The 56937-nt window shown below is 71.0% G+C and carries 52 protein-coding genes and 1 pseudogene (1 of these 53 only partly in view); 30 read left to right on the top strand and 23 right to left on the bottom strand.

Translation table 11 applies throughout. The features are described from left to right. On the top strand, positions 1-573 hold the final stretch of the coding sequence (locus AB0H62_RS46090; protein WP_360592453.1) for an MFS transporter. The gene continues 639 nt to the left of window position 1, outside the view; 573 of the gene's 1212 nt are visible here — the last part of the coding sequence; its start codon lies off the left edge, out of view; it ends in the stop codon at positions 571-573. Positions 574-812: 239 nt separating this feature from the next. Here AB0H62_RS46090 and AB0H62_RS46085 read toward each other — a convergent pair whose 3' ends face one another. After that, complete coding sequence (locus tag AB0H62_RS46085) at positions 813-1226, bottom strand: SsgA family sporulation/cell division regulator (protein ID WP_220238926.1); 414 nt, start codon at positions 1224-1226, stop codon at positions 813-815. A gap of 257 nt (positions 1227-1483) precedes the next feature. On the opposite strand from AB0H62_RS46085, the gene AB0H62_RS46080 reads away from it, so the two are divergent. Continuing rightward, positions 1484-1639, top strand: a complete 156-nt coding sequence (locus tag AB0H62_RS46080) for an EsaB/YukD family protein (RefSeq protein WP_360592451.1) — start codon at positions 1484-1486, stop codon at positions 1637-1639. Next, positions 1640-1915 (top strand): hypothetical protein, encoded by a 276-nt coding sequence (locus tag AB0H62_RS46075; RefSeq protein ID WP_360592449.1) that lies wholly within the window; start codon positions 1640-1642, stop codon positions 1913-1915. Positions 1916-2263: 348 nt separating this feature from the next. Here AB0H62_RS46075 and AB0H62_RS46070 read toward each other — a convergent pair whose 3' ends face one another. The 6 genes from AB0H62_RS46070 to AB0H62_RS46045 all read right to left on the bottom strand — a co-directional run bounded on the left by AB0H62_RS46070 (position 2264) and on the right by AB0H62_RS46045 (position 8989). Beyond that, positions 2264-2998 carry a hypothetical protein gene (locus tag AB0H62_RS46070; protein ID WP_360592448.1) on the bottom strand — a complete coding sequence of 245 codons (735 nt, stop codon included), beginning with the start codon at positions 2996-2998 and terminating at the stop codon, positions 2264-2266. Between the two features lie 54 nt (positions 2999-3052). After that, complete coding sequence (locus AB0H62_RS46065; protein ID WP_360592447.1) at positions 3053-4459, bottom strand: L-fucose/L-arabinose isomerase family protein; 1407 nt, start codon at positions 4457-4459, stop codon at positions 3053-3055. Continuing rightward, positions 4456-5469: a substrate-binding domain-containing protein gene (locus AB0H62_RS46060; RefSeq protein ID WP_360592445.1), complete on the bottom strand. Its 1014-nt coding sequence runs from the start codon at positions 5467-5469 to the stop codon at positions 4456-4458. Before AB0H62_RS46060 ends, AB0H62_RS46065 begins: the two co-directional genes overlap by 4 nt. Before the next feature lie 28 nt (positions 5470-5497). After that, entirely contained in the window at positions 5498-6499 is a 1002-nt protein-coding gene (locus tag AB0H62_RS46055) for an ABC transporter permease (RefSeq protein ID WP_360592444.1), read from the bottom strand. Beyond that, complete coding sequence (locus AB0H62_RS46050; protein WP_360592442.1) at positions 6496-8022, bottom strand: sugar ABC transporter ATP-binding protein; 1527 nt, start codon at positions 8020-8022, stop codon at positions 6496-6498. The genes AB0H62_RS46055 and AB0H62_RS46050 overlap by 4 nt, the downstream gene beginning before the upstream one ends. 418 nt (positions 8023-8440) lie before the next feature. Further along, a complete protein-coding gene (locus AB0H62_RS46045) occupies positions 8441-8989 on the bottom strand; it encodes a cupin domain-containing protein (RefSeq protein ID WP_360592441.1) in 549 nt (182 codons plus the stop codon). Positions 8990-9377: 388 nt separating this feature from the next. Here AB0H62_RS46045 and AB0H62_RS46040 point away from each other — a divergent pair, with 388 nt between their 5' ends. Then, the gene (locus tag AB0H62_RS46040; protein WP_360592440.1) at positions 9378-14849 is read left to right on the top strand and encodes a biotin carboxylase N-terminal domain-containing protein; all 5472 of its coding nucleotides are present in this window, start codon (positions 9378-9380) and stop codon (positions 14847-14849) included. A 266-nt stretch (positions 14850-15115) separates the two neighbouring features. Here AB0H62_RS46040 and AB0H62_RS46035 read toward each other — a convergent pair whose 3' ends face one another. Together AB0H62_RS46035 and AB0H62_RS46030 are read right to left on the bottom strand one after the other, a co-directional pair. After that, entirely contained in the window at positions 15116-16210 is a 1095-nt protein-coding gene (locus tag AB0H62_RS46035; RefSeq protein WP_360592438.1) for an iron-containing alcohol dehydrogenase, read from the bottom strand. 113 nt (positions 16211-16323) lie between these two features. Beyond that, positions 16324-17433 carry a mandelate racemase/muconate lactonizing enzyme family protein gene (locus AB0H62_RS46030; protein WP_360592437.1) on the bottom strand — a complete coding sequence of 370 codons (1110 nt, stop codon included), beginning with the start codon at positions 17431-17433 and terminating at the stop codon, positions 16324-16326. Positions 17434-17531: 98 nt separating this feature from the next. On the opposite strand from AB0H62_RS46030, the gene AB0H62_RS46025 reads away from it, so the two are divergent. Further along, a complete protein-coding gene (locus AB0H62_RS46025; protein ID WP_360592436.1) occupies positions 17532-18290 on the top strand; it encodes an IclR family transcriptional regulator in 759 nt (252 codons plus the stop codon). Between the two features lie 294 nt (positions 18291-18584). On the opposite strand, the gene AB0H62_RS46020 is transcribed toward AB0H62_RS46025, so the two are convergent. Then, complete coding sequence (locus AB0H62_RS46020; RefSeq protein WP_360592434.1) at positions 18585-19757, bottom strand: PadR family transcriptional regulator; 1173 nt, start codon at positions 19755-19757, stop codon at positions 18585-18587. A 66-nt stretch (positions 19758-19823) separates the two neighbouring features. Between AB0H62_RS46020 and AB0H62_RS46015 the strand changes: the two genes are divergently transcribed. Further along, a complete protein-coding gene (locus tag AB0H62_RS46015; RefSeq protein ID WP_360592433.1) occupies positions 19824-20060 on the top strand; it encodes a hypothetical protein in 237 nt (78 codons plus the stop codon). Between the two features lie 94 nt (positions 20061-20154). Here AB0H62_RS46015 and AB0H62_RS46010 read toward each other — a convergent pair whose 3' ends face one another. The 3 genes from AB0H62_RS46010 to AB0H62_RS46000 form a co-directional block, all read right to left on the bottom strand. After that, complete coding sequence (locus tag AB0H62_RS46010; protein WP_360592431.1) at positions 20155-21444, bottom strand: MFS transporter; 1290 nt, start codon at positions 21442-21444, stop codon at positions 20155-20157. A 192-nt stretch (positions 21445-21636) separates the two neighbouring features. After that, positions 21637-22143: a flavodoxin domain-containing protein gene (locus AB0H62_RS46005; RefSeq protein ID WP_220238913.1), complete on the bottom strand. Its 507-nt coding sequence runs from the start codon at positions 22141-22143 to the stop codon at positions 21637-21639. Between the two features lie 147 nt (positions 22144-22290). Then, on the bottom strand, positions 22291-23436 hold the full coding sequence (locus AB0H62_RS46000) for a nitric oxide synthase oxygenase (protein WP_360592430.1): 1146 nt from the start codon (positions 23434-23436) through the stop codon (positions 22291-22293). Positions 23437-23781: 345 nt separating this feature from the next. Here AB0H62_RS46000 and AB0H62_RS45995 point away from each other — a divergent pair, with 345 nt between their 5' ends. Both AB0H62_RS45995 and AB0H62_RS45990 read left to right on the top strand, forming a co-directional pair. Further along, complete coding sequence (locus AB0H62_RS45995) at positions 23782-24822, top strand: GTP-binding protein (protein WP_360592428.1); 1041 nt, start codon at positions 23782-23784, stop codon at positions 24820-24822. A 107-nt stretch (positions 24823-24929) separates the two neighbouring features. Next, entirely contained in the window at positions 24930-25205 is a 276-nt protein-coding gene (locus tag AB0H62_RS45990; protein WP_220238910.1) for a hypothetical protein, read from the top strand. A 102-nt stretch (positions 25206-25307) separates the two neighbouring features. Here AB0H62_RS45990 and AB0H62_RS45985 read toward each other — a convergent pair whose 3' ends face one another. From AB0H62_RS45985 to AB0H62_RS45975, 3 genes are read right to left on the bottom strand one after another with little or no spacing between them, the layout of a single operon-like run. Next, complete coding sequence (locus AB0H62_RS45985; protein WP_360592427.1) at positions 25308-25751, bottom strand: GNAT family N-acetyltransferase; 444 nt, start codon at positions 25749-25751, stop codon at positions 25308-25310. 5 nt (positions 25752-25756) lie between these two features. Further along, positions 25757-26758 (bottom strand): non-homologous end-joining DNA ligase, encoded by a 1002-nt coding sequence (ligD, locus tag AB0H62_RS45980; RefSeq protein ID WP_220238908.1) that lies wholly within the window; start codon positions 26756-26758, stop codon positions 25757-25759. After that, entirely contained in the window at positions 26755-27837 is a 1083-nt protein-coding gene (locus AB0H62_RS45975) for an ATP-dependent DNA ligase (RefSeq protein WP_220238907.1), read from the bottom strand. The genes ligD and AB0H62_RS45975 overlap by 4 nt, the downstream gene beginning before the upstream one ends. A 143-nt stretch (positions 27838-27980) precedes the next feature. Here AB0H62_RS45975 and AB0H62_RS45970 point away from each other — a divergent pair. From AB0H62_RS45970 to AB0H62_RS45960, 3 genes and pseudogenes are all read left to right on the top strand, one after another. Continuing rightward, positions 27981-28193 (top strand): annotated as a pseudogene (locus AB0H62_RS45970) (sigma factor); the annotation flags it as partial. A 251-nt stretch (positions 28194-28444) separates the two neighbouring features. After that, positions 28445-28549: a sigma factor-like helix-turn-helix DNA-binding protein gene (locus tag AB0H62_RS45965; RefSeq protein WP_304504332.1), complete on the top strand. Its 105-nt coding sequence runs from the start codon at positions 28445-28447 to the stop codon at positions 28547-28549. Next, complete coding sequence (locus AB0H62_RS45960) at positions 28542-29438, top strand: CU044_5270 family protein (protein WP_220238906.1); 897 nt, start codon at positions 28542-28544, stop codon at positions 29436-29438. Before AB0H62_RS45965 ends, AB0H62_RS45960 begins: the two co-directional genes overlap by 8 nt. A 1-nt stretch (position 29439) precedes the next feature. Here AB0H62_RS45960 and AB0H62_RS45955 read toward each other — a convergent pair whose 3' ends face one another. The 4 genes from AB0H62_RS45955 to AB0H62_RS45940 are packed head-to-tail and all read right to left on the bottom strand — an operon-like array spanning position 29440 to position 32480. Further along, positions 29440-30234 carry an IclR family transcriptional regulator gene (locus tag AB0H62_RS45955; RefSeq protein WP_220238905.1) on the bottom strand — a complete coding sequence of 265 codons (795 nt, stop codon included), beginning with the start codon at positions 30232-30234 and terminating at the stop codon, positions 29440-29442. Between the two features lie 21 nt (positions 30235-30255). Next, positions 30256-31197, bottom strand: a complete 942-nt coding sequence (locus AB0H62_RS45950; RefSeq protein ID WP_360592425.1) for a PDR/VanB family oxidoreductase — start codon at positions 31195-31197, stop codon at positions 30256-30258. 21 nt (positions 31198-31218) lie between these two features. Then, on the bottom strand, positions 31219-31434 hold the full coding sequence (locus tag AB0H62_RS45945; RefSeq protein WP_255637755.1) for a hypothetical protein: 216 nt from the start codon (positions 31432-31434) through the stop codon (positions 31219-31221). Then, positions 31431-32480: an aromatic ring-hydroxylating dioxygenase subunit alpha gene (locus AB0H62_RS45940; RefSeq protein WP_220238903.1), complete on the bottom strand. Its 1050-nt coding sequence runs from the start codon at positions 32478-32480 to the stop codon at positions 31431-31433. Before AB0H62_RS45940 ends, AB0H62_RS45945 begins: the two co-directional genes overlap by 4 nt. Before the next feature lie 189 nt (positions 32481-32669). Between AB0H62_RS45940 and AB0H62_RS45935 the strand changes: the two genes are divergently transcribed. The 18 genes from AB0H62_RS45935 to AB0H62_RS45850 all read left to right on the top strand — a co-directional run bounded on the left by AB0H62_RS45935 (position 32670) and on the right by AB0H62_RS45850 (position 52608). Continuing rightward, positions 32670-33143, top strand: coding sequence for a MarR family winged helix-turn-helix transcriptional regulator (locus AB0H62_RS45935; protein WP_220238902.1), 474 nt, complete (start codon positions 32670-32672; stop codon positions 33141-33143). Positions 33144-33578: 435 nt separating this feature from the next. Further along, the gene (locus AB0H62_RS45930; protein WP_220238901.1) at positions 33579-34970 is read left to right on the top strand and encodes an MFS transporter; all 1392 of its coding nucleotides are present in this window, start codon (positions 33579-33581) and stop codon (positions 34968-34970) included. Positions 34971-35024: 54 nt separating this feature from the next. Further along, positions 35025-36197, top strand: a complete 1173-nt coding sequence (locus AB0H62_RS45925) for a Xaa-Pro peptidase family protein (protein ID WP_220238900.1) — start codon at positions 35025-35027, stop codon at positions 36195-36197. Next, complete coding sequence (locus tag AB0H62_RS45920; protein ID WP_360592423.1) at positions 36194-37240, top strand: aminopeptidase P family N-terminal domain-containing protein; 1047 nt, start codon at positions 36194-36196, stop codon at positions 37238-37240. Before AB0H62_RS45925 ends, AB0H62_RS45920 begins: the two co-directional genes overlap by 4 nt. Then, on the top strand, positions 37237-38316 hold the full coding sequence (locus AB0H62_RS45915; protein ID WP_220238898.1) for an ornithine cyclodeaminase family protein: 1080 nt from the start codon (positions 37237-37239) through the stop codon (positions 38314-38316). The genes AB0H62_RS45920 and AB0H62_RS45915 overlap by 4 nt, the downstream gene beginning before the upstream one ends. Before the next feature lie 45 nt (positions 38317-38361). Next, on the top strand, positions 38362-38871 hold the full coding sequence (locus tag AB0H62_RS45910; protein ID WP_220238897.1) for a 3-isopropylmalate dehydratase: 510 nt from the start codon (positions 38362-38364) through the stop codon (positions 38869-38871). Next, on the top strand, positions 38868-40148 hold the full coding sequence (locus AB0H62_RS45905) for an aconitase/3-isopropylmalate dehydratase large subunit family protein (RefSeq protein ID WP_220238896.1): 1281 nt from the start codon (positions 38868-38870) through the stop codon (positions 40146-40148). Before AB0H62_RS45910 ends, AB0H62_RS45905 begins: the two co-directional genes overlap by 4 nt. Next, on the top strand, positions 40145-41407 hold the full coding sequence (locus tag AB0H62_RS45900) for an aconitase family protein (protein WP_220238895.1): 1263 nt from the start codon (positions 40145-40147) through the stop codon (positions 41405-41407). The genes AB0H62_RS45905 and AB0H62_RS45900 overlap by 4 nt, the downstream gene beginning before the upstream one ends. After that, entirely contained in the window at positions 41404-41901 is a 498-nt protein-coding gene (locus tag AB0H62_RS45895; RefSeq protein WP_220238894.1) for a hypothetical protein, read from the top strand. The genes AB0H62_RS45900 and AB0H62_RS45895 overlap by 4 nt, the downstream gene beginning before the upstream one ends. A 271-nt stretch (positions 41902-42172) precedes the next feature. Beyond that, positions 42173-43162: an ABC transporter substrate-binding protein gene (locus tag AB0H62_RS45890; protein ID WP_220238893.1), complete on the top strand. Its 990-nt coding sequence runs from the start codon at positions 42173-42175 to the stop codon at positions 43160-43162. A 12-nt stretch (positions 43163-43174) separates the two neighbouring features. Next, entirely contained in the window at positions 43175-43954 is a 780-nt protein-coding gene (locus AB0H62_RS45885) for an ABC transporter ATP-binding protein (protein WP_220238892.1), read from the top strand. Next, positions 43951-44778 (top strand): ABC transporter permease, encoded by an 828-nt coding sequence (locus tag AB0H62_RS45880; protein ID WP_220238891.1) that lies wholly within the window; start codon positions 43951-43953, stop codon positions 44776-44778. Before AB0H62_RS45885 ends, AB0H62_RS45880 begins: the two co-directional genes overlap by 4 nt. A gap of 4 nt (positions 44779-44782) precedes the next feature. After that, positions 44783-45595, top strand: a complete 813-nt coding sequence (locus AB0H62_RS45875; RefSeq protein ID WP_220238890.1) for an ABC transporter permease — start codon at positions 44783-44785, stop codon at positions 45593-45595. A gap of 25 nt (positions 45596-45620) precedes the next feature. After that, on the top strand, positions 45621-47684 hold the full coding sequence (locus AB0H62_RS45870) for a hydantoinase/oxoprolinase family protein (RefSeq protein ID WP_220238889.1): 2064 nt from the start codon (positions 45621-45623) through the stop codon (positions 47682-47684). Beyond that, the gene (locus AB0H62_RS45865) at positions 47681-49429 is read left to right on the top strand and encodes a hydantoinase B/oxoprolinase family protein (protein WP_220238888.1); all 1749 of its coding nucleotides are present in this window, start codon (positions 47681-47683) and stop codon (positions 49427-49429) included. The genes AB0H62_RS45870 and AB0H62_RS45865 overlap by 4 nt, the downstream gene beginning before the upstream one ends. Continuing rightward, complete coding sequence (locus tag AB0H62_RS45860) at positions 49413-50774, top strand: MmgE/PrpD family protein (protein WP_360592421.1); 1362 nt, start codon at positions 49413-49415, stop codon at positions 50772-50774. The genes AB0H62_RS45865 and AB0H62_RS45860 overlap by 17 nt, the downstream gene beginning before the upstream one ends. Before the next feature lie 56 nt (positions 50775-50830). After that, positions 50831-51613: a PaaX family transcriptional regulator C-terminal domain-containing protein gene (locus tag AB0H62_RS45855; RefSeq protein WP_220238886.1), complete on the top strand. Its 783-nt coding sequence runs from the start codon at positions 50831-50833 to the stop codon at positions 51611-51613. Positions 51614-51624: 11 nt separating this feature from the next. After that, on the top strand, positions 51625-52608 hold the full coding sequence (locus AB0H62_RS45850; protein WP_360592419.1) for an amidohydrolase family protein: 984 nt from the start codon (positions 51625-51627) through the stop codon (positions 52606-52608). 17 nt (positions 52609-52625) lie between these two features. Here the strand turns inward: AB0H62_RS45850 and AB0H62_RS45845 are convergent, their stop codons facing one another. Both AB0H62_RS45845 and AB0H62_RS45840 read right to left on the bottom strand, forming a co-directional pair. Then, entirely contained in the window at positions 52626-52799 is a 174-nt protein-coding gene (locus tag AB0H62_RS45845; protein ID WP_360592418.1) for a hypothetical protein, read from the bottom strand. A 168-nt stretch (positions 52800-52967) separates the two neighbouring features. Further along, positions 52968-54122, bottom strand: coding sequence for a DUF1015 family protein (locus AB0H62_RS45840; RefSeq protein ID WP_220238883.1), 1155 nt, complete (start codon positions 54120-54122; stop codon positions 52968-52970). Between the two features lie 113 nt (positions 54123-54235). Here AB0H62_RS45840 and AB0H62_RS45835 point away from each other — a divergent pair, with 113 nt between their 5' ends. Continuing rightward, positions 54236-55759, top strand: coding sequence for an MDR family MFS transporter (locus tag AB0H62_RS45835; protein ID WP_220238882.1), 1524 nt, complete (start codon positions 54236-54238; stop codon positions 55757-55759). On the opposite strand, the gene AB0H62_RS45830 is transcribed toward AB0H62_RS45835, so the two are convergent. Next, a complete protein-coding gene (locus AB0H62_RS45830; RefSeq protein ID WP_255637753.1) occupies positions 55756-56646 on the bottom strand; it encodes a TIGR03854 family LLM class F420-dependent oxidoreductase in 891 nt (296 codons plus the stop codon). The genes AB0H62_RS45835 and AB0H62_RS45830 overlap by 4 nt on opposite strands. Between the last annotated feature and the right edge of the window lie 291 nt (positions 56647-56937).

The following is a 56937-nucleotide window of genomic DNA, read 5'->3' as shown; positions in this document are numbered from 1 at the left end:
CCCTACGCGCTCGTCACACTGTTGAACGCGATCCTGTTGCTGCGCATGCCGTTGCTGAGCGTCGCGATTCCACTGTGGATCGTCTCGCGGACCGCCGCTCCCGAGTGGACGGTGTCGGCCCTGTTCGTGCTGAACACGATCGTGGTTGTGCTGGGCCAGGTGCGCGTGGCGACGCGGGTGACCGGCCTGCGCTCGGCGACGCGGCTGGTGCGGCACTCCGGGGTGCTGCTGGCCGTGTCCTGTGTGGCGTTCGCGCTGTCGGCGGCGGGCTCGTCGGCGACGGTGGCCGTCGCGGTGCTCGTGGCCGGAGCGCTGCTGCAGGTGCTCGGGGAGATGCTGCAGTCGGCCGGTACCTGGGGAATCGGGTTCGACCTGGCGCCTGCCACGCGGCAGGGCCAGTACCAGGGGTTCTTCGGGACCGGCACGTCCGTGGCCCGGATGGCGGGCCCCGCGCTGCTGAGCACGGTGGTGGTGCAGTGGGGCACCCCCGGCTGGCTGCTGGTGGGTGCGGTGTTCGTGGCCGCCGGGTGGGCGATGGGTCCCGCCGTCCGGTGGGCCGGACAGCGGGGCTGAGAACCCGGCGGCGCGGCGGCTTTGGTGCCGCTCAAGCCCCAGTGGTGCGGGGCCTCGGTGTCGCTGAGGCCCCGGTGATGCGGAGAGTGCGAGGGGCTCGGCGAAGTTCGGTGGTGCAGACGGCTCAGTGGTATGAGCCACCCGGTGGCGCTGCGTCTCGGTAAGCGGAGTCTCGGTAAAGCGGAGCCTCCGTACAGCTGAGCCCCGGTGCAGCTGAGTCCCCGATGGCGCCGGGGAGCTCAGTCCCGCAGGGCCAGCTTCGCGAGCTCCTGGTCGAAGTCGAACCACAGGGCCTCGTCGCCGGCCGGCACCTCGTCGTAGGTGCGGTCGAGGAAGTCGGCCAGCTCGTCGGCCGGGGCTTCCAGCACGGCGGAGCCGTCGGGGGCATTGAGCTCCACGACCACTCGGGCGTCGTCGGCTGCCGGGCGCACTCGCACGTCGCCGTCTCCGGCGGGGGCGATGAGGCCGTCGGCGAGCAGGTCGCGGCCGAAGAGCCAGCGGACGACACCGGGGCCGGCGTGGTAGCCGACGGAAATGGCGTACGGGTCCGACGGGTCGTACTCGAGGTCAGCGCGCACCGGCAGCGGAACGCTCCCGAACGTGCGCAGCCCGAAGACGATCGTCGCGTGAACGACGGGGGGCTCGGTGCCCATGGCGGTACCTCCTTCATCTCGTTCTTGGGTCGAAGCAACTCACGGCTCAACGTGAATGTTCCTCTATGAGTAACGCCCCGTAAGAGTACGAGCTGCCCGACAACCGATCTTTCACCCCTTTGGTGGAGACGGACGTCTCATGCGCTCACTCATCGGCATGAAGAGCGTCCCCGAACGATGTCCGGAAGCTGCCGAGGGCCCCCACGGGCCGCGCTCCCCCGTCGTCGTGAGCCGCACGAGCCCCGGGAGGACGGACGATGACCACAGGCCTGGTGAGGGTGACGATCGACGCGCCGGACCGCCGCATGGACCTGGCGCTGCGGGACCGCTCGCCGGTCGCGGAACTGCTACTCGGCTTGGTGCGCCGCGCCGGCGATGCGCTCGCCGACGAGGGCGTGCACGACGGCGGCTGAATGCTGCGCCGCCCCGACGGCACCCCCGTGACGGAGGCGAGCGCCCTGGGCGCCCAGCGCGTGCGCGACGGTGAGGCGCTTCACCTTGTGCCAAGGGGCACAGACTGGCCGGAACTGGAGTACGACGACCTCGCGGCAACGGTCGCGGCCCGCGCCGACCGGCTGTGGGCTCCCCGGCACGCGCGGGCGCTGGGCCTGGCTGGGGCGGGCGCGGCCGTGCTGCTGACGCGGCTCGCCGTGCTGCACTCCGGCCCGCCGTCAGCGCGGCCGCGCTGACGGCCGGTGGGGTGGCGGTGCTGCTGCTCGTGGCGGCCACGGTGCTGTCGCGCGCTGGGTGATTCCGGCGCGGGTGCCGCGCTCGCGGCCGCCCGCCTGCCGCTCGCGTTCGCCGCGGGCGCGCCGGCCCTCGGCGGGCCGCCGCCGACGTGCGGAGCGGGCACGAGCCCGGGGCTGTTCGGCGGTGCCCTCGCTTTCGGTGCGCCGCAGGTGCTCGCGGGGTGCGCGGCCGTGCTGGTGACCTCGGTGGTGGCGCTGGTGGCCGTGGCGGACCGGGTGGCGGTGGTCGTGGGCGGGCTCACGGCGAGCGTGCTCGCCGGACCGCCGCGTGGCTCGCGGCGGGCGGGGTCATCGACGGCGCGGGCGCCGCGGCCGCGGCGGCGGGTGTGGTGCTGGTGTTCTCGCAGTTGTCCGGACCACTGGCCGCGCGCGGCTCGGGCGGGTCCCGGCGCCCGCGTTGCCGCAGACGGCGGCCGACCTCGTGCGCGACGACCCCAGCCGCCGCAGCGCGAGGTGTACGCGACGGTGGTTCGGGCCGAGCAGTTCCTCACGGGACTGCTCGGCGGGGCGGCCGTCGTGGCGGCGGTGTCGGAAGGTGTGCCGGCCGCGGACGGGCGGGCGTCGGCAATCGTGCTGCTCGCCGTGCTGGCGCTGGGATTCTCCGTGCGGGCCCGGCTTCATCCGGCGGTGCGGCAACGGCTTCCGCTGCGCATGGCGGGGGTTGTGCGGGTTCATGGCGCCGGCGGTCGGGCCGCTGATCGCCGAAACCCCGCCGACGGTCGCCGTGCCCACGCTGAAGGTGGCGAGGTTGTGCGGGTTCACGGAGCTGGCGATCGGGCCGCTGATCGCCGAAACCCCGCCGACGGTCGCCGTGCCCACGCTGAAGGTGGCGAGGTTGTGCGGGTTCACGGCGCTGGCGATCGGGCCGCTGATCGCCGAAACCCCGCCGACGGTCGCCGTGCCCACGCTGAGGGTGGCGGCCGCGTTGGTGGCCGCGCTCGGTCTCGTGCACAGCCGGCGCGCGCCGGGGGCGCGGCTCGGGCGATACGCGGAGCTGTTCGAGGTGCTGCTGAGCAGTCTCACCCCGCGCATAGTCACTCTCGGCTCACGCTCACCGCCGCCGTCGGCCGGAAGCGGTCAGCGCGTCCACTCCTCCACGCGCACCCCGAGAAGCTCCGCCGCCACGCGCAGCTCCCGCCGCCGATCGCCCGGGACGGCGTGGATGTGGTTGGCACCGAACCCCCGAAGGAACACTGGCGCCTCGACATCGAGCCGGGCGAACGCGTGCGGCCATTCCGGTGTGGACCGAGCGGCCAACGCCGTGTTCGTGGCGTCGTCATAGCATTCGAACTCGCCCAGCACCAGCTGCAACCGATACGCACCGTCGAGCCGGGTCAGTCGCGCGAGGGTCATCTGCCCCGGCGCCGCGAAGTGCGCGACGGACGCGCCACCGGCGGGAAAGAAGAACACCGAGGGATACAGGTGCACCCGGCCGAGGTTCTCCGCCGGATCGTCGCTGCGGGCGGCGAACCACGTCGCGTGTTGTCCGGAATTGCACAGATCCCACACGTCGCGATCAGGATGGTGGTGCCGGACGTCCGCGAACAACACCGGCGTGCCCGTGATGCGGTGCATCAGCTGCATCGTCAGCGCACCATCCATATCGGACTCCGTGGCGGTGACGTGGACGGCCTTGGGCCCGTTCCAGTCGTACGGGTCGTTGAGCAGCGCCTCCGCCACGTCCATTGTCGCGAAGTTCTCGGTAAGCTCGGGCTGCGCCTTGATGCCCGAGAAGTCCAGGTGCCGCTCGGCCGCGATATCCCGCACGGCCAGGTACCCCCGGATCTGCCGCTCCAGCAACGCGGGCGTGAGCTTCTCCCCGTCATAGTGGACAGTCGCGAACCGCTCCAGCCACTCGCGCCCGCACGCGGCCTCGACGGCATCAGCCTTCTCCGCGCGCAGCACGAGCTCGTACTGGTCGATCTCCTCGACGTCCACTCCGAACTGCCGCATCCACTGATCCGTGTTCGCGACGGCCGTGTTCATCCCCATCGGCCGCCCGCCGAGCCGCCCGAACGTCGAGCCGCGCAGCGACGCCACGGCGCCGGCCGCCCGCGCGTGCACGCCGACGTCGTCGACCAGCGCCGGGTCGTCCGGCGCGCCCCACAACCGCGTGTGGCGGCGGCCGAGCTGGTCCAGGGCGCCGCCCGCGGCGAGCATCCCGACGAGCCCCGGTTCCGCCGGATCGGTGGACGCGACGAGCAGCAACGGCGTCGTCGTCGCGTCGGCCGCCAGCATCGTGAAGTGCGGGAAACTCCAGACGGCGTAGTAGAACACTGTCACGTCCACCGAAGCCGCGGCGACGGACCGGGCGGCCGCGGTCGCCGTGGTGTTGGTGGCCACGAGCCCGCCGCTGATCACGTCGTGGCCGGCGTCGGTGAGGGCGGCGATGAACGAGTCCACTTTGGATCGGATGAACCCGATGTTGCGGCGGTGCACGTGATCGCGACCGTCGGAGATCGCGATGACCCCGATGCGCGTCATGAGCCTTGGTTCAGCTCGGCGTAGACCTGCGCGGCGTTGTCCTTGGTGATCAGCCGCGTCTGCAGGGTCTGCGTCTTCTGGACCTGCCCGCAGTCGACGAGCAGTTTCTTGGCCGCGGCAACGGCTTCCGCCCCGCCGGTCGGGTAGATGAACGTGGCCGAGAGCCGCCCGGCCTCCACCGCCTTGATGCCACCCTCCGGCACCGGGAGCCCGTCGATGCCGACGATCGGCAGCGCCGCCTTGCCCGCGTTCTGCGCGGCGAGCCGCGCGCCCTCGGCCATCGGGTCGTTCTCGGAGAAGATCGCCTGCGCGTCGGGGTGGGCCTTGAGCAGCGCGTCGGCCTGCTGCTGGCCCTTGTCGCGCAGCCAGTCGGCGTCGGCCGTGCCGACGATCGTGATGCCCGAGCCCGCGATGCCCTCGTTGAAGCCGTCGGCGCGTTCCTTCGCCGGCGTCGAACCCGCGAGCCCTTTCAGCTCCACGATCTTCCCGCCCTGCGGCAGGAGGTGCTGCTTGAAGTACTGGCCGGCCTGGCGCCCGATATCCACATTGTCCGCGCCGATGAACGACGTGTACGCGTCACCGTCCACTTTGCGGTCGAGCACCAGCACCGGAAGGCCCTGGTCGTAGGCCTTCTTCACGACGCTGGTGAGCGGCGTCGCCTCATTGGGGCTGATGATCAGCAGGTCGATCTTCTGCGTGAGGAACGTGCTGACCTGCTCCACCTGTTTCGAGTTGTCCTGGGCGGCGTCGGCGAAGTTGACCGTGAACTGCGGGATCGACGCGGCCGCCGTGCGGATGTCGTCGTCCATCCGCACCCGGTAAGGCTCACCGAGGTTCGCCTGGCTCATGCCGATGGTGAACTTCCCGCCCGGCCCTTTGCACGCCTGCGTGGCGGGCCCGGCGCCGGACGACGCCCCGGGCGCGTTCTCGTGCGTGGTGCCGCAGGCCGTGGCCACGAACGCGACCCCGGCGACCGCGAGCGCCAGCCCGCGGCGAGTGGTGGTGGACATGTGAGCTCCTCTTCCCTGGCGAACGTCGCTACGGCCCGGCCTGCGCGCGGCCCGGACGCAGCCGTTGCAGTCCGGCGGCGAACACGATCACCACGCCGACCACGATCAGCTGCACGTTGGAGTCGATGTTGTTGAGCTGGAGGATGTTGTCGAGCACGCCGACGAGCAGCGCGCCCGCCACAGTGCCGAGCACGGTCCCGCGCCCGCCCGAGAGGCTGGTGCCGCCGATGACGACGGCGGCGATGGCGTTGAGCTCGTAGCCGTTGCCATCGTTGGGGCCGCCGAAGTTGAGCTGTCCCGCGTGGACGATGCCGGCGAGCGCGGCGAGCAGGCCGCAGATGCCGAACACGAGCACCTTCACCCGCACCACGGGCACGCCGGAGAGCCGCGCGGCCTTTTCGTTGCCGCCGATCGCGTAGATGTGCCGGGAGAAGGCGCTCACCCGCAGCAGCACCATGGCGAGGGCGGCGACCACCACGAAGATGAGCGCGGGGATCGGCACGGTGCCGTTGAACGTCCGCTCCCCCAGCAGCGAGAACGGGACGGGCGCCTGGCCGGGGCCGTCGCCGTAGGTGATCGACACGCCTTCACCGCCGGACCACATGCGCGCGAGGCCGCGGGCGATCTGCATGCCGGCGAGCGTGACGATGAACGACTGGATGCGGAACCGTGCGCTCGCGACCCCCTGTACCAGGCCGAAACCCAGGCCCAGTGCGAGGATCGCGAGCACGGCGGGCACGAGTGCCCAGTCGTTCGTGGTGAGCAGCTCGGCGACGCCGACGCTCGCCAGGCCCAGCACCGAGCCCACGGACAGGTCGATGCCGCCGACGAGGATCACCAGCGTCATGCCGACGGCGAGGATGCCGATCTCGGAGATGGCGCGGACGACGTTGAGCAGGTTGTCGGCGCCGAGGAACACGAGGTCGCCGTCGTTCGAGGGTGAGAACACGATCGCGGCGGCGAACACCACGACGAGCCCGAAGACGCTCTGGAACCGGAACAGCGTGGCGAGCACCCTGCGGCCGGTCACCGGACGTCGCCCATCGACGCGGCGAGCAGCTCGCCTTCGCCGGCGAGCGCGGTGTCGAGCTCGTGCACGGTCTTGCCGCCGCGCAGCACCACCACGCGGTCGCAGACTCCCACGAGCTCGGCGGGTTCGGACGACGCGAGCAAGATTCCCACCCCGGTTTGTGCGACTTCTCCCAAGATCCGGTAGATCTCGGCCTTCGCGCCGACGTCGACACCTCGGGTTGGTTCGTCGAGTAACAGCAGTTGTGGTTTTGTGAGCAAAGCGCGTCCGAGAACCACCTTTTGCTGATTGCCTCCGGACAACGCGCCGACCGGGTCGGCCAGTGTGCGAAGTTTGACATCGAGCTGTTCGGCCGAGTTGTGCGCGGTTTCGCGCTCTCGGCCGGCGGAAACGATGCCGAAGCGGGCGAGGGCGTCGACGACGGAGAGGACGGTGTTGGCGAGGATCGAGTGGTCCAGCGAGAGCCCGGAGATCCGGCGGTCCTCAGGGACGAAGGCCACGCCGTTGCGGAGCGCGTCTCGCGGGGATCGCGGCCGGTATTCCGTGCCGTTGAGCCGAATTCGGCAGCTGGTGATGGTTCCGGGGGACGCGCCGTAGAGGGTTTCGAGGAGTTCGGTGCGGCCTGACCCGAGCAGCCCGGCGACCCCGACGATCTCGCCGGCGCCGACACTCAGGCTGACCCCCGCGGGTTCACGGCGGCCGGCCTTCGGTGTGACAACGAGTTCGTCGACCACCAAAACGTGTTCGCCTTCGGACGGCTTGGTTTCGGTCGTGAACATCTGCTGCACCGGCCGGCCCACCATCGCTTCGGCGACCTGCGACGCCGTCAGCTCGCGCGCGGCGAACTCGGCGACGACCTCGCCGTTGCGCAGCACCGTCGCCCGGTCCGCGACGCGTCCGATTTCTTCCATGCGGTGGGAGATGTACACCAGGGCCACACCGGCTGTGCGCAACTGGTCGATCACTGTGAACAACCGCTCGACTTCGCGGGGGGAAAGCGCCGAGGTCGGTTCGTCCATGATCAGGATCTGTGCGTTCAGCGACAGCGCTTTCGCGATTGTCACCAATTGTTGTTCGCCGGTGCGCAACCGTTCGACGGGCGTGGTGGCGTCGAGGTCCACACCGGACTGTTCGAGCAGGGCCCGGGTGGCGCGGACCATCCGCTTGCGGTCGAGCACGCCGTAGCGGGTGTGCGGCTCGCGGCCGAGGAACACGTTCTCCGCCACGGAAAGCGCCGGCACGAGGTCGAGCTCCTGGTGGATCATCGCGACGCCGGCCCGCTGCGCGTCGGCCGGGCGGGCGAACCGGACCGGCACCCCGCCGATCCGGATCACCCCCTCCTCGGCGGCCACCTCTCCGGAGAGAACTTTCATCAGGGTGGACTTGCCCGCCCCGTTCTCCCCGAGGAGCGCGTGCACCTCCCCCGCCCACACGGTGAAATCCACCGAACGAACTGCACGCACTCCGCCGTAGGTCTTGCTGACGCCGGCCAGCTCGACCAGCGCGACGCCGTCGTCGCCCATCCCCCTCGATCCCACCGTTCGAGAAATCGATTACCAGCGAAGGTAAGGGGGCCGGCGAGGTGTGTCAAGAGTCACTGGACAACCGGTCGAAAACGAGGGAAACCGGACCGATCGGGACGCACATGTGCGGAAAGCTTCAGCCGAGCAGGCCAACCCGCTACTCCGATCAGTCCACGGCCGGCCAGGCCGGCCGATCACGCCACGACGACGCCCGGAGCTCGGCCAACGCGCCTTACTAGGCTCCAGTTCGGCCAAGAAAACGCGGCACCACCCGCACGGCCCGCAGCCCTGTCCGCGCGCCCGGCCGACCGGCCGGGCCGCCTGATCGCGCTGCGCCGCGGCCTGCCGATCAACACACGCGGGCCAACGCCCCGCAGCTCACACGCCGCAATCCGAAGCGCACCAGCGAGGCACCCCGTCAACCCTCCGTACCGTCAGGTGCCCAATCCCTCGCACCACCCGGAAAATCCACCACCGCAGCGCGCTCCGGCTCCCCCGCGAGGAGCCGCGTCCACACCGGACTCGCCGTGAAATGGTTGTCGAACTCCTCCTGCGTGGCCAAGACCTCCGCCGGATCCGCCGCACCCCGCCGGATGCGGTCGCCCAGGCGGAAGTAGTCGAAACGGTTCTCCCCCGGTGCCTTGACGATCAGCACGTCAGCGCCGGACTCCGCCAACGTGCCCCAAGCGTGCACCACGCCCGGAGGCACCAGCAGGTAGTCGCCGGCGGTCAAGACCACCACCTCGTCGCCGACGAGGACGCGAAGGCGACCGTCGAGCAGGTAGAACATCTCCGGCGCGAGCCGGTGGAAGTGCGGCGGCGGACCGTCCACGCCCGGCCCCAGCGTCGTCCGGACCACGTTCATCACGCCGCCGGTGTCGGCGGCGTCCGCGAGCAGCCACGTCCGGTTCGGCGCGGCGCCCAGCACCTCGGCGTCACTGCTCCGGACCAGTACCGGCTGATTCATCCCGACCTCCTCAGATGACCCATCCACCAGAAAGATAGTACGGCGACGAACTATTCGAAGTCAAACCACATCGGAGGGTTGAACAGCCGGTGACGATCACGCACCGCCCCGGCGACAACCTCGGCCACGCTCCGCACTCTCGCCGTTTCCCCAGTCCGAGCGCCGTACGTTTACCGGGTGGTTTGTGGCAGACCTCGCGCGAAACGTGTCCCCGGCAGTGTGGCCTGGGCAACTTTTTGGCGGGTTCCCACAATGCAGCGGCTCCGGCATGCGCCATGCACGACATTGGTGTACCCGCCGGTAAGGGAGCAGGGTGTAAGCGAAGACAGGCGACGATCCGGATACGGACGTCGCCTGCTGCGCGTGGGTACTTGGGAGGCTCAGTCCGGTGTTCAGTCGTGTCGCCATCGTGAACCGCGGGGAAGCCGCAATGCGGTTGATCCACGCTGTCCGAGATCTTTCCGCGGAGACCGGTACACGGATCGAGACGGTCGCCCTCTACACGGACGCGGATCGGTCCGCGACGTTCGTGCGGGAGGCCGACGTGGCCTACTCGCTGGGGCCGGCCTCGGCTCGCCCGTACCTCGATCTCGCCAAGCTGGAGAAGGCGCTGGTCGAGACGAAGGCCGACGCCGCGTGGGTCGGCTGGGGCTTCGTCGCCGAGGACCCGGCGTTCGCGGAGCTGTGCGAGAAGGTGGGGGTCACCTTCATCGGGCCGAGCGCCGACGCCATGCGCCAGCTCGGTGACAAGATCGGCGCGAAGCTGATCGCCGAGGAGGTCGGCGTCCCGGTGGCACCGTGGAGCCGCGGCGAGGTCGCGACGCTCGAAGACGCGCTGGCGGCCGGTGACAAGATCGGCTACCCGCTCATGCTCAAGGCCACCGCGGGCGGCGGCGGGCGCGGCATCCGCAAGGTGTCCTCGGCCGACGAGCTCACCGACGCCTACGAGCGCACCAGCCAGGAGGCACTGCGCGCGTTCGGCAGCGGCATCGTGTTCCTGGAGCGCCTGGTCACGGGCGCCCGCCACGTCGAGGTCCAGGTGATCTCCGACGGCGAGACGGCGTGGGCGCTGGGTGTGCGCGACTGCTCGGTGCAGCGGCGCAACCAGAAGATCATCGAAGAGTCGTCGTCGCCGGTCCTCTCGCCGGAGCAGACGGCCGAGCTGAAGTCCTCGGCCGAGCGGCTCGCGGTCAAGGTCGGCTACCGCGGCGCGTGCACCGTCGAGTTCCTCTACCACCCGGGCGAGAAGCTGTTCGCCTTCCTCGAGGTGAACACCCGACTGCAGGTGGAACACCCGATCACGGAGATCACCACCGGCACGGACTTGGTGCGGCTGCAGCTGCACGTCGCGTCGGGCGGAAAGCTCGAGGGCGAGCAGCCGGCCGAGCTCGGCCACGCCGTGGAGGCGCGGCTCAACGCCGAGGACCCCGACCGCGACTTCGCCCCGTCGCCCGGACACATCGCGCGGCTGCTGCTGCCGGCCGGCCCGGGCATCCGCGTCGACACCGGCGTGAGCGAAGGCGACACGATCCCCGCCGACTTCGACTCGATGATCGCCAAGATCATCGCCTACGGCCGCGACCGCGACCAGGCGCTCGCCCGCCTGCGCCGCGCGATGTCCGAGACGACCGTGATCATCGAGGGTGGCGCCACCAACAAGAGCTTCGTGCTCGACCTGCTCGACCAGCCCGAGGTGATCGACGCCAGCGCCGACACCGGCTGGATCGACCGCGTCCGCGCCGAAGGCCGCCTGGTCACCAGCAAGCACTCCGCGATCGCGCTCGCCGCCGCGGCCATCGAGGCCTACGAGGACGAGGAAGAGATCGCCCGCGTCCGGCTGCTCTCGACCGCGCACGGCGGCCGTCCGCAGGTGCAGTTCGAGAGCGGCCGCCCGCTCGACCTGAAGCTGCGCGGCGTCGCCTACCGCGTGAGCGTCGCGCGCATCGGGCCGAAGCGCTTCCGCGTCGGCATCAGCGGCGGCGGCGACGTGCACCCGGCCGACGTCGAGATCGAGCGCTTCGACTCCCACAGCGGCCAGATCACCGTGAACGGCACGCGGTTCCGCCTCGTCGCCGCCACCCACGGCCCGATCCACCTGGTCGAGGTCGACGGCATCACCCACCGCGTGAGCCGCGACGAGGGCGGTGTCGTCCGCTCCCCCGCGCCCGCGCTGGTGGTCGCGACGCCGCTGTCGGTCGGCGACGAGGTGGACACAGGAGCCCCGATCGTCGTGCTGGAGAGCATGAAGATGGAGACGGTGCTGCGCGCGCCGTTCCGTGCTCGCGTGCGGGAGCTGCCCGTGTCGGTCGGCAGCCAGGTCGAGACCGGCGCCGCGCTGATGCGCCTCGAGCCGCTGGCCGACGAGGACGAGGCAGAGGAAACCGCCGACGCCGGCGAAGTCGTGGAGATCGAGCTGCCCGCCGAGCCCACGGCCGCCTCCGCCGCCGACCGCGCGGCCCGTGGGCTGCAGGACCTGCGCGGCCTGCTGCTCGGGTTCGACGTGGACCCGCACGACCAGCGCCGCACGCTCGCCGGCTACCTCGCCGCGCGCGCAGAGCAGGGGGCGACCCGGCCGCTCACGGGCGAGGTGGAGCTGCTGGGCGTGTTCGCCGACCTGTCGGAGCTCACGCGCAACAAGCCGGCCGGCGAAGACGTCAGCCCGGCGAGCCCGGTGCACAGCGCCCGCGAGTACTTCCACACGTACCTGCAGAGCCTCGACGTGGAGCGAGCCGGGCTGCCCGAGACGTTCCAGGCCCGCCTGCGCCGCGTGCTCGGCCACTACGGCGTGGCCGACCTGGAGCGCACACCGGAGCTGGAGGAGGCGGTCTTCCGCATTTTCCTGGCCCAGCAACGGGCTTCGTCGGACGTCGCGATCGTCACGGCGCTGCTGCGGCAGTGGCTCACGGAGGCGCCGCCCACCGGCGACCTGCGCGAGGAAGCCGGCCTGGCGCTGGAGCACCTCGTGGCCGCCACGCAGGTGCGCCACCCGGCCGTGAGCGACTTCGCGCGCGGTGTGGTGTTCCGCTGGTTCGCCCAGCCGCTGCTGCGCCGCGCCCGCGCCGAGGTCTACGCCGAGGTCCGCCAGAGCCTCAAGCACCTCGACCGCAACCCGGACGCGGCGGACCGCGCGGAGCTCATCGCCGGCATGGTGTCGAGCTCCGAGCCGCTGGTGCGGCTGCTCGGCCAGCGCATCGGCCGGCCGGGCACGGATCCCGCGCCGCTGCTGGAAGTTCTCACCCGGCGTTACTACGGCAACAAGAGCCTGTCCGAAATCGAACGGCGCGAGGTCGCCGAGTGTGTGTTCGTCACCGCGGAGCACGCAGAGCCCGCCCGGGTGGTCACCACGGCCGTCGACTTCGCCCACCTGCCCGCCGCCGTCCGCGCCGCGGGTGAGCTCGCGAAAGACGCCGGCACGTACGCGGTGGCTGACATCTACGTGACGTGGGCCGACCAGCCCGACTCCGACGCGATCGCCGCGCGCCTCGGCGAGGTCATCGCCGCGCAGCCGCTGCCGGAGACGATCACGCGCATCACCACCACCGTCGCCGGAGGCGGCGGGGCCGTGATGCACCACCACTTCACGTTCCGCCGCTGCGCTGAAGGCTTCGCGGAAGACCGGCTGATCCGCGGCCTGCACCCGCGTGTGGCCGAGCGGATGCAGCTGCAACGGCTGCAGGAGTTCGACCTCACGCGCCTGCCTTCGGCCGACGAAGAGGTGTACCTGTTCAAGTGCGTCGCGCAGGCCAACCCGGCAGACGAGCGCCTCGTCGCGATGGCGCAGGTGCGCGACCTGACGCCGCTGCGTGAGGCCGACGGCCGGCTCGTGTCGCTGCCCGCGGCCGAGGACACACTGGCCGCGTGCCTCGACGCGATCCGCAACGTGCAGGCGCAGCGCCCGGCCCGGAAACGCTTCGACACCAACCGGATCGTCGTTTACGTGTGGCCGCCGAGCGACCTCACCATGGACGAGTTGAACCTGCTCGCCCAGCGGGTGCTGCCGTCGACGGCGGGCGCGGGCCTGGAGGAGATCCAGTTCCTGGCGCGGCGGCGCAACCCGGAGACGGGCGAGCTGACCGAGCTGGCGGTGACGATCCGCAACGAGGTCGGCTCCGGCGTCCGGCTGACGGTCGGCGAGCCTTCGCACGAACCGGTGCAGCCGCTGGACGACTACCGCCAGAAGGTGCTGCGCGCGGCTCGCCGCGACACCGTCTACCCGTACGAGCTCACCGACATGCTGGCCGGCGAGGGCACGTTCACCGAGCACGACCTCGACGACGCCGGCGCGCTGGTGCCGGTCGACCGGCCGAAGGGCCGCAACAGGGCCGGGATCGTCGCGGGTGTCGTCTCCACGCCGACCGAGCGGGTGCCCGAGGGACTCACGCGGGTGGTGCTGCTGGGCGACCCGACGAAGTCCCTCGGCGCGCTCGCGGAGCCGGAGTGCGCGCGGGTGATCGCCGCGCTGGACCTCGCCGAGCGGATGCGGGTGCCGCTGGAGTGGTTCGCGCTGTCGGCCGGGGCCAAGATCTCCATGGACTCCGGCGTGGAGAACATGGACTGGGTGGCGGCCGCGCTGAAGCGGATCGTCGAGTTCACGCAGGCGGGCGGCGAGATCAACATCGTCGTCGCCGGCATCACGGTGGGCGCCCAGCCGTACTGGAACGCCGAAGCGACGATGCTCATGCACACCAAGGGAATCCTGGTCATGACGCCGGATTCCGCGATGGTGCTCACGGGCAAGCAGTCGCTCGACTTCTCCGGCGGCGTGTCGGCCGAGGACAACTTCGGCATCGGCGGCTACGACCGCGTGATGGGCCCCAACGGCCAGGCGCAGTACTGGGCGCCGAACCTGGCGGGGGCGCGCGACGTGCTGATGTCCCACTACGACCACACCTACGTGGTCCCGGGCGAACCCGGCCCGCGCACGGCGGCGACGTCGGACCCGGTGAACCGCGACGTGTCGGACTTCCCGCACGCGATCGTCGGCAGCGACTTCACCACGGTGGGCCAGATCTTCTCGGCCGAGCACAACCCGGACCGGAAGAAGCCGTTCGACATCCGTACGGTGATGCGCGCGCTGTCCGACCAGGACCACCCGGTGCTGGAGCGCTGGGCCGGTATGGGAGACGCGGACACGGCGGCCGTGCAGGACGTCCACATCGGCGGGCACCCCGTGTGCCTGCTCGGCATCGAGTCGCGCTCGGTGCCGCGCCGCGGCTTCCCGCCCACCGACGGCCCGGACACCTACACCGCGGGCACCCTGTTCCCGCGCTCGTCCAAGAAGGCCGCCCGCGCCATCAACTCCGCCAGCGGCAACCGTCCGCTGGTGGTGCTGGCGAACCTGTCGGGCTTCGACGGCTCCCCCGAGTCCATGCGCAAGCTCCAGCTGGAGTACGGCGCCGAGATCGGCCGCGCGATCGTCAACTTCGACGGCCCGATCGTCTTCACCGTGATCTCCCGCTACCACGGCGGGGCGTTCGTGGTGTTCTCCAAGGCGCTCAACCCGAACATGACGGTGCTCGCCCTGGAGGGCTCCTTCGCCTCCGTGCTGGGCGGCGCACCGGCCGCCGCGGTGGTGTTCTCGGGCGAGGTCACCACGCGCACGGCGAACGACCCGCGGGTCTCCTCGCTGCAGGCGCGGCTGGGCGAGCTGAACGGCGCCGAACGCGCGGCCTGCGCGGCCGAGCTGGCGGAGGTGCAGTCGTCCGTACGCGCCGAGAAGCTGGGCGAGGTGGCCGCCGAGTTCGACCGCGTGCACAGCATCCAGCGCGCGGTGGAGGTCGGCTCGGTCGACGCGATCGTCAGCGTGACGGACCTGCGGCCACGGATCGTGGAGGCGATCGAGCACGGGTTGAAGCGCTGAGGTTGGTGTTTTAGGGAAACGCCGGGTCCTGGATGGGGTCCGGCGTTTTCTTTGTCCTCAGTAGACGGAGGCGGAAACGCCGGCCACGTGCGCGCTTACGCCGATGGCGACGGCCCGGTCCAGGACGCGAAGGCGTCCCGGTCGAGGGCCTGGCCGCGCACGCCGAGGCACCGCGTCCCGATGGGCCCGAGGCGCACGTCGCCCAGGTGGAGTCTCGCGCAGCTGTCGGGCGAATCGGACTCGCAGTTCGGCGGCCGGTTTTGTCCTCAATAGACGGAGGCGAGCAGCTCCTCGACCTCGTCTTGCCGCGGTGAGCGAGGCGCGTTTTTCGTCACCGCGTCCGCCAGGGCGGCCGAGGCGACCGCGGGCAGGTCGGCGCGGGTGAGGCCGAAGGCGCGCAGCGGGCGTTTGAGGTCGACAGCCGTGGAGATCGCGCGGACGGCGTCGACGGCGGTCGGGGCACGGAGGGAGTCGGCGACGGTGGCGTAGGCGGTGACCGCGAAGGGGGCCGTGTAGGTCATGACCTCCTCCAGCACGGCGGCCAGCGCGACACCGTGCGGGGTGCCGGTGCGGGCGGTGATGGCGTGGCCGAGGCCGTGGACCAGGCCGAGGCCGGAGCGCGTCAAGGCGTGGCCCGCGAGGTGCGCGCCGAGCATGAGCTGGGAGCGGGCCTCCAGGTTGGCGCCGTCGCGGTAGGCGATCGGGAGCCACGCGCCGACGAGGGCGACGGCGCGGGCGGCGTCGGCGGTCGACACCGCGTCGGCGCCGCGGGAGGCGAGGGATTCGACGCCGTGGACGAGGGCGTCGAGGCCAGTGGCGGCGGTGATCGGGGCGGGGAGGCCGAGTGTGAGCTCAGGGTCGAGCACGGCGATCCGCGGCCGGACGGATTCGTGTCCGATGTAGACTTTCCAGCACAAGCGGGTGTCTTCCACCACGCCGAAACCGTTGGTCTCCGCGCCGGTGCCCGACGTCGTCGGCACGGCGACGATCGGCAGTCCGTCCGAAGCGGACCACAGCGTGTCGGCGTCGGCGGCGAGCGAGCCGGGGTTGCCGGCCAGCAGCGAGATGCCTTTGGCCGCGTCCAAAGCGGACCCGCCGCCGAGGGCGATCACGACGGCCGCCCCGTATTCGCGCAAGCGGGCGGCGCCGCGGTCGAGCTCGGTCGTCGCGGGGTTGGGACCGATGTCTTCGTGCACAAGGCATTCGACGCCGGCCGCGGCGAAGATCTTCTCGACGCGCCCGACGATGCCCGTCGCGCGCAGGCCGCGGTCGGTCACCACGAAAACCCGCGACCCGCCCAGCTCGGCGGCGAACTCCGGCAGCCGTTCGACGAAGCCGGGCCCGAACTCGGTCCGCACCACGCGTGCCCCTTTCCCGGGAGAGGTGGACAAGTCGACAACTCAGGCGAGGTCGAGCCAGGTGGTCTTGGTCTCGGGAGCCAGGTTTTGCGCCGCGGCCAGCCAGTCTTCGTGGGTCAGATCCGCCATCGGTCCACCGCCTCCTCGTCGAGTTCGACGCCGAGCCCGGGCCGTGGTGGCACGGCGAGCTCGCCGCCCGGGGTGATCGTCAGGGGTTCGGCGAGCATGAAGTCGCGTCGTTCCGGAGTCCAGCCGGGTGGGTCGTACGGGAACTCCAGGTACGGGCTGGCGCCGACGCCCGCCGCGAGCGCCAGGTTTGCGAGCAGGCCGATGCCGTTGGTCCAGCTGTGCGGCGTGAACGCGCGATGTTTGAATTCCGCCACCTCGGCGAGTGTGCGGGCGCGGTGCATTCCCACCGCGAGAACGGCGTCCATCTGGTAGATATCGAGCACGTCCTGTTCGAGATAGGACAACAAGTCGGGTACCGAGTGGTGCATTTCTCCCGCGGCGATGCGCAAGCCGGGGTTTTCCGAACGCAGGGTGCGAAAACCTTCGACATCGGCATAGGGCAAGGGTTCCTCGACCCAGAACACGTCGAGTTCGGCCAGACGGCGCACAAGCCGGCGGGTCGCGGCGAGGTCGGCGGCGGGCGCGGTGTCACCGGCCATCCGCCACGACTGGTTGAGATCCACCATGATGCGAAAATTCGAACCGAGCGCATCACGCACGGCGGCGACGGTCTCGACGCCTTCGTCGGCGTGGTCGCGATCGATGCGGATCTTGAGCGCGCGGAAGCCTTCTTCACGGGCCTGCTGCGCTGCCTCGACGCGTTCCGCCGGCGGCTTGAGCTCTGCCGAGGACGCGTAGACCGGCAGCGACTGCGCGGAGTTCCCGAAGAGCGTGGCGACGGGCAGGCCGGCGACCTGGCCGATCACGTCCCAGAGCGCGGCTTCGAGCGGCCAGTAGCGGCCGCCGTGGAAGTTGGCCGTCTCGATGGCTTTGACGTGGCGGACGATGTCGAGCGGGTCGGTGCCGACGAACAGGTGCTCCACGGCCTCGAAGCCCGCCATCGTGTCTCCGGAGCCGATGCCGGTGACGCCTTCGTCGGTGTGGACGCGCACGATCGTGGCGTCGAAGTGCCGCCGTGGCTCGGGATCCCACGCCGCGCGCAGCGGGGGGTCGAGCGGCAGGCGCAGGTGGTCGAGGGTGATCGCGGTGATCTTCATCGGTTTCGACGCTACGAGCGCGCCGGGCGGGCCGACAAGGGTGCGCGGGACATCGCAACGTGTGTTGCGCTCAGGCCAACTCGGCTTAGGGTTCGGCCATGACAGTGTCCGGGCACGGCCTGCGCCGCGACCTCGACCTGCTCGAGGCGCTGGCCTCGGCCGAGGCCCAGCGCTCGGGCGGCCTCGGCGTGGTGCGGCTGGCTTCGTTGACCGGGCGCGAGAAGAGTCAGGTTTCGCGCGCGCTCAAGGCGCTGGCGCTGGAGGGCGTGGTCGAGCGCGACCCCGACACCCTCCGCTACCGCATGGGCCGGCGCCTGTTTTCACTGGTCGCGCGCAGTGCGGAGGACCGTCTGGTGCGCGCCGCGGAGCCCGTGATGCACTCGCTGTCGGCGGACCTGGAGGAGACGAGCCACCTGTGCGTGCTTCGCGACCGCGAGGTGCTGACGCTGCTTTCGGTGTCGGGGCACTCGTTCCGCGTCCACGAATGGGAGGGCCGCGGTGTGCCGGCCGACCGCACCTCGGCCGGGCGCATCCTGCTGTTCGACGCGACGCCTGACGAGCTCTACGTGCGGTTCCCCGGCCATCCCGCGCTGCCCACTCTGTGGGCCACGATCCGTCACGCGCGTGACGAGGGGTTTGCCCGGGTGGTGGAGGAGTTCGAGCCCGGGCTGTCCGGTGTGTCGGCTCCGGTGCGGGACTTCCGGGGGCGGGTGGTGGCGGCGTTGAACATCTCGGCGCCGGATGCGCGGATCGGTTCGCGGCTGGCGGCGGCGGGGCGCCGGACGATCGCGGCGGCGGATGTGGTGTCGGCGCATCTGGGGTGGGAGCCGGAGCCACCGCCTGGCCGGATGACCTGACGGGCGCCGGAGTTCGACGCCGGGCATCGATCCCGGGTGATTCGGGTTGGGTGCTGCGGCGCGGATGCTTCGGTACGTCGATGCCGGGCATTTGCTTCGGCGCAACAGAGAACTGCCGCCGCGTCTGAGTGCTCGTGCTCCAAAACACGGCACGTCGGCGGTGGGTGTCGATGTCGCAGGCCGAACGACGGGGAACCGAGCCCGTGCCGAGCTTGCCTGGCGCCGACGTGACGGCGGGGCGCCGACGTGACTGCGGGCGCCGAGTCCACTGTGGACTCGGCGCCCTTGTGGTGGTCAGTCTTCGGGGTCGTCCTGGTCTTCGGCGAGCAGGGCGTAGAGGCGGCGGCGCGCGTCGGCCAGGATTTTGCGCATGTCGGCGGCCTGGGAGTCGGTGCCGGTGTACGCGACCTGGCCTGCGGCGGCCCAGAGGTCGCCGAGCTGCTTGTGCAGGGCGGCGAAGCGGTCGGCGGCCGGGTCGTCTTCGGGAGCGTGGGAGGCCCACAGCGCCGCGAACTCCTCCTCCCGGCCGGCGACGTGCTCGCGCCCCGCCTCGGTCAGATGCGCGACGCGGCGGCCGCCCTCCTCGGCCGAGCGGACGAGGCCCTCGTCCTCCAGCTGCTGCAGGATCGGGTAGATCGAACCGGGGCTCGGGCGCCACTCTTCGTTCGAGCGGCGCCGGATTTCCTGCATGAGCTGGTAACCGTGCATCGGGCCTTCGGCGAGCAAGGCGAGTACTGCCGGGCGCACGGGCCGCGCCGGGCCGCGGGAGCCGCGGCCGCCCCACTGGCGGCCGTCGCCGAACCACGCGCGCGGACCGCCGGGGCCACCAGGGAAGCCGCCGAAACCCGGGCCGCCGGGAAATCCGGGCCCCGGCGGGACCGGCGGCATCGGCGGAGGCGGCGGGAACCCGCCCGGCCCGCGCGCCGCATCGGGCGCGAAGCCGAAGGGATCGCCGAGGTCGCCGAAGTGGCCGGGACCGTGGTGGCCGCCGAAGTGGCTGTGGCCGTGGTGGCCACCGAAGTGATCGGGGGCGCCAGGACCGTGGTGGCCGAAGCCGTGGTGCTCGCCGAAGCCGAACCGCTCGACCTCGCCGGAGCCTTCCGGCCCGCCGAAATACTCGGGAGCGCTGGGGCCATGGTGCTCGAAGCCGGATCGCGCAGACTCGCCCGGGGTGTGCGGGCCACCGAGGCCCGGGTGATGCCTGCCGTGCGCGCCGGAGTGGTCGATTCCTGGATGGCCTGGGCCATGATGGGTGAAGCCGCCGCCCCGGGGCGGTCCGCCGTGGTGGCCGCCGAAGTGGTCGGGGGTGCCAGGGCCATGGTGTTCGAAGCCGTGGTGCTCGCCGTCGTGGCTGGGGGCGTGGTGGGTGAAGCCGAAGCGGGCGGGGTGGTGGCTGTCGAAGTTGCCGGGGGCTTGTGGGCCGCCGAAGCCGTTGAACATGTGGTGGGTGCCTGCTGTCCTGGTCATGAGAAATCCCTTCGTGTGCTATCGCCGACATAGCCACGATATATCGGCAGCCTATCGTCGGCAACCTTGCAGGTCAGAGCAGTGAAGGGCGACCGGCGGCCCGCGGGCCGGAAGCACGCGGAGGTCGATGTCGGCCGGGGCGAGGCGGTGGGTGGAGTCGGCGAGGGCGTGATCACCGTGGGGCTCGGCCGCGTGGTGATGCGGGCCGACCGCGCCGTACGGACGTCGGTGCGTGGTGCGCCGGTGCGGATCAGCACGACGATCCGCGCCGGCAGGTGCGCCCGGGAGCCGGGCCGCACGTGAGGCGCGAACGGCGCCGAGACGAGACAGGGACGGGCTGACAGGGCGAGGCGGGGCGACGCCGAGACAGGACGAGACGGGGCAGAGCCGACCTGAACTACTGCGCGCTGGTCGCCGGTGCGGTGGTCGCAGCCTCGGTGCCGAAGCGGATGGACTTGGCTTCCTTGCCCACGGCGGTCAATACGGCGACGCAGACCAGTGCCGGGATGACTGTCCACAAGAGAGCGGCCGAGTAGCCCTGCGACTGCGCGATGGCTTGCTGGATCGGCAGGTTCAGCGCGGCCAGCAGGTTGCCCAGCTGATAGGTGACACCGGGGTAGAAGCCGCGGATCGCGTCGGGCGACATTTCGGTGAGGTGGGCCGGGACGACGCCCCAGGCGCCCTGCACCATGATCTGCATGAGGAACGACCCGAGCGCCAGCATGCCCGCGCCGTGGTCGAAGGCGAAGATCGGGATGATCGGCAGGCCCAGCACGGCGGCGCTGACGATCGTCACGCGCCGCCCGAAGCGTTCCGACAGGGCGCCGAAGGTGAGGCCGCCGATGATCGCGCCGATGTTGTAGATCACGGCGATCCACGTGCTCGTCGAGGTGCTCAGGCCGGCGCCGCCGTGTTCGGTGGACTTGAGGAACGTCGGGTAGACGTCCTGGGTGCCGTGGCTGAGCCAGTTGAACGCCGTCATCAGCACGATCAAATAGGCAAAGCGGCGGATGACCTTCGCGTTGAGCAGCACGTCCTTCACCGACGTGCGCGTGACCCGCATCTTCTCCTGCGCGGCAACCCACACCTCGGATTCCTTGACCCGCGCGCGGATCAGCAGGCTGATGAGCGCCGGGAACACGCTCAGCACGAAGATCCAGCGCCAGTCCAGGTCGAGGGCGGTGTGGAACAGCAGGTACGCCAGTGCGGCCACCAGGTAACCGCTCGAGTAGCCGGCCTGCAGCACCCCCGAGAAGAATCCGCGCCGCTGCACCGGAATCTTCTCCATGGCCAGCGCCGCGCCCAGGCCCCACTCGCCGCCCATGCCGATGCCGTAGATGAACCGCAGGATCAGCAACACGGTGAAGTTCGGCGCCACCGCGCAGAGCACACCGGCGACGGAGTACAGCAGCACGTCCACCATCAACGGGATCCGCCGCCCGACGCGGTCCGCCCACAGCCCGAACACCAGCGCCCCCACCGGCCGCATCACCAGCGTCGCCGTGGTGATGAACGCGAGCTGGGTCGCGGTCGCGCCGAAGGACTTGTCCTTGGCGATGTCCGCCAGGATGAACACGACCAGGAAGTAGTCGAACGCGTCCATGGTCCACCCGAGCCAGGCGGCGATGAACGCGTTGCGCTGGTCCGACGTGAGTTTGGGTTTCTTGCCCGCCGTGGCATCCGGCACCGGAGTCCCCCTGCTCGTTGGTGAGTTTCGAGGTGTCGCCGGTGTTGGTCTACACCTGAGTGAGTGACCGGGCAACCGATGTGGTTTGGCGGTTTTGGTGGCATTCAAGGGGTTTGCGCGGATTCCGGCACAGCCGGAGCAGGGCGCGCGAAGGTCACGAAGATGATCGTTACAGGTGAAACTGGCAAAAGCTCAGAGAGAAACGTGCGAGCTCACGTGGTGCCCGACGTCGCGGGCCCACGTGCGAATCCGCGCCCAGTCGCGGAAATCGCCGCCGCGGGACCCGCGCGCCATCAGCCGCGGCAGAACCCCCCGGACGAGCGCCGGGTCGAGCCGCCCGCCGAAGGTCGTGGTGCGTTCCGCGTCGATGCTCGCCGCCAGGAGCGCCACGGACGCGGGAAGGCTCACATGCACCAGGGAGGCGCCCGGGCCGCAGGGGCCACTGTGGAAGAGCCAGACCTGACGCTCACGCAGGGCCGCCACGTTGCGCTCCAGCAGCCGGACCGCGGACGGACGCCAGCGCGAGTAGTACAGCGCACTGCCGACCACCACGGCCGTGTACGGGGTGACGTCGGCGACGTCGGCCGCGTCCCGGGTGTCCACGGTGTGACCGAAGGCGCGCAGTTCTTCCGAGACCACCTCGGCGATCTCGCGGGTGCCGCCGGTCTTGCCTGCGTGGGCGACGAGCACTGCGGTCATGTCCCCATTGTCCGCCCTCGGCGGACCGTCGGCTCCCCCAGTTCGCCACGATCCGCCGAACGGCTGTTCCCATTACTGCGTTGTCCCGATTTCGATCCGGCCACAGTCACGGCGGGAACGGTTGCCGGACACGGCAACTGTTCCCGATTACTTCTGGTCGGATTCGTGACCGGCCGGGAGGAACGCCGGACGCGTCGCGGGGTCGGGTTCGTCGTAGTAGCGGTGGAAAACCGGGGTCTGCGCGCCGGAAAGCGGTGGCACGATCCAGCTCCAGTCGGCCGGGCACGAGCGGCCCGCTCGCTCCTCTCGTTCGAGGTGCGTGAGGAACCGCTGCGACTCCGAGTGGTGGTCGGCGATGGTGACGCCCGCGTGGTCGAACGAGTGCTGCACGGCCAACGTCAGCTCCACCAAGGCGCGGTCGCGCCACAGCGTGCGGTCGTCGTCCGTGGACAGGCCCATGAGGCCGGCGATGACGGGCAACAGGTTGTAGCGCGTGACGTCGGCGAGGTTGCGCGCGCCGATCTCCGTGGCCATGTACCAGCCGTTGAACGGCGCCGCGCAGTAGCGCACGCCGCCGATCTCCAGCGGCATGTTGCTGATGGCGGGCACGGCGTGCCAGCGCAGGCCGAGGCCGGCGAACCAGCGGTGGTCCGGGTGCGTCAGCGGCACCTCCAGCACGGCGTCGGTGGGCAGGCCGAACAGCTGCCGCGAACCCGGTTCGGCCTCGACGAGCAGCGGCAGCACGTCGAACGAACCGCGCCGCTCGGGTGCGTGCCAGCCCAGCTCTCGCACGGTGTCGGTGAACTCGACGTACTGCGGATCGCCCAGCACGGAGCCGTCTTCGAGGCGGTAGCCGGCGTAGCGGATGAGCTGGTCGTTGTGGATGCGCGGGCCTGGCGCGGTGGGGCTGTCCGGTGCGAACACCGTCAGCGTGGGCCGGATCCGGCCGCCGCGGGTCGCTTCGTGCAGGTGCGTGACGCATTCGGCGGCGACCCCCGCGGCGTCACGCACATCGCGGCGGTCGCGCACGCGCAGGCCGCGCCAGTAGAGCCGGCCGATGCAGCGCGCGGAGTTGCGCCACGCCACGCGCGCGCCGTGGGCCAGTTCGGCGTAGGTGTGCCGGTAGGAACCGGTTTCGGCGATCTCCTCCTTGACCTGCGCCAGCCGCTCGTCGACCCGCAGACCGGGCACGGCGGCTTCCGCGTGGCAGAGCCGGATGAATTCCTCGGCCTCGCCGTATTCGACGGTTGTCACCCTCTCGGGCGGTAACGATGCGTCGAAATTCACTCGCATGGACGCAACGATCACCGGGCTACTCCGCTCTTCGAAAGCACAACCCGCGACACGCAGGGAAGACCCACTGTTCCTCCGTCATTCGGTGCTGATCCGAGTCGACGGCGAAAAACCCCGTAGCCCCAGGGGTTTCGCCAAGCCGGGAAGCGTACCCGAAGCGACGTTGAAGACAACCGCCGAATGTGTCGGCGGCACCGCGATAATTCGATAGACGCAGGTGAGCGGGGCGGAAATAAATGCGTCACCTCAACCTTGCGCAATGTGTCCGGAAATTGATCACGACCTGGAAGCGGTTCCGTGATCACTTGGCGGTAAGGTCGTCGCGATGGTGGGAGGGGTGTGATCGTGGCCAGGCAGCGGATCCCGGTGGTCCTCGTCGCGGGGTTCCTCGGCTCGGGCAAGACCACGATGCTCAACCACCTGCTCGCCAACCGCGAGGGCGCGCGCGTCGGCGTGGTGGTCAACGACTTCGGCAGCGTGAACATCGACGCGCTCGCGGTGTCCGGCCAGGTCGACACCATGGTCTCGCTCGGCAACGGCTGTCTCTGCTGCGCCGTCGACGCGAGCGGGCTCGATGCGATGCTCGGGCGGCTGTCGAGCGCCGAAGCCGGTATCGACGTGATCGTGGTCGAGGCCAGCGGCATCGCCGAGCCGCGCGACCTGCTGCGGCTGATGATCGCCAGCGAGAACCCCGACATCCGCTACGGCGGCCTCGCCGAGGTCGTGGACGCCGCGGAGTTCGAGAGCACCCGCGAGCGCCACCCCGAGCTGGCCGACCACCTGCGCATCGCCGACCTGGTCGTGGTCAACAAGGCCGACCGCGTCACGTCCGACGAGCTCGCCAAGCTGACCGCGACCGTCGAGGAGTTCGCGCCGGGGGTGCCGGTGCTGGTGACCGACCACGGCCGGGTGGACCCGCAGCTGTTCTTCGACCCGAAGCCCCGCGAGCGCTACGGCCAGCTGTCTTTCGACGACCTGCGCGAAGACGACCACGACCACTCGCAGCACCTCCACGCGGCCTACGAGAGCGTCACCTTCACAGCCGACCGCCCGCTGTCGCCGCGACGGCTGCTCGCGTTCCTGGAACAGCGCCCGCCCGGCCTCTACCGCGTGAAAGGCCACGTGGACCTGGGGCCGCGCGCGCGGTTCGGGCTGCACACCGTGGGCGCCTTCATCCAGCTCGACCGCTCCGCCTGGCCTGCCGGACGTCCGCGCCGCACCGAACTGGTGCTCATCGGCGCCGGCCTCGACGCCGACGATGTCACGCGGCGCCTCACCGAGTGCGTGGCCGAGGACGACAAGATCGACGAACGCGGCCTGCTGCGGATCTTGCGTTACCTCGACGAACCGGCGGCTGACCAGGGCGAACCGTCCCTCGAGGACTGACCGCGCCACGCCGAACACCGCGAAACGCACGGATTCCGCCGCACCGCGACGGAAGATGGCTGTGACGAAGGAATGAAGCTGAACCGGCCTCCCAGGAGGACTGTTCCATGGCGACCATCCCCACAGTCCACACCGCGACCCGCTGGTACCTCGTCGGCGCCCTGCCGGACGACGCACCCGTCGCCCATCTCATGACCCGCGCCGGCGACCTGCGCTACCGCCGCTCCGTCTGCGGCGAACGCGAATCGCGCACCTGGACGCCGATCGACCTCGCGGCCCCGCGCACCGGCGATGTCACGCCGTGCCCGGACTGTGCGGCGACCCTCTCGGGCGCACCGCCGGGTGCGGGCGATCAGTTGGCCTTCGACCTGCCGTTCGAGTGAGCGGCGAGGTCTTTGGCGTACTGTGCCGATCGTTACCAATCAGACCACAGCCACGGCCGAATGGCTTCTTGGCAACGGTTACGTTGCCGCGTGGGGGTCGGCCTACTTTTGGCCGGATTGGTAACAGACGCTCTCCGGGTCGTTCTCGTGCGGCGGGAACGCGGCGACGCGCCGGTAGCCCTCGCGCGCGTACAGCCGCATCGCCGCGGGTTGCCGCAGGCCCGTCTCGAGCCGCATTCCGGTGGCGCCGCCCCGGCGGGCCACGTCCTCGGCGGCGGCCACGAGGGCAGCGGCGAGCCCGCTCCCGCGAGCCGGCGGAGCGACGTACATGCGGTTGCGCAGGCACCAGCCCTGGACCTCGGGCTGAACTGCGCAGCAGCCGAGGGCGACGCCGTCGCCGGTGCCCATCAGGTAGTGGGTGCGGGGAGGCAGGGGGGACGGGCGGGCGTCCGGCGGCAGACCGTAAACGGCGACGAGTTCGGCCGTCATGGCGGCGACGAGGGTATGCAAGGCCGGATCGGTGGTCTCGCACGGCTCGATGTCCACGCGCCTCAGGTCTTCTTCGCGCGGCTCGGCGCCACGCGGGGCGGCTCGCCCGGCATCTTCGGGTACACCGGCGGCCAGGGAGCGTCCATGAGGCCCGACGCGAGGTCCGAGCGGGACAGCTCCAGCAGCGGCTCGATCGACTGCGGCCGGTCGTTCGCACCGGCCCACGGGTCGCCGTGCTGGGCCACGAGGGCGGGCACAGAAGTCAGGGTCAGCGTGTCCGGGACGACGGTGGCGAGGCCGTCCCACGAGATCGGCGTGGAGACCTGGCCGCCGACCCGCGGGCGGACGCACCACGCGCCGAAAACCGTCTTGTGCGGGGCGTTCTGGTTGAAGTCGACGAAGACGCGCGCGCCGCGTTCCTCCTTCCACCACTGGGCCGTGATGAGGTCCGGGTGGCGACGTTCGAGGGCTCGCGCGAGGGCGACGGCGGCTGCGCGCACCTGGTAGCCGTCCCAGCGGGGTTCGAGGATGGCGTAGAGGTGCAGGCCGCGCGAGCCGGAGGTCTTCACGTGGACCTCGATGCCCAGCCCTGTCAGGAACTCGCGCACGAGCACCGCCGCGTCGCGCAGCTGCGGGAAGCCGATGCCGGGCGACGGGTCGAGGTCGATGCGCAGCTCGTCGGCGATGTCGAGGGACGCGGCGCGGTTCGGCCACACGTGGAAACCGAGGCAGCCCTGGTTCACGGCCCACAGCACGTGGGCGAGGTCGGCGGCCACGAGGGCGTCGCTGGTGGTGCCGTTGGGCGTGGAGACGACGGTGGTGGTGAGCCACTCGGGCGCGGTCTTGGGCACGCGCTTCTGAAACCAGCTTTTGCCGCCGGCCCCGTCCGGGTAGCGCTCCAGCAGCAGAGGCCGGCCGCCGAGGCGGTCGAGCAGCGGGCCGGCCACGGCCTGGTAGTAGCGCACGAGGTCGAGCTTCGTCTCGCCGCGCTCGGGGAAGTACACCTTGTCCGGGCTGGAGATCGTCAGCTCGACGCCGTCGAGCTCCAGGGCCACCCCGCTCATCTCGCCTCCCCGAACAACGTCGCCAGCTCGGCCGGCGGCGCTTCCTCCAGCTGCGCGTATGTGCACGACGCCGGCTCGCGGTCGGGGCGGAAGCGCACGAGCCGCCCGCCGTGGCGGAACCGGCCGCCCTGCAGGTGCTCGTAGCGCACCTCCGCGACCCACTCGGGCCGCACGGCCTCCCACGACAGGTCCTTCTGCGGCGCCCAGCGACTGTTCGCGCCGGGCCGCCGGCCGGGCTCGGGCTCGTACTCGGCCCAGGTGCGCCACGGGTGGCCTTCCAGCGCGTTCTCCCGCAGGGGCGCCAGCTCGTCGACCAGCTCACGGCGCCTTTTGGCCGTGAAGCTGCTGGCCACGCCGACGTGGTGCAACGCGCCGGCGTCGTCGAACAAGCCGAGCAGCAGCGAGCCGACGCCCTGGCCGTCCTTGTGCCAGCGGAACCCGGCGACGACGCAGTCGGCCGTGCGCTCGTGCTTGACCTTCCACATCACGCGCTTGTCCTGCTCGTACGGCTGATCGGCGGGCTTGGCCATCACGCCGTCGAAGCCCGCGCCCTCGAAGCGGGTGAACCAGTCCTCGGCCGTGTCCGGATCCGTGGTCAGCGGGGTCAGGTGGACGCGCTGCAGGCCGCCGCTCGGGTTGTCGCCGAGCAGGTCTTCCAGGATCCGCCGGCGCGTGCTGAACGGCTCGGCCGTGAGGTCGCGGTCGCCCAAGGCCAGCAGGTCGAACGCCACGAAGCTCGCCGGCGTCTCCTCGGCCAGCTTCCGCACGCGGCTCGCGGCCGGGTGCAGCCGCAGCTGCAGCGACTCGAAGTCCAGGCCCCGCGGCGTGACCAGCACGATCTCGCCGTCGACCACGCACTTCTCCGGCAGCGCGTCGCCCAGTAGCTCGACCAGCTCGGGGAAGTAGCGCGTGAGCGGGCGGTCGTTGCGCGAGCCCAGCTCCACCTCGGCTCCGTCGCGGAACACGACGCAGCGGAACCCGTCCCACTTGGGCTCGAACCAGAGCCCCTCGGTCCTGGGGACCTCGTGCACGGCCTTGGCGAGCATCGGCCGCACCGGCGGCATCACGGGAAGCTCCACGCGCCGATCGTAGGCCGCGTCGCGGCTGACCAGCACCGGTTTGACTTTCCTCGCCCGTTCGGGAAGAAGTTTCCCCGCTGCGGCGAAGACGTGGTGAAAGCTGTCCCCGACTGGGAGGAAACCCGCGTGAGCGAGGCAGAGACATGACCGCATCGGTGGGTGACGCCGAACTGGCCGCGCGGTTCCGGCTGGAACCCGAGGCGTTCACCGAGGTGCACGACCGCTACTACCCCGCCGTCCACCGCTACGTCGCGGCGCGGCTCGATTCGCGCGACGCCGAGGACGTCACGGCGGAGACGTTCCTGATCGCGTTCGATCGGCGGCAGAAGTTCGACGCCGCGCGCGGCGAGCTGCGGCCGTGGTTGTTCGGGATCGCCACGAACCTGGTGGCGGGGCACCACCGCAAGGAAGCGCGCCACTACCGGGCCCTGACGCGGCTGGGGGTCGCGCCAGAGCCCGGTGAGGGCCACGAAAGCCGTGTGGTCACGGCGATCGCCGCGCGTGGCACGCTCGCGGCCGCGCTGGCGAAGCTCCCACGCGGCGAACGCGACGTGCTGCTGCTCGTGGCGCTCGCGCAACTCGACGGAGCCATTGAAAAGCGGCCTCGGTGGCCCTGGCCCTCGGCATCTCCTCCGGCACGGTCGGCTCCCGGCTGCACCGCGCCCGTCAGAAGCTCGCTCCGATCCTGGCCCAGGAGGCTCGCGATGAATGACCTGCAGAAGCTCGAAATGCTGCTCGCCGCCGACGACCCGACGCCCGCCGCCGTGGCGCAGAGCCGCCGCCGGCTGCAGGAGCGGATCGCCGGCAAGCCCGCCCGCGGCCTCACCGCGAGGCCGGTCCGGGGGCTGCGCGCGGCGTGGCTGGCCGGAGGGACCGGCGCCATCGCGGCCGCGGCCGTCGCTGTCGCGGTGTTCAGCGCGGCCCCGGCCCCGCCCGCCGCGCCGCCCGTTGTCCAGTCCGGGCCGCAGGTGCTGCTCGCCGCCGCGACCGTCGCCGAGCGCTCGCCCGACGCGACGGGCACCTACTGGCACGTGACGATCACCGAGACCGGCCCGGGCGCGGCCGTCACGGACTACTGGGTCAAGCCCGACGGGCACTGGTGGTTCCGCGGCGCGAAGACCGGCGGGAAGGCGATGCCGATGCCCGGCTCGCAGCCGTTCTCGCTCGTGGGCGTGCACCTGACCTACGCCCAGCTGCGCGCTCTGCCCACCGACCCGGCGGCGCTCAAGGCGTGGATCGCCGAGGCCGAGACGCACAGCGCCGCACGGACGAGCGGCGGCCCGTTCACGGCCGCCGAGCGGGACCGGGCGACGTTCGAGTCGCTGGTCTCGCTGGTGTCCACGCTGCCGGCGCCGCCGGCGGTGCGGGCCGCGGCGTTCCGGGCGATCTCCGAGTACCCGGGTGTCGGCACGCTCGGCGCCGTGCCGGGCGGGCAGGGCCTGACGATTCCGCCGGACGGCCTGCGCCTCGTCGTCGACCCCGCCACGGGTCGCGTCAACGCCACTTCCGTCTACGTCACCGCCGACGGCGCGCAGTACCTCATCGCGCCGCCCGGCACCGCCCGCGTCGACGCGGGCTGGACGGACATTCCGCCGCAGTAGGTCACGGGCGGGTGCGGCCGGCCGGGAACACCCGCGCCGGCCCGCCCGCCAGTGCCCGGCAGATGCCGCGCGCGGCCGCCATCACCACGGGCGCCAACGCTCCCGGCTGCGTGCTGCCGGCACGCACCACAAGGGACACTGCCGCCGCGACCGTGCCGTCGGCGGTGAAGACCGGGGCGCCGACGGAGAGGGCGTCGACGGTCACCTGGCCGTCGCTGACGGAGTAGCCGAGCTTGCGGACCTCGGCGAGCGTGCGGCGCAGCCGAATCGGGTCGCAGACCGTCTTCGGCGTGTAGCTGTGCAGGGGCGCTCCGAGCACTTCTTCCTGCACGGCCGCGGGCGCGTGGGCGAGCAGGACGAGGCCGACGCCCGTGGCGTGCAAGGCGAACCGGCCGCCGACGCGGGTCCAGACCGGCACGGCGTCGCGCCCGGCGATGCGTTCGACGAACACGACCTCCAGGCCCTCGCGCACGGCGAGCTGGACGTTCTCGTGCGTGACCTCGTACAGGTCCTCCAGGAACGGCATCGCCGCGTCGCGCAAGCCGAGCCCGCGCGGAGCGAGCGACGCGACCTCCCACAGCCGCAGCCCGATGCGGTAGCGCCCAGCCGCGTCGCGTTCCAGCGCACCCCACTCGACGAGCTCGGCCGCGCGCCGGTGCGCGGTCGCGAGGGAGACGCCGGAACGCCGGGCCAGCTCGCTGAGGCTGAGGTCCGCGGCGTCCGGGGTGAAAGCCTCGAGCAGCGCCAGCACCTTGCTGGTCACGGAGGTGCCCGTCGCCGGGGCTTGCCGGGTCATCGCCTCACGCTACCCGCGGATTCACAGATCCAGAACGAGTCGCGCGCCGGCGCAGCGCGACACGCAGATCATCATCACGTCACCCGCCTCGCGCTCCGGGCCGGTGAGCACGGAGTCGCGGTGGTCCGGCACCCCCGCGAGCACGCCGGTCTCGCACGTGCCGCACGTACCTTCCTGGCAGGAGGACAACACGGGCACGCCGGACTCTTCGAGCACCGACAGGATCGAGCGGTCCGCCGGTACCGCCAACGTCCGGCCCGACTGGGCGAGCTCGATCTCGAAGGCGTCGCGCGGACCGGTGTCGGGGAGCGCCGTGAACCGCTCGATGTGCAGCAAATCGGGCGCACACCGCTGCTCGACGGCCGCCAGCAACGGTTCCGGGCCGCAGCAGTAGACGGCCGCGCCCGGTGCCGCGGCCAGCGCCGCGTCGAGGTCTAGCAGTCCGCGCTCGTCCTGCGGCACGAGCTCCACGCGTTCGCCGTAGCGTTCGCCCAGTTCCGCGGCGAAGGCCATCGACGCCCGCGTGCGGCCGCCGTAGAGCAGGCGCCACTCGGCGCCCGCCGCCTCGGCCGCGGCCAGCATCGGCACGAGCGGCGTGATGCCGATGCCACCCGCCACGAACAAGTAGCGCGGCGAAGGCACCATCCCGAAGCGGTTGCGCGGGCCGCGCACGCGCAGCCGCTCGCCACCGGTCAGTCCGTGGACGTGCGCCGAGCCCCCGCGTCCGGACGGCTCGTGCAGCACGGCCACCTGCAGCACCGACCGGTCGGCCGGATCACCGCACAGCGAGTACTGCCGCACGAGATCCGGGCCCAGCACGAGGTCCACGTGCGCACCCGGCTCCCACGCCGGCATCGCCGCGCCGGCCGGGTCGCGCAGGGTCAGCCGGACGACGCCGTCGGCCAGCCGTTCCGGGGCCGCCAGCACCACGTCGAGCTCCAGCTCCGTGGCCAGGACGCTCATCGTCTCCTCCTCCAAAACCGCTCAGACAGCGACGGCCACGCGCTCAGGCGGGACCACCGGCACCGACGGACCGCCGTGCCCGACGGGGTGGGCCAGCAGCCAGTCCCACAACTCGACCGGGTCCTCCGACTCGTGCTCGGCCCCGCAGTGACAAACGCCGACGAGCACGTCCGTGCCGAGCTTCCAGTGGATGCGCACCACGTTTTCGCCCCGCAGCATCGCCACGCGCTCGCTCACGACGACACGACCTGCGCGCTCTCGCCGGCCGCCATCTTCTTGAGGATGCGGCGCGCCGCCAGCCCGCCCGTGTCGATGTTGACCGAAAGCTCCTGGTACCCCTCGGGCTCGGCCTCGATGACGCGTTCGAGGATGTCGAGCGCCCGCACGTCCTGCAGCACGACCGTGCGGTTGTTCTCCGCGAGGAAATCGGACACACTGGCGTCGTCGAGCGCGAAGTCCCTTGCCACGGCCCAGAAGTCGTGGGTGCTGTGCTCGGTCTCCGGAGTGATCGCGTAGACGACCTCGACGTGGAAGCCGTCGGGGTCGGTGCCGTCGGAGTTCGGCAGCACACCGACGGGCGCGATACGGCTGTGCAGCAGGTACAGGCACGGCGGGTGGTACTCGATGTCCTGCCAGCGCGTGATCCGGCCTTCGATGCCCGTGGACTTGGCGTAGAACGACGGGCACTCGGCGTCGGCCATGTGGCGGCTGACGTAGATGATGCCGCGGTCCTCGTCGACCTCCGTGGTGATCGGCGTGTTCGCGACCTCCGGCGTGCCGATGTAGCCGCCGTGCAGGTAAGTCTCGTGCGACAGGTCGAGCAGGTTGTCCACCAGCAGCTCGTAACGCGCGGCGAGTGGTTCCATGCCGCTCACGCTGGTGTAGGCCGGGTCCGCGAGCCACGGGGCTCGCGGGATGGTGGACTCGTCGGCCAGCTCGCGCTCGCCGATCCAGACCCATACGAACGAGTCCTGCTCCACCACCGGGTAGGACGGAACCCGTGCGGTGCGCGGAATCCGTGCCTGGCCGGGGACGAACACGCACGAGCCGGCGCTGTCGTAGGTGAAGCCGTGGTAGCCGCAGACGATCTTGTCGCCGTCGAGCCGGCTCTCCGAGAGCGGGTAGCGGCGGTGCACGCAGCGGTCGGCCAGAGCGACGACGTCGCCGGATTCGGTGCGGTAGAAGACGATCGGCTCGCCGAGCACGGTCCGGGAGAACAGCTCCCGGCCCACTTCGCGACCGTATGCGGCGACATACCACTGGTTTCGGGCAAACGCTGCCATCGACGCCTCAGAGCTCCTTCGGTCGGGGTCGGCTTCCGAAGCTCTCACCCGCGGTGCGCCGGGGACCATCCGGGTTTTCACCCACTGAAAGACTCTCATCGTCACGAAATCACCCCTTCCCACAGCGCGGGGGCGGACGTACAGTCGGCGGCATCGTTATTTCGGGTACCGGAACGTACGGGGACCAAAATGACCACCAACGACACTGAGACCTTCGACGAGCTGGGCCCGGAAGCGGGCCTCGGCGAGGTCTTGCTGGCACTGGGCGGGCGCTTGACCCGGCTCCAGACGGAGCTGCTCGCCGAGCTCGAGCTGCCGCTCACCATCCGGCAGTACCGGATCCTCTCGAGGGTCGGGAGCGGCCACACGTCGCTCACGGCGCTGTGCAAGCTCGCGCACCGCAATCCGTCGACGATGTCCGAAAGCGTCGACAAGATGGTGAACCAGGGCTTACTCTCGCGCCGCCCCTCGGCCACGAGCCGGCGCACGATGCAACTCGAGCTCACCACCAAGGGCGTCAACGCGCGGGACACCGCCCGGCGCACCCTCGACAAGTTCGCGGCCGAGCTGACCGCGGGCCTCACCTCCGAGATGCGCGACCAGCTGCTGCCCGCGCTCTCGCAGCTCTACTTCGACGTCCAGGGCAACCTGGACGACCGGTGACGGAAGAAGACCCAAGGAGGGTCAGCACCACCGCACGACACCGGGTCGGAACCGTTTGACGCTGGGCCATTCGGCCCTGCACCACGAGGTTTCGAACCGGACGGCTTCGAGCCACCGGCCGACGTCCCTCGGCCTCCGAACAGCCCGGCTTCCGAGCCGGGCGGCTTCGGAGTGCCGCGGTGCCGGAGGCGTCGAAGCCATCGGGTGGCAACCGATCAGCCCGATGCGACCGGACCGCAGACCGACGGCTCACCAGCCCGCCGGCCTGCCCAACCGGATCGCTGAACCGCCGATGGGTTGCCGGCCAACGGGTTCCGAGCCGCGCGACCACCGCGTCGAGCGGCGCGGAGCCACCGGGTAGCACCAGCCGCCGCCTACGAGCTGCTGGGTTTCACAAGCCCTGGGTTGTTCCAAGCCACAAGGAGGTGGCCCCACATGCCCCCGTCCCCCGCGACCTCGTCCCACTCCCTGCTCTCCCGCCTCGACGAGTCGGCGTTCACCGCACGGCACCTGAGGATCTACGTAACCGTCCTCATCGGACATTTCCTGTGCGGGTTCGTGATCAACCTGACCGGCGTGATCCTGCCGGGTGTCATCAAGACCTTCCACCTCACCAGCGAGTCGGCCGGGGTGTTCTCCTCGGCGCTGTTCGCGGGCATGCTCGTGGGCGCGGCCGTCGCCGGCACGGTGTCCGACCGGTTCGGCCGGAAGGTGCCGCTGTCGATCACGGTGATCGTCTACGCCGTGTTCTCACTCGCCGCGGTGTTCGCACCCAGTTTCGGCGCGTTGGTCACGTTCCGCGCGCTGCAGGGGATCGGGCTCGGCGCCGAGATCGCCGTGGTCCTGCCCTACATCGCCGAGTTCGTGCCCTCGCGCCACCGCGGCCCGCTCGTCACCGCGGCCACGGCGGCGTGGCTGATCGGGCTGCCGACGGCGGCCGCGGTCGGCACCGCGGTGGTGCCGGCGTTCGGCTGGCGTGCGATGTTCGTGATCGCCACCGTGCCGGTGCTCGTCGGTGTGTTCATGCTGGCGACGCTGCCGGAGTCGGTCCGCTACCTGCTGCGCCGCGAGCGCCTCGCCGAAGCGGCGGCCATCGTCAGCGGCCTGTGCCGAGGCGGTAACCCCACCGAAGCTCCCGCCGCCCGGCACTCGGCACCCGAGACCAGCGGCACCGTGCGCACGCTCGTCGCCCGGCACTACCTGCGCTACACGATCGCCATCTGGTTCATGGAGGTCTGCGCCGGCGCGTTCCTCTACGGGCTCTCGAGCTGGCTGCCGTCCGTGCTGGAAGGCCAGGGCGTGGACCTGCTCAAGAGCTTCGGCTACACGGCGATCATCACGGCCGCCGGCGTGGTCGGCGCGATCCTCGCCGGGCAGCTGATCAACCGGATCGGCCGCCGCGTCGTCCTCGGCGGGGCATTCATCCTCAGTGGACTGTTCTGCCTGGCCTGGGGCACCACGTCGGCGACCGGCGCGGTGATCGTGCTCGGTTCGCTGGCCACGTTCTTCGGCAGCGGCCTCGCCGGCAGCACGCTCTTCGCCTACGCCAGCGAGCTCTACCCCACGGCGAGCCGCGCGACCGGGCTCGGCTGGGCGGCGGCGTGGCAGAAGGTCGGCGGCCTCATCATGCCCGTGCTCGTCGGGTTCATCCTGGCGGCGCACGCTTCGCAGTTCCTGTTCTTCCTGGTCTTCGGGATCATCTCCATCCTCGCCGGGATCGCCGCGCTCGTGGCGACCTTCGAGACCCGCGGCCGCACCGTCGAGCAGATCACGAGTGAGATCACCGGCGAAGGGGCGCCCGCCGCCCTGACCCCGGCGCGCTCCTGACTGACCGAGCAACACCGAAAAACCGAACCCACCACAAACACAGTGGAGGAATCCATGACGATCGACCACGCCCCGGCACCCGCCGGTGCGGGCCTGTCCCCCGAGGACCTCGCGGAGCTGCAGCTGCGGCACCGCAAGATCCGCGACGCGATGGCCGAGCAGGGCCTCGACGTCGTACTCGCCTACGGCCCGGCCTGGCGGCGCGAGAACATCCGCTACTTCACCGACGTGACCCCGGCCGGCAGCGCCGCGCTCGTGGTGTTCCCCGCCGAGGGTGACGCGGTGGCGTTCTCGACCCGGCCTTCGGACCTCGCGGCGTTCACCGCGCAGGGCTGGGTCGGCGAGGCCCGGCGGCTGGACCCGGCGAACCCGGCGGAGCTGGGCGTGGTCCTCAAGGAGCTGGCGCCGCGGCGCATCGGCATCGCCCACCACGAGCTCGTGCCGCTCGTGCTCATGGAGACGATCCGCGCCGCGGCGCCGGGCGCCGAAGTCGGGTCGGCCACGAAGCTGCTCGACACCGCGCGGCTGGTGAAGAGCGAGTGGGAGCTGGCCCGGATGCGCCGCAGCGCCGTGGTGTGCGCGGCCGGCTGGGAAGCGTTCGTGGACGTGCTCGAGCCGGGGCTGCCGGAGTACCGGATCGTCGCGGAGGTCGAGGCGCGGCTGAAGAACCTCGGTGCCGAGGACAACTTCATGCTCATCGCTTCGGGCCGCGACGAGGTGCGCGGCATGACCCCGCCCGGCGACCGGCTGCTCGAAGCGGGCGACATGGTGCGGACCGAGCTCACGCCCAAGATGGACGGTTACTGGCTGCAGATCTGCCGCTCCGCCGTGGTGGGCAAGGCCGACGACGGGCAGCGCAAGTCGTTCGACCTGTTCAACGAGGCCGTCGAGGCCGGCATCTCCGTGGTGCGCCCGGGCATCACCGCCCACGAGGTGGCGGTGGCCGAGAACGACGTGTTCCGCAAGTACGGCTACGGCGAGTACTGCTCCAGCAACTACACCCGCGTGCGCGGCCACGGCCACGGCCTGCACCTCGACGAGACGCCGATCATCGAGGGCAACCACACCGTGCTGCCCGAGAACTCCGTGTTCATCATCCACCCCAACACCTACACGCCGCTGGCCGGCTACCACGTGCTCGGCGACCCCGTGCGCGTGACCGCCGACGGCTGTGAAGTGCTGATCACGACCGAACGGAAGCTGTTCGAGACAGGAGACGTGGCGTGAAACGAGGTCTGCACGTACTCGACCCCGCGGAAACCCCCGACCAGGAGTGGGGCGACCGCGTCGCCGCGCTCCAGAAGGCCATGGCGGCCCAGGGCGTCGACGTCGCGTTCGTCTACGCCGACGTGTCCCGCTCCGACGACCTCGCCTACCTGACCAACCTGTGCCTCTACTGGAACGAAGGCGTGCTGGCGATCCCCGCCGAGGGACCCGTCACGTTCCTCACCAAGCTGTCGCTGCGGGTGCAGAACTGGATGAAGGCCTCGTCGAAGGTCACGGAGTTCAGCGGCGGCAAGAACTTCGCCGACCTCGTCGCGAAGTACCTGCTGGGCAAGAAGAACGGCACCATCGGCCTGGTCGACGCCGCGCTGTGGCCCGCCGACGTGGCCGACGAGATCGTGGCCGCGGTGCCCGGCTGGCAGGTCAAGCGCCTCGGCAGCCTGGTCCGTGAGCAGCGGCTCATCCCGTCGGCGGCCGAGACCGAGCTGCTGCGCGCGGCCGGCCGCATCCTCGACGACGCCGCGGCCAAGGCGACGGTGGAGGGCAGCACCGCCGGCAGCCGTGTCGAGACCGTGGAACGCGCCTTGCGCGGCGGCGGTTTCCTCGACCTGTACCCGAGCTCGCTGTCCACTTCGGACGGCGTGACGTCCTTCGGCGTCACCGGGCAGTACCGCATGAACTGGGTGTACTCGAGCCGCGTCCTCGGTGACGGCGCGAGCTGGCCGGCCGCGATCAAGGACGCGCTGACCGCGGCCATCGCGGCAGCCAAGGCCGGCGCGAGGATCGGCTCGCTCGCCGAGGCCGCCGCGCCCGCGCTGGCGAAGCTGCCGGGCGGCGCCAAGGCCGAGGTCCGCTGGGTCAACCAGGCCGATCTGTCCACGAGCGGCGAGTTCCGCGCCCAGGACCCGGCTGCCGTACTGGCCGACGGCGAAGCGGGCGCGGTGTCCGTGGAGGTTGCCTTCGCCGACGGCGGCAACGCGGCCGTGGCCGAGACCGTCCGCGTCACCGAAGGCGAACCCGAACACCTGACAGGAGCACAGCGGTGAGGATCCTTTCCAACGGCGACATCGAGCAGGTGCTCACCGCCGGCGAGACGCTCGACGCGCTGGAGACGGCGTACAAGGAGCTCAACGCCGGCCAGGGCGCCAACCGGCCGCGCAACCACACGTACTTCCCGGTCGAGGACAGCCGCCACCCCGGCTTCCGCTTCCGGTTCAAGTCGCAGGAGGGCGGCAACGTCTCCAGCGGCGTGTGGGCGCTGCGGATCACGTCCGACATCGCGGGCGTCGAGACGCTGCCCAGCGGCGTGCAGCGCCGCCGGCTCATCCCGGCCGCACCCGGCGGCCGCTACGTCGGGCTCGTCACGCTCTACAGCCTGACCACGCTCGAACCGCTCGCCATCATGCACGACAGCTTCATCCAGAAGATGCGCGTCGGCGCCACCTCGGCGCTCGGCATCCGGGAACTGTCCAACCCGGACGCGACGGTCGCCGGCATGTTCGGCTCCGGCTGGCAGGCCGAGGCACACCTGGAGTGCCTGCTGATGGTGCGGCCGAACATCGAAGAGGTCCGCGTCTACAGCCCCACGGCGGAGCACCGCGAACAGTTCGCGAAGGTGTGGAGCGAGAAGACCGGGCGCAAGATCGTGGCCGTGGACGAGCGGCGCGACGCCGTGGCGGGCTGCCAGATCGTCACCTGCGCCACCGCGGCCATGGAAGCCTGCTTCGACGGCGCCTGGCTCGAACCCGGCACGCACGTCACGGCGATCACCTCGCCCGACGGCACCGCCACCCGGCGCGAGCTGGATGACACGACGTTCGACCGCGCCGACCGCATCACCGTGCTCTCGCGCGAGCAGGTGCACCACGACAAGCAGTACGACATCCTCGGCCCGGTCAACCGCGGCCTGAAGTCGTGGGACGACATCCGCGAGCTCGGCGACCTTCTGCTGGGCGAGGCGCCGGGGCGCACGAGCCCCGACGACATCACCGTGTTCGCCAACAACACCGGCATGGGCGTCCAGTTCGCGGCCGTCTGCGCACGGGCGCTGGCGCTGGCCGAGGAGCGCGAGCTCGGGCACACCGTGCCGACCGACTGGTTCCTGGAAGAGACGAGCCCGTGACCGGTTCCCGCCGCACACCACCGGATCCACGAGCGGAGAATCCCCATGGGCAGTGAACATCGCGTCGGAGGCAAGATCATCACCTTCGGCGAAAACGTGAACACCGACGTCATCATCCCCGGCCGCTACCTCGTGAGCATCGACCCGGCTGAGCTCGCCGAGCACGCCTTCGAGCCGCTGGGGCCGGAAACTCAGGCGCGGCTGCGCGCGAGCGACGTCGTCGTCGCCGGCCGCAACTTCGGCTGCGGCAGCGCGCGGGAGCAGGCCGCCACGTGCCTGATCGGCGCCGGGATCAAGGCGGTCGTCGCGGCCTCCTTCTCCCGCGTCTTCTTCCGCAACGCCATCAACACCGGGCTCGTCGCGGTCGAGTCGCCCGCCGCGGCGGAAGCGGCCGCCGACGGCGGCGAGATGTGGGTCGACTACGACGCGGGCACGGTCGAGGTGGGCGGGCAGACCTTCCCCTTCAGCCCGTACCCGCAGGTGCTGCGGGAGATCATGGCCGACGGTGGCCTGATCCCGCACCTGATGGCGAGCTTCGCGGGAGGAAAGCAGTGACCGCCAAGACCTTCGCGCAGAAGGCGATCGAACGCGCGTCCGGGGTCGCGGACCTCGTGCCGGGCCAGATCGTCGACGCGTTCCCCGACCTGTACATGAGCCACACCGCGAGCTGGCGTTGCATCCGCACGCTGGAGAAGATGGGCGTCGAAGAGCTTTACGACGTCAACCGCGTGGCCATGGTGATGGACCACCTGTCCCCCGCCATGAACGCGAAAACCGCCGCGGACCACGCGTTGTGCCGCGAGTTCGCGCAGAAGATGGGCGTGAAGAACTTCTTCGACGTCAACAGCGGCATCGCGCACATCGTGCTCATGGAGCACGGGCTCGTGCGGCCCGGCCAGTTCATCATCGGCACCGACTCGCACTCCACGATCTACGGCGCGTTGGGCGCGTTCGGCACCGGCGTCGGGTTCAGCGAGATCACCGCCGCGTGGGTGACCGGCAAGCTGTGGGTCAAGGTGCCCGAGTCGGTGCGGATCGTGATCGACGGCGACCTCGCCCCGGGCGTCTACGCCAAGGACATCATGCTCAAGCTCATCGGCGACCTCGGTGCCGACGGGCTCACCTACGAGTCGGTGGAGTTCTCCGGCTCCTACGTCGAGGGCATGTCGGTTTCGGAACGCATGACGTTCTGCAACCTGGCCATGGAGATGGGTGCGAAGAACGCCTTCGTGGCCCCGGACGACACCACGCTCGCCTACCTGGACGAGGCCGGCGTGCCGCGCGACGAGCTGGACATCCTGCTGCCGGACGAGGGCGCCACCTACCGCGCCACCGTGCGGCTCGACGGGCCGACGCTCGCCCCGCAGATCGCGGTGCCACACACGGTCGACAACGTGGTGGGCGTCGGTGACGTCGCGGGCACGAAGCTCGACCAGGTCTTCATCGGCTCGTGCGCCAACGCCAAGTACGACGACCTCGTGATCGCGGCCGACGTGCTGGCCGGCCACCGCGTAGCCCCAGGCCTGCGGCTGATCGTCACGCCGGCGTCGGCGAAGATCATGGCGCAGGCTTCGGACAGCGGTGTGCTCACGAAGCTGATCCAGGCCGGCGCGATGATCACCAACCCCGGCTGCGGGGCGTGCGCGGGCAACGGCGGCGCGATGGCCGACGGCGAGACCACGCTGTCGACCGCGAACCGCAACTTCCAGGGCCGCATGGGCAGCTACGACTCGAAGATCTTCCTGTCGAGCCCGGCCACGGCCGCGGCGTCGGCCATCCGCGGCGTGATCACCGACCCCCGCGAGATCGTCGCGACGGCGGTGGTCGCGTGAACCTCGTCGAGAAGATCCTCGCCCGCGCCAGCGGCCGCGAGTCCGTGGAGCCCGGCGAGATCGTCGTGGCCAAAGTGGATCGCCTGATCATGCACGACCTGTCCGGGTACCTCACCTCGCAGGTGTACGAGAAGCGTGTGAACGTGCCCATCCCCGACCCCGAGCGGGCCGTGATGGTGTTCGACCACCACTTCGCGCCGCCGACTGAGCAGCAGGCGGACGTGCTGCAGCACAACCGCCGGTGGGCCCGCAAGCACGGCCTGAAGCTGTACGACTGCGGCAACGGCAACCTGCACCACGCCGTGGTGCGCAACGGGCACATCAAGCCGGGCATGATCGTGGTCGGGTCCGACAGCCACACGCCGGTGCACGGCACGATGGGCGCGCTCGCGGTGGCGCTCGGCAACGACTCCCACGCCGGAACCGTGCTGCCGTACGGCAAAGCGTGGTTCAAGGTGCCGGAGACGACCAGGGTCCACCTCGAAGGGACGCCGAAGCCCGGCGTCACGCCGCGCGACATCGCGCTGTGGCTGGTCGGCCGCATCGGCGAGGGCGAGCTGAACTACCGGGCCGTGGAATTCGGCGGCCCGTACGTGCGCGGACTGTCCTTCTGGGACCGCTGGCTCTTCCCGTTGCTGTGTGTGGATCTCGGTGCCAAGTGCAGCTTCGTCGAGCCGGACGAGGTCACCGAGGCGTTCGTGCGCACGCTGCCCGGCGGCGACGCCGGCCTGCTGGTGCACGGTGACGGCGAGGAAGCGGCGCAGGTGCTGCGCTTCGACGTCGGCGAGGTCGACCCCACGGTCGCCTGCCCGCCGACCGTCGGCAACGTCAAGCCCGTGGCCGAGGTCGCCGGCACGCCGGTGCAGTACGCGGAGCTGGGCGGCCACGGCGGCGGCCGGCTCGAGGACTTCCGTACGGCGGCCGAGGTCCTGGCCGGGCACAAGGTGCACCCGGACACGCGGTTCCACCTCGTGCCCTCCAGCCGTGAGGTGTTCGCGGAGGCCGCGCGCGAGGGGCTGGTGCTCGCGCTGCACGAGGCCGGTGCCACGTGGTTCCCGCCCAGCACGGGCTCGAACCAGGCCTACAACATGGGCGCGATGGCGTCCGACGAGACGATGATCTCCACCCACGCCCGCAACTTCCCCGGCCGCAACGGCAGCCCCGACGCGTCGATGTACCTCGCGTCCTCGGCCACCGTCGCCGCGTCGGCCGTCGCGGGTGTCATCGCCTCGACCGTCCAAACGGGAGGGAAATCGTGAAGTTCGAGGGCCGCTGCTGGCGGTTCGGGGACAACATCCCGACCGACCGGCTCGTGAAGACCCAGTACGTGTTCGAGCCGATGGAAATCCTCGTGCAGCACGTGCTCGAAGACCTCAACCCGGAGTTCCCGAAGCAGGTGCAGCCCGGTGACATCGTGTTCGCCGGCAAGCACTTCGGGCAGTCCTCGGGCCGCGCCATCGCGACGAAGGCGTTGCAAGCCACGGGAATCGGGTGCGTGGTCGCGGAAACGTTCGCCCGGACGTTCTACCGCAACTGCTTCGAGGTCGGCCTGCCGGCGCTCGAAGTCGGGCTCAACCCCGACTTCGCCGCCGACGGCGACCGCGTGCGCGTGGACCTCACCACCGGTGAGTTCACCAACCTGACCACGCAGACGACGATCCGCGGCGCCGCGGCCGACCCGTTCCTCGTCGACATGCTCGAGGCGGGCGGTCTGATCAGCCTCGCGAAGAACCGGCCGGAGGTGTTCCGCTAGGACGGACGTGAACGGTGAAACCCCCTGGCGGGCAAGGACTTCGCGTCCGCCGGGGGTTTCGTCGCGCCCGCGGTCCGGTGGGAAATCCCGGGCCAAACGATGTTTCTCAACTTCTTGACGCGCGTCGAGATCGAGAGTCACACTGACCGGAGCACAAAGAGGTGCACCTCCCGATGCTTCTCATGGTCGACACCTCGCCCGATTCCAGACCGAGGCGGCAAAGTTCCCCCGCGTCCCGGTCTCCCCCCTGGACACAATCGAGGTCTCCCCCGTGCCATGGAAAACTCTCCGCCGGACGCGGTTCGCGTTACCGGCCATCGCTCTCGCCTTCGTCGCCACCGCGTGCGGCTCGGGTGGTGCCGCCTCCTCCGGCGGCGGTGAGACGATCACCCTCGGCCTGCCGGTGCAGGCCACCACCCTCGCGTCGGTCTACCTGGCCAACGACGAGAACCTCTGGAAGCAGCACGGCCTCACCGTCAAGGCCGTCACGTTCAAGGGCGACGCCGAGCTGGCGAAAGCCGTGCTCTCCGGTGACGTCGACGTCGCCGTCGGCTCGCTCACCGGGCCGCTCACGGCCGAGGAAGCCGGCCAGGACGTGAAGGTCATCTACGGCGGTTTCGACATGACGGCGTTCGCCTGGTACGCCGTGCCCGAGATCCACACCGTGGCGCAGGGCAAGGGAAAGAACTGGGGCGTGACCACGATCGGTTCGTCCACCGACCTGCTCACGCGCTTCGCCGCGGCCAAGGCGGGGCTCGACCCCAACAAGGACATCAAGGTCGTGCAGGGCGGCGCCTCGGCGGCGCGGTTCGCGGCCATGAAGGCGGGCCAGCTGCAGGCCAACATCTTCACCGAGCCGCAGACGGTCTACGCGCAAAAGGCCGGCTACAACAAGATCCTGGACCTCAAGGACCTCGTCGACAGCTACCCGATGCACGTCACGTGGAGCAAGCCCGGCTTCGTCGACGACAACCCCGACCGGGCCAAGAAGTTCGTCGACACGCTGTCGCAGGCGATGCAGATGACCAAGGACCAGCCCGACGCCGCGGCCAAGTCGATCGCCAAGGCGCTCAAGATCAGCGTCGACGACGCGAAGGCCAGCATGGCCGAGTGGATCGACCAGCTCTACCCCGACGGCCGCATGCCCTCGGCCAAGGCGATGGACGACTTCTGGCAGATGGGCCTGCAGGGCAAGGTGTTCGCGAAACGGCTGCCCGACTCGCAGTGGCTCGACACCCGCTTCCTGCCCAAGACCAGCTGAACGGAGGACCCGATGGCAGACATCACCTTCGACGGCCTGCAGATCTCCTACCCCGGCAAGGGCGAATCGTTCGTGGCGGTGAACGGGTTCGAAGCGCACGTGCGCGACGGCGAGTTCGTGACGATCGTGGGCGCCAGCGGCTGCGGCAAGAGCAGCGTGCTGCTGGCCGCCGACGGCCTGCTGCGCCCGTCCGCCGGCGAGATCCGCATCGGTGACAAGGTCGTCAGCAAGCCCGGCCCCGACCGGGGGGTGGTGTTCCAGGACGCGTCGCTGATGCCGTGGCGCACGATCCTCGCGAACGTCGCGTTCGGACTCGAGATGCAGGGTGTCGACAAGGCGACGCGGCTGGACCGGGCCCGGCACTTCATCGAGCTGGTCGGCCTGGCCGGGCGTGAAGACGCGCACCCGCACCAGCTGTCGGGCGGCATGCGCCAGCGCGTGGGCATCGCCCGCGCGCTGGCCACCGACCCCGAGGTGCTGCTGATGGACGAGCCGTTCGGCGCGCTCGACGCGCAGACACGCGAGCTGATGGCCACCGAACTGCTGCGGATCTGGGACCTGGACCGGAAAACGGTACTGTTCGTGACCCACGGCATCGACGAGGCCGTGTTCCTCGCCGACCGCGTGCTCGTGATGGGCGGCAGCCCGAGCCGCGTGGTCGAGGTGATCGAGATCGACCTGCCGCGTCCGCGCGACGCCGCGGTGCGCGCGAGCGAGGCGTTCGGCAAGTACCGCACGCACCTGGCCGAGCTGCTCTTCGGTGCGCAGGCCAAGGCGGCGGTGCCGTCATGACGCAGGGCTTGCGCACGCGGCCGCCGCGCCCGGTGGCCGCGGCGCCGCCGAGCCGCGCGGTGGGCCTGCGCTGGCTGCCGCCGGTGCGGGCGCGGTTCGTGCTCGGCAGCGTCGTCGTGGTTCTCGCGCTGTGGCAGCTGGCCGCCTCGACCGGCCTGGTCGACGTGGAGTTCACCAGCACGCCGGTGGCGATCGTCCAGGCCGGCGGCGACCTGCTGAGCTCGGGCGAGCTGTGGGAGAACGCGCAGACGACGCTTGTCGAGTTCTTCACGGGCTTCCTGCTCGCCGTCGTGGTCGGCGTGCCGGTGGGCATGCTGATGGGCTGGAAGCTGCGGATCCGCCAGACGCTGGAGCCGGCGCTGGTCGCCCTCTACGTGACGCCGTCGCTCGCGCTGCTGCCGCTGGTGGTGCTCGCGCTGGGCATCGGCGAGGCGTCGAAGATCGCGATGGTCTTCATCGAAGCCGTGATCACGATCGCGGTGAACGCCATGGCCGGCATCCGCGAGACGGACCCGAAGCTCGTGCAGGCCGCGAGGGCGTTCTGCGCGGGCGGCGGCGCGATGTTCGGCAAGATCCTGTTCCCGAGCGCGCTGCCGACGATCATGGCCGGGCTGCGCCTCGGCGCCGGGCGCGGCGTGATCGCCGTGATCGTGGCCGAGCTGTACGGCGGCACGGACGGCGTGGGACAGCTGATCTCCACGTACGGCCAGAATTTCGACGTCGCCCCGCTGCTGTTCCTGACCCTCGTGGTCGGGATCTTCGGCTACATCGTGACCGCGCTGCTGCGCGTGCTCGGCACCGCCGCCACGTCGTGGGAGAGGTGAACCGATGACCACCACTGTCAGTACCACTGTGCGTCCCCCCAAGCGGCGGCGGGTGCCGGAGAAGGCCATGCCGATCGTGCTCGGCGGCGGTTTCCTCGTGCTGGTCGCCATCCTGTGGCAGATCGCCGTGTGGGCCGGCCTCGTGAACCCGTTCCTGACGTCCTCCCCCGTGCTCATCGCGGGCTCGCTCGGCAACCAGATCGGCTCGGGGCTGCTGCTGCGCAGCATCGGCACGAGCGCGCTGGAGCTGGTGATCGGCTTCGGGATGGCCGGCGTTGTCGGCGTCGCCGTGGGACTGCTGATGGGCCGCTACCGCTACGTCGACTACGTGGTCGAACCGTACGTGTGGCTGCTCTACTCGGCGCCGATCATCGCGTTGTTCCCCCTGCTGGTGCTCATGTTCGGCCTCGGCAGCCCGACGGTCGTCGCCATCACGTTCCTGATGTCGGTGATCCCCGTGATCGTCAACTCCGCCCAGGGCGTGCGCAACGTCGACCCGAAGTTGATCCGCACCGCGGTGTCGTTCGGCGCGGGTGAGACCGCGTTGCTGCGCAAGGTGATCCTGCCCGCGTCGGTGCCGACGGTGATGGCCGGGCTGCGCCTGGGCGTGGGCCGCGGGCTCGTCGGCGTGGTCGTGGGCGAGTTCTTCGCGGGCGACGGCGGGATCGGCTACAACATCAGCTTCTTCGCCGGTCACCTCGGCACCACGGACGTGCTCGCCTCGGTGTTCGTGGTGATCGTGGTCGGCGTCCTGCTCAACGTGGGCGCCCGCAAGCTCGAATCCCTCGCCGACTCCTGGCGCACCGAACTCCCCTGACCGCTTTCCAGGAAAGAGGTACCTCGTGAAGCAGATCGCCGCCGACATCGGCGGGACGTTCACCGACCTGACCGCCGTGGACGAGCACGGCGTCTTCAGCACCGCCAAGACCCTGACCACCCCGCACGACCACGCGGAAGGCGTGCTCGACGGGCTCGACAAGCTGGGCGCGCACCTGCCCGACACCGAACTGTTCCTGCACGGCTCCACCATCGCGATCAACACCGTGCTGCAGCGCGCCGGCGCCGCCACCGCGCTGATCACCACCGAGGGCTTCCGCGACGTCTACGAGATCGGGCGCGGCAACCGTTCCGAGCCGTACAACCTGTTCTTCGGCAAGCCCGACCCGCTGGTTCCCCGCCGGTTGCGACGCGAGGTGCGCGAGCGCGTGCTCGTGGACGGCAGCGTGCGCACGCCGCTCGACGTCGCCGCCGCGCGGGAGCTGATCACCGAGCTGAAGTCCTCGGGCGTGCAGTCCGTCGCGGTCTGCCTGCTGCACGCGTATGCCAACCCGGAGCACGAGCTCGAGCTGGGCCGGCTGTTCACCGAGCTGTGGCCCGAGGCGTACGTGACGCTGTCGCACCAGATCATGCGCGAGTACCGCGAGTACGAGCGCACGTCGACCGCGGTGCTCAACTCCTACGTCGGCCCGGTCGTGTCGCGCTACCTCGACTCGCTGACCACGCGGCTGGAGGCCCGGGGCTTCCGCGGCCGGCTGCTGATCATGCAGTCCAACGGCGGCATCATGTCCGTCGAGACGGCGCGGCAGAGCCCGGTGCGGATGATGGAGTCGGGTCCGGTCGCCGGGGTGATCGGGGCGTCGGCGCTCGCCGCGGGCCTCGACCTGCCGCGGCTGATCTCGTTCGACATGGGCGGCACCACGGCCAAGACCAGCCTGGTCAAGGACGGCCAGGTCGACATCAGCCCGGGCTACTTCATCGGCGGTTACGCGACCGGGCACCCGATGGCGCTGCCCGTGGTCAACATCGTCGAGGTCGGCTCCGGCGGCGGCAGCATCGCGTGGGTCGACCCCGCGGGCGCGCTCAAGGTCGGCCCCGTCAGCGCCGGTGCGGCACCCGGCCCCGCGTGTTACGGCCGCGGCGGCGACCGCCCGACGGTGACCGACGCGAACCTCGTGCTCGGCCGCCTCGGCGCGAGCCGGTTCCTCGGCGGCGAGATGCCGCTGGACCGCGCGGCCGCCGAAGCCGCGATCACGAAGCACGTCGCCGAACCGCTGGGCCTCGACCTGCTGGCCGCCGCGCGCGGGATCGTGACCATCGCCGACGCGCAGATGTCGCTGGCCGTGCGCGCGGTTTCGGTGGAGAAGGGCGAAGACCCGCGCACGTTCGCGCTCGTGGCGACCGGCGGCGCGGGCCCGCTGCACGCGGTGTCCATCGCGCGTGAACTCACCATCGGCACGGTCGTGGTTCCCGTGCTGCCCGGGCAGTTCTCGGCCAAGGGCATGCTCTACTCCGAGGTGCGGCACGACCTCACGCGCACGCACTTGGCGAAGTTCGAATCGTCCACAGTGGAGCAGTACGCGATCACGCTCAAGGCGCTGGGCGCCGAGGCGTGGGCGCGGCTGCGGGCCGACGTCGGCGAGCCGGCGACCGCGCCCGTTCTGCAGCACTTCCTCGAACTGCGCTACCAGGGCCAGGAGTTCACGATTCCCGTGCCGGTGCCCGAAGAGGGACTGTCCACTTCGAACCACGCGGCCGTGCGTGCGCTGTACGACGAGATGCACAACCGGCTCTACGGCCACCACGCGTCGGACGAGACGGTGGAGGCCGTCGGTGTCCGCACGGTGATCTCGCTACCGCTCGAAACGACCGCGGGCAACGCGGCCGAGGTCGAAACCGCCTCGGGCGAGCCGGAGCCGGTCGAGCACCGGCCCGTGGTGCTGCACGGCGGCGGCCCGGAACCCGTGTCCTGTCCCGTCTACGACCGCGAGGCGCTGCGGCCCGGCCACCGGATCACCGGTCCCGCCGTGGTGCAGGAAGCCACGTCCTCGGTCGTGTTCTACGCCGGCGACGTGCTCACCGTCGCGCCCGACCTTTCGCTCGTCGTCTCCGTGGGGAGCCCCGCATGAGGAACACCATCGACCCCGTCACGCTCGAAGTGGTCCGCTGCGCGCTCGTGGCGTACTCCGACGAGATGGCCACCGCGCTGCGCCGCGCCGCCTACAACCCGATGATCTTCGAGGTCCAGGACTACTGCGTGGGCCTGGTGGACACCGAGGGCGAGCTGATCGCCCAGAACCTCGGCGGCCTGCCGATCTTCCTGGCCGACCTCGGCGTCTCCGTGGCCGACGGCATCGAGCGCCACGGCCTCGAGGGCTTCGAACCCGGCGACGCGCTGGTGATGAACTACCCGTACGTCGCGGGCCAGCACCTCAACAACGTCGTGGTCTACACGCCGATCTTCGTCGACGGCAAGGTGGTGGCGTTCCCCGCGGTGCGCGCCCACTGGGTCGACATCGGCGGCTCGCGCATCGGATTCGGCTCCACCGCCACCACCGACATCTACTCCGAGGGCCTGCAGCTGCGCTCGATCAAGGTGATGAAGGCCGGCGAGTGGGACGCCGACGTGATGCAGATCCTCAAGGACAACATCCGCATCCCCGAATCGTCGCTGGGTGACCTGCGCGCGGCCATCGCGGCCTGCCGTCTCGGCGAGCGTCGCATCGCCGAGCTCGCCGAGCGCTACGGCCTCGACACGGTGATGGCCTGCATCACCGAGATGCGCGACCAGTCGGAACGCCTGTCGCGCCACGCGGTCGCGCAGATGGCCGACGGCGAGTACACGGCGTCCGCGTGGATGGACAACGACGGCCAGGACCTCGACAAGCGCATCACGCTCGACCTCAAGGTGATCGTGAAGGGCGAAGAGCTCACGATCGACTTCTCCGACATCAACGAGCAGGTCAAGGGCCCGCTCAACTCCGGCAAGTCGGGCGGCGTCGCGGCCGCGCGCGTGGCGTTCAAGATGTTGACCCTGCCGACCCACCCGGTCGACGAAGGGTCCTTCCGCAACCTGCACGTGGTGCTGCCGGAAGGGAAACTGCTCAACGCCAAGTCCCCGGCCGCGCTGGGCCAGTGGAGCATTTCGCTGCCGACGGTGGTCGACACGATCATCCGCGCGCTGGCCGACGCGTTGCCCGACCAGGTGCCGGCCGCGCACAAGGGCGACATGTCCGGCTTCACCTTCCACGGCATCGACGAGAAGACCGGCTCGCGGTTCGTGTGCCTCAACATCAACGGCGGCGGCTGGGGCGGGCGTCCCGTCGGCGACGGCCCGAGCGCGTGCGTGTCGGTGTGCCAGGGCGACGTGCGCAACATCCCCATCGAGATCCAGGAAGCGCGTTACCCCTTGGTGTTCACGCGTCACGAGCTGCGCGCCGACAGCGGTGGCGCGGGCCGCCACCGCGGCGGGCTGGGCCTGGAGATCGACGTGGAGCCGCAGCAGGCGATGTTCACCAACATCGCCAACGAGCGCACGACCTGCCCGCCGTGGGGCCTGCGCGGCGGCCAGGCGGGTGCGGTCAACGACACGATCGTCACGCAGCCGGGCGGGCAGCCGGAGCACGTGAAGAAGCACACCGGGCTGGCGTTGCAGGCGGGGTCGAAGGTCACCTTCCGCACCGCGGGCGGCGGGGGCTGGGGTTCGCCGTCGGAGCGGCCGGCCGCGGACGTCGCCGAGGATGTGCGTGACGGCTTCGTGACGGCCGAGGCCGCGCGTGAGCTGTACGGCGTCGTGCTCACGGCCGACGGGCGGGTGGACGAGCCGTCGACCGGCCGGCTCCGGGCCACGCAGGCAGATGTCGCTCGTCGATGAGCTCGCCGCGCGGGCGCACTCGGTCGGTTCCCGGCCGGTGCCGCCCGCGGTCCGGGCCGCCGTGCGAGCCCACCTGACCGACGCCGTCGGTGCCCTCATCGCCGGCCACACCACGCTCGCCGGCTCGGTGGCCGGGCTCGCGCACACCCTGTCCGCGGAGTACGGCGCCGCGCGGCGGACCGCGTTCCTCGGCGGGGTGTACGCCCACGGCTGGGAAGCGGGCGACATCCACCGCGGTTCGGTGCTGTGCCCGGGGTGTGTGGTGTTGCCGGCGACGCTGGCCGTGTTGCCTGTCGATGCTTCTTTCGACGACTACGAGCGGGCGTTCCTGGCCGGCTACGAGGTGGCGCTGGCCGCGGCGTCCGCGATCGGGGGCGAAGGGCTGATCCGGCGCGGGTGGTGGCCGACGGCTCTGCTGGCCCCGCTCGGCGGTGCGGCCGCGGCTTCGGTGCTCCTCGACCGGCCGCTCGCCGTCACCGCGTCGGCGATCGCGCTGGCCGCGCAGCACGCGGGCGGGTCGATCGCGGGCGCGACGGACCGGGCGGACGGCAAGTACCTTCTGGCCGGGTTCGCGGCGGAGCGCGCGGTCACCGCGTTCCTCGCGGCCGACTCCGGCTGGACGGGCCCGCTCGACATCCTCGACGACCCGCGTTCGCCGCTGCGGCGTTCGGACGCCGCGTTGCCGGAGCCGTTTCTGCTGCCGGAGACGAGCCTGAAGCCGCACGCGGGGGCGAAACACCTGCAGGGCGCGATCGACGCCGTGCTGTCGTTGCGTCCTGGGGGCGGCTGGTCCCGCTCGTCGGTGCGGCGGCTGAGGTGCCTGTTGCCGGCGCAGCTGGCCGGGATCGTCGATCGGCCGCCGCCGTTCGGGTCGGCGTTGAGCGCGTTGGGCAGTGCCCAGTTCGTGCTGGCCATCTCAGCGCTGCGGGGGCACTGCACGCCGTGGGACTTCGAGGACGGCGCGCTGCGCGACGAGGCCGTGCTGGAGCTGGCGCGGGTCGTCGAGGTCGGGTCGGCCGACGACCTCACGGCCGCGTATCCCACCAAGTGGGGCGCGCGGGTTGAGATCACCACCGCGTCGGGTGAGGTCCACGCGGATCGGCTCGACGCGCGGGGTGACCCGGGGAACCCGTTGCCGGACAACGAGATCGTGGGCAAATTCGTCACGCTGGCCGAGCGCGAGCTGGGCCCGGCGCGGGCCCGGATGGTCGCGGAGTCGTTGCTGGGCCCGGATCCCTCGACCGTGTCGGTGCTGCGCGAGCACGTGCTGCCGTTACTCGGGGGTACGTTCGACAGGTCACCGGAGAACGCCGCGGCGGGCGTGAGAACAGGGGGTTCGTCCTGACCACCGACCGACCCGCACCCGACCTGAGCCGCGCGCCGACGCCACAGACGGTGCTGATGACGATGCTCGGCCGCTACTGCCTCGAGGCGAACCCCGAGATCGCGACCGCCGGGTACATCGAGGTACTCGCGCGGATCGGCGTGTCCGCGCACGCCACGCGGCTCACCCTGTCGCGGATGACCGAGCGCGGGCTGCTGGACCGCTCGCGCCAGGGCCGCGCGGCGTACTTCCGCGCGTCGGAGGTCGGGCTGCGGGTGGTGCGCGTGCAGCAGCAGCGGACGTTCCACGACACAGGCGAGGGGCCGCAACCGCCCGGCGCGTGGACGGTCCTGTGCTTCTCGCTGCCGGAGACGCACCGCAAGGAACGCCACCTGCTGCGGCGGAGCCTCGCGTGGGAGAGCTTCGGGCTGCTGCGCGACGGCGTGTGGCTCGCGCCGGGCGAGCGCGACGTGTCGGCGATCCTCGCGCAGCTGCCCGGCGCGGGCGTCGAGAAGCACGTCGAGGTGTTCACTGCGTACCCGAAGTTCGACGACGTGCAGGGGATGATCTCCCGCACGTGGCACCTCGACGAGCTGGCCGCGCGCTACGACCGGTTCCTGCGGTCCTGGGACGTGCCCGACCCCGTACCCGAGGCTCTCGACGACCTCGGCCGTGACCTGATCCTGGCGTCGGCGTGGCGCCAGCTGCTGCGCGAGACCCCGCACCTGCCCGCCGAGCACCTGCCGGGCGACTGGCCGGCCACGCGCTGCCACGAACTGTTCCGCACCCTGCACGAGAACTACCGCCCCGATGCCGACCGCATCTTCGCCGGCATCCTCGCCGAACACCGGATGAGCTGAGGAGAATTTCGATGCGCGTGGTGGACACCCACTTCCACTGGTTCCCCCGGTCCCACTTCGAAACCATGGCGCGACGCGGCTCGTTTCCCCGCACCGAACGCGTCGGCGACGGCTACCGCTACCTGTACAACAACGGCCGCGGCTTCATCCCGCTGCCGGCCATCTGGTCCGACCTCGACGCGGGCTTCGAGGCGGCGTTTGCCGCCACCGGCCCCGATACCGTCGTGGTCTGCACCACCGGCGTGCTGGCGGGGATGCTCGACCAGATGCCGGCGGACGAGGCGCTGGACGAGGCGTACGCGTACAACGAGGAAATCGCTCGTGCGCAACGCCTGCACCCGGGCCGGTTCTTCGGCACGGCCGCGGTTCCGTTGCAGGACACGGCGACGGCCTTGAAGGTGCTGGACCACGCGGTGGGTTCACTCGATCTCCGCGGGGTGAACCTGCCTTCGATGATCGGCTCGGAAACCGTTGACGCTTCGCGCCTGGAGCCGTTTTACGAGCGGGTCGCGGAGCTCGACGTCCCCCTCATCGTGCACCCGACGGACCTCGCCTTCAACGAAGTCCTCACCGGCTACGCGGACGGCATCCAGCGGTCCATCGGCCGCCTCCTCGACTCCAGCGTGACGGTGCTGCGCCTCATCTTCAGCGGCATCATGGAACGCCACCCGTCTCTGCGCATCGTCCAAACCCACGCCGGTGGCCTGCTGCCCTACCAGGCTGGGCGTATCGACAAGAACGCTCGCATCGAAGGGTTGCCGCGCCTGCCTTCGGAGTATTTGAAGCGGGTCTTCGTCGATACGGTCGCACCCCAGTCGCTGACCATCCGCACGGCACTGGAGTACTACGGCCCGGACAACATCCTCTACGGCACCGACCACCCGTGCTGGAGCCCCCACGCGGCGGTGTCGGTGCTGGACGAGTCGGCCTTGTCGGATGAGGTGCGGACGAAGATCTACTCGACCAACGCGGAGTCGGTGTTCCGCCTGACGTGAGTCTCCACTGTGAACGCTCACTCCCCCGGTTCGACGACTCCGTGATGTTCCCCACCAGTGTCGAAGAAACGGGTCGCGTAGTCCTCCGGCGGGAGTGGGCTGTCGCGCAGCAAGGAGACGACCTCGGTTCCCGGCGAAAGCGCGCCGGTCTCACCGACGGCGTAGGCCTGGGCGAAGTCCAGGAAAGTCACCCCGTTCTCCGAGGCAAAAACGCCGAGCCTCGCGCTCCGCGGATTCGAGGGCGGAGGCGGGGCTGGACGCACGCCAGAGGGTGATGCGTTCTTCGAACGGCGTGCCCTGCCACAGGGGCCACTGGAAAACGCAGCGGACGGCATACCACTCCATCGTCGCCAAGACCCTCAGATCTCCGCGAGAACCAGCCCACCCCGAGGTTTCGGGGTGAAGTAAGTCGCCTTGCGGGGCATGCGCAGGCCGGCCGCGTGGACCTTCAGCACGGTCGAGAACTCGACGGGCGCCAGTTGCACCACCGCGTCGGCATCCGGAGGTGCAGGGCGGCCGGCCGGCAAGGGCTGCACGTGCGGGCCGTCCAGATCCAAACCGAGAGCCTCCCCCAACAGCAGCTGCTCCACCACAGCGTGGTCGATCGTCAGCTCGTCGGCCGGCGGCAACACCACCCGCAAGGAAGACGGCCGGGCCAGTACCACCACCGAACCCGAAACAGCGGGCGCAGTGGCGTCGACGATCTCCGAAACCTCCAACCCGACCCCACGCCAAGCCGAAGCCAACGCATCGGACGTCAGCCCCGTCCCCGTCAGCACCCGGTGGATGGCCCCGATCCGCAACCGCGGTCCGCCGGTAACCAAAGCCAGCAGCGCACCCGTCTGCGCAGCCGCGGCCACGCGGTGATTCCCGTCCGCGACCAGAAGATCCGCAGCCGACGCGGCCCCCACCAAACGTTCCTGCAAAGTCCCCGACGGAACCACCCACAGCTCGTGCCGTCGCCCCGACTGATCCACAGTGGACACGTCCGGCGGCCCCAGCGCCGCGCACGCCGCCTCCACCGCCGCGGTCAGCGCCTCGCCGCCGGACGACGGCACCAGCAGCGCGGCACTCGTCGCGGTGCCCAGCCCGGCCAGCACCGCGGCGCGCTCGGCCACCACGTGCGGGTACACCTCCTCCGTGTGCCGCACGTGGGACCCGCCCGCCGTCAGCTCACGGACGTCGACCAGGCACAGCACGCCCACCGCGACGCCGTCCGGCCCCGAGATGCGGTAGGGCGCGACGAACCCCGCCACCGACCGGTAGTGCCGCGCCCGGATGCGGGCCAGCGCGGCCCGCGCCGAAGGCAGCGCGGCGGCCAGGTCGAGGCCCCGCGCCAACGCCGCGGGCGTGCGCGCCGGGTGCTGCACCGCCAGCAGCGTGTCGCCCGCCGCGCCGGGGGACGCGAGGGCCGTGACCACCGCGTCGGGCTCCGCGAACTCGTCGACGTCCGGGCCCGGCACCTCGCCGCGCACCACCCACCCGCGGCGGATCGGCCGCACCCACGTGTCCATCCCCTCATCATGGCTGGCCCGCCAAGACTGTCCGACAGTCACTCGTTCGTGAAATGCTTACCGTTGCGAAACAGTTGTCCCGGCCCCTGGGAACCCCGAAGGAGACCCCGCCGATGAGCACCCCCGCCGAGACGCCGGCGACCACGAAAAAGGCCGTCGGCCTGCGCTCCGAACGCGGGCCGGTGCTTGCGGCGGTGATGCTGAGCACCGGGCTGGTCGCGCTCGACAGCACGATCATCGCCACGGCCGTGCCCTCGGTGGTCGGCGACCTGGGCGGGTTCTCGCAGTTCCCGTGGCTGTTCTCGGTCTACCTGCTCACCCAGGCGGTCACCGTGCCGCTCTACGGCAAGTTCGCCGACGTCCTTGGCCGCCGGCCGGTGATGTTCTTCGGCATCGCCGTGTTCCTGCTCGGCTCGGTGCTGTGCGGCGCGGCCTGGAGCATGCCGGTGCTCATCGCCGCGCGAGCCCTGCAGGGCGTTGGCGCCGGGGCCGTGCAGCCGATCAGCATGACAATGGTCGGCGACCTGTACACCGTCGAGGAACGCGCGCGCGTGCAGGGCTACGTCGCCGGTGTGTGGGCCGTCGCGTCCGTGCTCGGCCCGGCGCTGGGTGGCGTGTTCTCCGAGTTCCTGAGCTGGCGCTGGATCTTCTTCGTGAACCTGCCGCTGGGTGCGATCGCCGCCTGGATGCTGTACCGGAAGTTCGCCGAACGCGTCGAACGCACGCGCCACCGCATCGACTACGCGGGCGCCGGCCTGCTCATCAGCGGCTGCACGCTGCTGATCCTCGGGCTGCTGGAAGGCGGCGTGGCCTGGGGCTGGGGCTCAGTGGTGGGCGTCCTCATCTTCGTCGCTTCCGCGGCGGCGCTGGTCGGGTTCGTGCTGGTCGAACGCAGCGCGGCCGAGCCCGTGCTGCCGCTGTGGGTGTTCACGCGGCGCACCCTCGTGGGCGGCACCCTGGTGGCCCTCGTGGTCGGTGCGACGCTGATGGGACTCAGCTCGTTCCTGCCGACCTACGCTCAGGGCGTGCTCGGCCACGACGCCCTCACGGCCGGGTTCGCCCTGGCCGCGCTCACCGTCGGCTGGCCGCTCGCCGCGTCGCTGTCGGGACGGCTCTACATGCGGATCGGGTTCCGCGACACCGCGTTCATCGGCGCCGGGCTCATCGTCGTCGGCGTGGTGCTCACCACACTGCTCGGCGCGGACACCTCGCTCTGGAGCGTGGCCGGCGCCGCGTTCGTGGTCGGCGCCGGCCTCGGCCTGGCCTCGAGCCCCACGATCGTGGCCAGCCAGTCGAGCGTCGGCTGGGAACGCCGCGGCGTGGTCACGGCCACGAACATGTTCGGCCGTTCGCTGGGCAGCGCCATCGGCGCGGCGGTGTTCGGCGCGATCGCCAACTCCACCCTCGCCGACCGCTTCGCCCACCCGCCCGCCGCCGTCGCCGGGCGCCTGCCCGACAGCGCCGACGCGACCAGCCTCGTACTCGGGCGGAACGACCACTCGGCGGCCGCGGAGTACGTGCGCGATTCGCTGGCAGGCGCCACGCACAACGTATTCGTGGCGATCGCCGCCGTCGCCGCGCTCAGCCTCGTCGCGCTGGCCCTGATGCCGCGCAAGACGGAGCAGCTGCAGTTCTAGTTCTGGAGCGGCAACAGCTCGCGGTGCAGGCCGTCGAGGAACCGCCGGTAGTCGCCCGAATGCCCGGGCCGGATCACGAACTTCGACAGCCCCGCGTCGATGTGCTGCTCCAGCAGGCGCCGCGCCTCGGCCCAGCTCGTGGCCACGAGCTCGGTCACGGGCGTGCCGGGCCGGCGCTTCGCGGCGACCTCCAGCATCCGGTCGGGCATCCCCTCACTCGCCACCAGCAGGCTCAGGCCGAAGTGGTCGGGCTCGATCTCGCGCCCGGCCTCGGCGGCGGCGTCCTGGATCGCGATGCGCGCTGCCCGCGCCTGCTCAGGTGAGTGGAAGCTGCCGAGCCAGCCATCGGACAAGCGCCCGGCGCGGCGCAACGCCGCGGGCGCGCTGCCGCCGAGCCACACGTCGAGGCGTTTGGCCGGGCGCGGCCCGATCGTCACGCCGTCGACCTGGTAGAACTCGCCGGCGAAGTGCACGTCGTCCTGCTCCAGCAGCAGTCGCAGCAGAGTGAGGGCCTCGTCGAAGACCGCCGCGCGCGGGCCGGGCACGGGGAACAACGCGTGTTCGGCCGCGTTTGCCGGCCGCAACCCGAACACCGGCAGCACGCGCTTCGGTGCCAGCCCGGCCAGCGTCACCAGCTGCTTCGCGACGAGCACCGGGTGACGGCCGGGCAAGATCGCGACGCCCGTGCCCACCTTGAGGCTCGTGGTGCGCGCGAGCGCGTGCGCCATCCCGATCAGCGGGTCGACCTCCGGCGCGTAGACCAGCTCCGATAGCCACAGCGAGTCGATTCCGGCCGCCTCCAGCGTCTCCGCCAACCCCGCGAACTCCGCGGGCCCGGTCCCCGGCGCCGGCGCCACCCCCACCCGGATCTTCAGTTCCTCGCCCACCCGTGCTCCTTCCGCAGTCGTCCCCAGGGCCAACACGCGAAGGCCCGCCCGGTATGCCCGCAGGAAGAAGGCCCCCTCCCGGATGGGGGCCGGAAGGAGGCCTTCTGCCCGGTCGGGCCGGTGTCCACGCCGGCCGCGTTCCGAGCCCGCTCATCGTGGAAGAGGGACGTACAAGAGCCGTATATATTGCTGTGTCTTTGGCCCCGGCTTCGCCGGGGCGTGCGAGATCGCCTTTGAGCCGGCTTCCGGATGGGGCGGTCGGATCGGCCGGGGGCCGATCGCACCGCCCCA

This window comes from Amycolatopsis sp. NPDC050768 (genome assembly GCF_040654155.1).
In the GTDB taxonomy this organism is placed as follows: Bacteria; Actinomycetota; Actinomycetes; order Mycobacteriales; family Pseudonocardiaceae; genus Amycolatopsis.
This window is presented reverse-complemented; position numbering and strand designations above follow the sequence as displayed.

Bases quoted from the DNA above. Each gene is read 5' to 3' on its own strand.
- AB0H62_RS46085 (WP_220238926.1), bottom strand. From the start codon at position 1,226: ATGGGCACCGAGCCCCCCGTCGTTCACGCGACGATCGTCTTCGGGCTG.
- AB0H62_RS46080 (WP_360592451.1), top strand. From the start codon at position 1,484: ATGACCACAGGCCTGGTGAGGGTGACGATCGACGCGCCGGACCGCCGC.
- AB0H62_RS46075 (WP_360592449.1), top strand. From the start codon at position 1,640: ATGCTGCGCCGCCCCGACGGCACCCCCGTGACGGAGGCGAGCGCCCTG.
- AB0H62_RS46065 (WP_360592447.1), bottom strand. From the start codon at position 4,459: ATGACGCGCATCGGGGTCATCGCGATCTCCGACGGTCGCGATCACGTG.
- AB0H62_RS46060 (WP_360592445.1), bottom strand. From the start codon at position 5,469: ATGTCCACCACCACTCGCCGCGGGCTGGCGCTCGCGGTCGCCGGGGTC.
- AB0H62_RS46050 (WP_360592442.1), bottom strand. From the start codon at position 8,022: ATGGGCGACGACGGCGTCGCGCTGGTCGAGCTGGCCGGCGTCAGCAAG.
- AB0H62_RS46045 (WP_360592441.1), bottom strand. From the start codon at position 8,989: ATGAATCAGCCGGTACTGGTCCGGAGCAGTGACGCCGAGGTGCTGGGC.
- AB0H62_RS46030 (WP_360592437.1), bottom strand. From the start codon at position 17,433: ATGAAGATCACCGCGATCACCCTCGACCACCTGCGCCTGCCGCTCGAC.
- AB0H62_RS46025 (WP_360592436.1), top strand. From the start codon at position 17,532: ATGACAGTGTCCGGGCACGGCCTGCGCCGCGACCTCGACCTGCTCGAG.
- AB0H62_RS46020 (WP_360592434.1), bottom strand. From the start codon at position 19,757: ATGACCAGGACAGCAGGCACCCACCACATGTTCAACGGCTTCGGCGGC.
- AB0H62_RS46005 (WP_220238913.1), bottom strand. From the start codon at position 22,143: ATGACCGCAGTGCTCGTCGCCCACGCAGGCAAGACCGGCGGCACCCGC.
- AB0H62_RS46000 (WP_360592430.1), bottom strand. From the start codon at position 23,436: ATGCGAGTGAATTTCGACGCATCGTTACCGCCCGAGAGGGTGACAACC.
- AB0H62_RS45990 (WP_220238910.1), top strand. From the start codon at position 24,930: ATGGCGACCATCCCCACAGTCCACACCGCGACCCGCTGGTACCTCGTC.
- ligD (WP_220238908.1), bottom strand. From the start codon at position 26,758: ATGAGCGGGGTGGCCCTGGAGCTCGACGGCGTCGAGCTGACGATCTCC.
- AB0H62_RS45960 (WP_220238906.1), top strand. From the start codon at position 28,542: ATGAATGACCTGCAGAAGCTCGAAATGCTGCTCGCCGCCGACGACCCG.
- AB0H62_RS45955 (WP_220238905.1), bottom strand. From the start codon at position 30,234: ATGACCCGGCAAGCCCCGGCGACGGGCACCTCCGTGACCAGCAAGGTG.
- AB0H62_RS45950 (WP_360592425.1), bottom strand. From the start codon at position 31,197: ATGAGCGTCCTGGCCACGGAGCTGGAGCTCGACGTGGTGCTGGCGGCC.
- AB0H62_RS45940 (WP_220238903.1), bottom strand. From the start codon at position 32,480: ATGGCAGCGTTTGCCCGAAACCAGTGGTATGTCGCCGCATACGGTCGC.
- AB0H62_RS45935 (WP_220238902.1), top strand. From the start codon at position 32,670: ATGACCACCAACGACACTGAGACCTTCGACGAGCTGGGCCCGGAAGCG.
- AB0H62_RS45930 (WP_220238901.1), top strand. From the start codon at position 33,579: ATGCCCCCGTCCCCCGCGACCTCGTCCCACTCCCTGCTCTCCCGCCTC.
- AB0H62_RS45925 (WP_220238900.1), top strand. From the start codon at position 35,025: ATGACGATCGACCACGCCCCGGCACCCGCCGGTGCGGGCCTGTCCCCC.
- AB0H62_RS45910 (WP_220238897.1), top strand. From the start codon at position 38,362: ATGGGCAGTGAACATCGCGTCGGAGGCAAGATCATCACCTTCGGCGAA.
- AB0H62_RS45885 (WP_220238892.1), top strand. From the start codon at position 43,175: ATGGCAGACATCACCTTCGACGGCCTGCAGATCTCCTACCCCGGCAAG.
- AB0H62_RS45880 (WP_220238891.1), top strand. From the start codon at position 43,951: ATGACGCAGGGCTTGCGCACGCGGCCGCCGCGCCCGGTGGCCGCGGCG.
- AB0H62_RS45875 (WP_220238890.1), top strand. From the start codon at position 44,783: ATGACCACCACTGTCAGTACCACTGTGCGTCCCCCCAAGCGGCGGCGG.
- AB0H62_RS45865 (WP_220238888.1), top strand. From the start codon at position 47,681: ATGAGGAACACCATCGACCCCGTCACGCTCGAAGTGGTCCGCTGCGCG.
- AB0H62_RS45860 (WP_360592421.1), top strand. From the start codon at position 49,413: ATGTCGCTCGTCGATGAGCTCGCCGCGCGGGCGCACTCGGTCGGTTCC.
- AB0H62_RS45855 (WP_220238886.1), top strand. From the start codon at position 50,831: ATGACGATGCTCGGCCGCTACTGCCTCGAGGCGAACCCCGAGATCGCG.
- AB0H62_RS45850 (WP_360592419.1), top strand. From the start codon at position 51,625: ATGCGCGTGGTGGACACCCACTTCCACTGGTTCCCCCGGTCCCACTTC.
- AB0H62_RS45840 (WP_220238883.1), bottom strand. From the start codon at position 54,122: ATGGACACGTGGGTGCGGCCGATCCGCCGCGGGTGGGTGGTGCGCGGC.
- AB0H62_RS45835 (WP_220238882.1), top strand. From the start codon at position 54,236: ATGAGCACCCCCGCCGAGACGCCGGCGACCACGAAAAAGGCCGTCGGC.